This is a genomic window from Paenibacillus sp. FSL K6-3182, from assembly GCF_037976325.1.
In the GTDB taxonomy this organism is placed as follows: domain Bacteria; phylum Bacillota; class Bacilli; order Paenibacillales; family Paenibacillaceae; genus Pristimantibacillus.
On the sequence record NZ_CP150265.1, the window covers coordinates 4,776,312 to 4,833,982 of the forward strand.

42 protein-coding genes (2 of these 42 cut by a window edge) are annotated in these 57,671 nt (G+C 44.9%); 9 read left to right on the plus strand and 33 right to left on the minus strand.

Features of this window, described 5'->3' with window-relative positions:
* From MHH56_RS21290 to MHH56_RS21305, 4 genes are all read right to left on the minus strand, one after another.
* A protein-coding gene (locus MHH56_RS21290; RefSeq protein WP_339203682.1) for an NAD(P)-dependent oxidoreductase crosses the window boundary here: on the minus strand, positions 1-669 show its 5' portion. It extends 180 nt beyond the left edge of the window; the window shows 669 of its 849 coding nt (coding positions 1-669); it begins with the start codon at positions 667-669; its stop codon lies beyond the left edge, outside the window.
* Positions 670-684: 15 nt separating this feature from the next.
* On the minus strand, positions 685-1,626 hold the full coding sequence (locus tag MHH56_RS21295; RefSeq protein WP_339203683.1) for an aldo/keto reductase family protein: 942 nt from the start codon (positions 1,624-1,626) through the stop codon (positions 685-687).
* A 212-nt stretch (positions 1,627-1,838) separates the two neighbouring features.
* The gene (locus tag MHH56_RS21300; RefSeq protein ID WP_339203684.1) at positions 1,839-2,396 is read right to left on the minus strand and encodes a hypothetical protein; all 558 of its coding nucleotides are present in this window, start codon (positions 2,394-2,396) and stop codon (positions 1,839-1,841) included.
* Between the two features lie 124 nt (positions 2,397-2,520).
* Positions 2,521-3,375, minus strand: a complete 855-nt coding sequence (locus MHH56_RS21305; RefSeq protein WP_339203685.1) for an AraC family transcriptional regulator — start codon at positions 3,373-3,375, stop codon at positions 2,521-2,523.
* Positions 3,376-3,523: 148 nt separating this feature from the next.
* Here MHH56_RS21305 and MHH56_RS21310 point away from each other — a divergent pair, with 148 nt between their 5' ends.
* Together MHH56_RS21310 and MHH56_RS21315 are read left to right on the plus strand one after the other, a co-directional pair.
* Positions 3,524-4,822, plus strand: coding sequence for an alpha-glucosidase/alpha-galactosidase (locus tag MHH56_RS21310; RefSeq protein ID WP_339203686.1), 1,299 nt, complete (start codon positions 3,524-3,526; stop codon positions 4,820-4,822).
* A gap of 143 nt (positions 4,823-4,965) precedes the next feature.
* Positions 4,966-5,739: a cupin domain-containing protein gene (locus MHH56_RS21315; RefSeq protein ID WP_339203687.1), complete on the plus strand. Its 774-nt coding sequence runs from the start codon at positions 4,966-4,968 to the stop codon at positions 5,737-5,739.
* 101 nt (positions 5,740-5,840) lie between these two features.
* On the opposite strand, the gene MHH56_RS21320 is transcribed toward MHH56_RS21315, so the two are convergent.
* The 7 genes from MHH56_RS21320 to MHH56_RS21350 all read right to left on the minus strand — a co-directional run bounded on the left by MHH56_RS21320 (position 5,841) and on the right by MHH56_RS21350 (position 19,465).
* Positions 5,841-10,343, minus strand: a complete 4,503-nt coding sequence (locus MHH56_RS21320) for a sugar-binding domain-containing protein (RefSeq protein ID WP_339203688.1) — start codon at positions 10,341-10,343, stop codon at positions 5,841-5,843.
* Positions 10,344-10,421: 78 nt separating this feature from the next.
* Positions 10,422-14,750 carry a beta-L-arabinofuranosidase domain-containing protein gene (locus MHH56_RS21325; RefSeq protein ID WP_339203689.1) on the minus strand — a complete coding sequence of 1,443 codons (4,329 nt, stop codon included), beginning with the start codon at positions 14,748-14,750 and terminating at the stop codon, positions 10,422-10,424.
* 142 nt (positions 14,751-14,892) lie between these two features.
* A complete protein-coding gene (locus tag MHH56_RS21330) occupies positions 14,893-15,456 on the minus strand; it encodes a TlpA disulfide reductase family protein (RefSeq protein ID WP_339203690.1) in 564 nt (187 codons plus the stop codon).
* A gap of 29 nt (positions 15,457-15,485) precedes the next feature.
* Positions 15,486-16,478, minus strand: coding sequence for an S-layer homology domain-containing protein (locus MHH56_RS21335; RefSeq protein ID WP_339203691.1), 993 nt, complete (start codon positions 16,476-16,478; stop codon positions 15,486-15,488).
* A gap of 236 nt (positions 16,479-16,714) precedes the next feature.
* Positions 16,715-16,987, minus strand: a complete 273-nt coding sequence (locus MHH56_RS21340; protein ID WP_339203692.1) for a DUF6171 family protein — start codon at positions 16,985-16,987, stop codon at positions 16,715-16,717.
* 14 nt (positions 16,988-17,001) lie between these two features.
* On the minus strand, positions 17,002-18,495 hold the full coding sequence (locus MHH56_RS21345; RefSeq protein WP_339209692.1) for an alpha-N-arabinofuranosidase: 1,494 nt from the start codon (positions 18,493-18,495) through the stop codon (positions 17,002-17,004).
* Positions 18,496-18,676: 181 nt separating this feature from the next.
* Positions 18,677-19,465, minus strand: a complete 789-nt coding sequence (locus MHH56_RS21350; protein WP_339203693.1) for an alpha/beta hydrolase family protein — start codon at positions 19,463-19,465, stop codon at positions 18,677-18,679.
* A 243-nt stretch (positions 19,466-19,708) separates the two neighbouring features.
* On the opposite strand from MHH56_RS21350, the gene MHH56_RS21355 reads away from it, so the two are divergent.
* The gene (locus MHH56_RS21355) at positions 19,709-20,689 is read left to right on the plus strand and encodes an aldo/keto reductase (protein ID WP_339203694.1); all 981 of its coding nucleotides are present in this window, start codon (positions 19,709-19,711) and stop codon (positions 20,687-20,689) included.
* A gap of 165 nt (positions 20,690-20,854) precedes the next feature.
* On the plus strand, positions 20,855-21,340 hold the full coding sequence (locus MHH56_RS21360; RefSeq protein WP_076266706.1) for a C40 family peptidase: 486 nt from the start codon (positions 20,855-20,857) through the stop codon (positions 21,338-21,340).
* 149 nt (positions 21,341-21,489) lie between these two features.
* Here MHH56_RS21360 and MHH56_RS21365 read toward each other — a convergent pair whose 3' ends face one another.
* From MHH56_RS21365 to MHH56_RS21375, 3 genes are all read right to left on the minus strand, one after another.
* Entirely contained in the window at positions 21,490-22,350 is an 861-nt protein-coding gene (locus MHH56_RS21365) for an alpha/beta hydrolase (protein ID WP_339209693.1), read from the minus strand.
* Positions 22,351-22,398: 48 nt separating this feature from the next.
* Positions 22,399-22,620 carry a hypothetical protein gene (locus MHH56_RS21370; RefSeq protein WP_339203695.1) on the minus strand — a complete coding sequence of 74 codons (222 nt, stop codon included), beginning with the start codon at positions 22,618-22,620 and terminating at the stop codon, positions 22,399-22,401.
* A gap of 173 nt (positions 22,621-22,793) precedes the next feature.
* On the minus strand, positions 22,794-23,435 hold the full coding sequence (locus MHH56_RS21375; protein ID WP_339203696.1) for an ATP-dependent DNA ligase: 642 nt from the start codon (positions 23,433-23,435) through the stop codon (positions 22,794-22,796).
* A 133-nt stretch (positions 23,436-23,568) separates the two neighbouring features.
* Between MHH56_RS21375 and MHH56_RS21380 the strand changes: the two genes are divergently transcribed.
* Together MHH56_RS21380 and fabV are read left to right on the plus strand one after the other, a co-directional pair.
* A complete protein-coding gene (locus MHH56_RS21380; RefSeq protein ID WP_076266703.1) occupies positions 23,569-23,778 on the plus strand; it encodes an alpha/beta-type small acid-soluble spore protein in 210 nt (69 codons plus the stop codon).
* A 204-nt stretch (positions 23,779-23,982) separates the two neighbouring features.
* Positions 23,983-25,173 (plus strand): enoyl-ACP reductase FabV, encoded by a 1,191-nt coding sequence (gene fabV / locus MHH56_RS21385; RefSeq protein ID WP_339203697.1) that lies wholly within the window; start codon positions 23,983-23,985, stop codon positions 25,171-25,173.
* Positions 25,174-25,341: 168 nt separating this feature from the next.
* Here fabV and MHH56_RS21390 read toward each other — a convergent pair whose 3' ends face one another.
* Positions 25,342-25,542, minus strand: a complete 201-nt coding sequence (locus MHH56_RS21390; protein ID WP_054024035.1) for a cold-shock protein — start codon at positions 25,540-25,542, stop codon at positions 25,342-25,344.
* Positions 25,543-25,821: 279 nt separating this feature from the next.
* Here MHH56_RS21390 and MHH56_RS21395 point away from each other — a divergent pair, with 279 nt between their 5' ends.
* The gene (locus tag MHH56_RS21395) at positions 25,822-26,601 is read left to right on the plus strand and encodes a CAP domain-containing protein (RefSeq protein WP_339203698.1); all 780 of its coding nucleotides are present in this window, start codon (positions 25,822-25,824) and stop codon (positions 26,599-26,601) included.
* An 86-nt stretch (positions 26,602-26,687) separates the two neighbouring features.
* Here MHH56_RS21395 and hisC read toward each other — a convergent pair whose 3' ends face one another.
* The 14 genes from hisC to MHH56_RS21465 all read right to left on the minus strand — a co-directional run bounded on the left by hisC (position 26,688) and on the right by MHH56_RS21465 (position 47,218).
* On the minus strand, positions 26,688-27,797 hold the full coding sequence (hisC, locus tag MHH56_RS21400; protein WP_339203699.1) for a histidinol-phosphate transaminase: 1,110 nt from the start codon (positions 27,795-27,797) through the stop codon (positions 26,688-26,690).
* A 197-nt stretch (positions 27,798-27,994) separates the two neighbouring features.
* Positions 27,995-30,544, minus strand: a complete 2,550-nt coding sequence (locus tag MHH56_RS21405; protein ID WP_339203700.1) for a glycoside hydrolase family 2 protein — start codon at positions 30,542-30,544, stop codon at positions 27,995-27,997.
* Between the two features lie 37 nt (positions 30,545-30,581).
* The gene (locus MHH56_RS21410) at positions 30,582-32,060 is read right to left on the minus strand and encodes a glycosyl hydrolase (protein ID WP_339203701.1); all 1,479 of its coding nucleotides are present in this window, start codon (positions 32,058-32,060) and stop codon (positions 30,582-30,584) included.
* Entirely contained in the window at positions 32,057-33,157 is a 1,101-nt protein-coding gene (locus MHH56_RS21415) for a GDSL-type esterase/lipase family protein (protein ID WP_339203702.1), read from the minus strand. Before MHH56_RS21415 ends, MHH56_RS21410 begins: the two co-directional genes overlap by 4 nt.
* Positions 33,158-33,212: 55 nt before the next feature.
* Positions 33,213-34,247 (minus strand): glycosyl hydrolase, encoded by a 1,035-nt coding sequence (locus MHH56_RS21420; RefSeq protein WP_339203703.1) that lies wholly within the window; start codon positions 34,245-34,247, stop codon positions 33,213-33,215.
* A 61-nt stretch (positions 34,248-34,308) separates the two neighbouring features.
* On the minus strand, positions 34,309-35,313 hold the full coding sequence (locus MHH56_RS21425) for a carbohydrate ABC transporter permease (RefSeq protein WP_076266693.1): 1,005 nt from the start codon (positions 35,311-35,313) through the stop codon (positions 34,309-34,311).
* A gap of 26 nt (positions 35,314-35,339) precedes the next feature.
* Complete coding sequence (locus tag MHH56_RS21430) at positions 35,340-36,239, minus strand: sugar ABC transporter permease (RefSeq protein WP_339203705.1); 900 nt, start codon at positions 36,237-36,239, stop codon at positions 35,340-35,342.
* Complete coding sequence (locus MHH56_RS21435; RefSeq protein WP_339203707.1) at positions 36,239-38,815, minus strand: DUF5696 domain-containing protein; 2,577 nt, start codon at positions 38,813-38,815, stop codon at positions 36,239-36,241. The genes MHH56_RS21430 and MHH56_RS21435 overlap by 1 nt, the downstream gene beginning before the upstream one ends.
* Positions 38,816-38,829: 14 nt before the next feature.
* Positions 38,830-39,450: a Yip1 family protein gene (locus MHH56_RS21440; protein WP_339203708.1), complete on the minus strand. Its 621-nt coding sequence runs from the start codon at positions 39,448-39,450 to the stop codon at positions 38,830-38,832.
* Complete coding sequence (locus tag MHH56_RS21445; protein WP_339203709.1) at positions 39,447-40,946, minus strand: NHL repeat-containing protein; 1,500 nt, start codon at positions 40,944-40,946, stop codon at positions 39,447-39,449. Before MHH56_RS21445 ends, MHH56_RS21440 begins: the two co-directional genes overlap by 4 nt.
* Positions 40,947-40,956: 10 nt before the next feature.
* Positions 40,957-41,823, minus strand: coding sequence for a carbohydrate ABC transporter permease (locus tag MHH56_RS21450; RefSeq protein ID WP_076266688.1), 867 nt, complete (start codon positions 41,821-41,823; stop codon positions 40,957-40,959).
* 4 nt (positions 41,824-41,827) lie between these two features.
* Positions 41,828-42,733: a sugar ABC transporter permease gene (locus tag MHH56_RS21455; protein WP_339203710.1), complete on the minus strand. Its 906-nt coding sequence runs from the start codon at positions 42,731-42,733 to the stop codon at positions 41,828-41,830.
* Between the two features lie 17 nt (positions 42,734-42,750).
* Complete coding sequence (locus MHH56_RS21460; RefSeq protein ID WP_339203711.1) at positions 42,751-45,681, minus strand: extracellular solute-binding protein; 2,931 nt, start codon at positions 45,679-45,681, stop codon at positions 42,751-42,753.
* A 175-nt stretch (positions 45,682-45,856) separates the two neighbouring features.
* Positions 45,857-47,218, minus strand: coding sequence for an extracellular solute-binding protein (locus MHH56_RS21465; RefSeq protein WP_339203712.1), 1,362 nt, complete (start codon positions 47,216-47,218; stop codon positions 45,857-45,859).
* A gap of 517 nt (positions 47,219-47,735) precedes the next feature.
* On the opposite strand from MHH56_RS21465, the gene MHH56_RS21470 reads away from it, so the two are divergent.
* Complete coding sequence (locus tag MHH56_RS21470) at positions 47,736-48,740, plus strand: LacI family DNA-binding transcriptional regulator (RefSeq protein ID WP_339203713.1); 1,005 nt, start codon at positions 47,736-47,738, stop codon at positions 48,738-48,740.
* Positions 48,741-48,878: 138 nt separating this feature from the next.
* Here the strand turns inward: MHH56_RS21470 and MHH56_RS21475 are convergent, their stop codons facing one another.
* Positions 48,879-50,333, minus strand: coding sequence for a cellulase family glycosylhydrolase (locus tag MHH56_RS21475; protein WP_339203714.1), 1,455 nt, complete (start codon positions 50,331-50,333; stop codon positions 48,879-48,881).
* Between the two features lie 144 nt (positions 50,334-50,477).
* Complete coding sequence (locus MHH56_RS21480; RefSeq protein WP_339203715.1) at positions 50,478-53,711, minus strand: glycosyl hydrolase; 3,234 nt, start codon at positions 53,709-53,711, stop codon at positions 50,478-50,480.
* A 470-nt stretch (positions 53,712-54,181) separates the two neighbouring features.
* On the opposite strand from MHH56_RS21480, the gene MHH56_RS21485 reads away from it, so the two are divergent.
* A complete protein-coding gene (locus MHH56_RS21485) occupies positions 54,182-56,200 on the plus strand; it encodes a serine hydrolase (RefSeq protein WP_339203716.1) in 2,019 nt (672 codons plus the stop codon).
* A 122-nt stretch (positions 56,201-56,322) separates the two neighbouring features.
* Here MHH56_RS21485 and MHH56_RS21490 read toward each other — a convergent pair whose 3' ends face one another.
* Positions 56,323-56,967: an HNH endonuclease gene (locus MHH56_RS21490; RefSeq protein WP_339203717.1), complete on the minus strand. Its 645-nt coding sequence runs from the start codon at positions 56,965-56,967 to the stop codon at positions 56,323-56,325.
* Positions 56,968-57,069: 102 nt separating this feature from the next.
* Positions 57,070-57,671, minus strand: partial view of an ECF transporter S component gene (locus MHH56_RS21495; protein ID WP_144376710.1) — the 3' portion only. The gene runs 31 nt beyond the window's last position; only the last 602 of its 633 coding nucleotides appear in the window; the start codon falls outside the window, past its right edge; it ends in the stop codon at positions 57,070-57,072.

The window sequence follows — 57,671 nt, forward strand, 5'->3', positions numbered from 1 at the left end:
AAGATTAAGCGCCACGCTTCCGAGCCCCTCTGCTTCAATAGCGAGCTGACAAGCTTCCGCCGCATCTCTCGTATCAATGTAGCTCCATAGAATGCGCTCGCGCTGCTCGGGATCATGGATAAATGACTCGAATCGCTCATACGCTTCTGGTGCAATAACATTGCCTAGGCGGAATGAAACAACCTGCATGCCTGTTCTACGGTTTATCATATCCGCTGTTTGTTCATTTACAATTTTGGACAAGCCATAGCTGTCCTCAGGAAGCTGCGGATGCTCTTCATCGACGGGAACATACTTAGGCCCGAACTTCTCTTTGGCAAATACGAGGCCATAAGAGGATTCGCTCGAAGCAATAACTGCCTTGCGGATGCCAAGACCCGCTGCAGCTTCCAATATGTTGTAGGTAGACATCACATTGTTGTGAAAGGTAATCTCATTCGGATGCGAGTACGCAACTGGAATGGCAGCCAAATGCACAACGGCATCCGCCCCAGCCAATACGCCGTACACTTCACCCAAATGGTTCAAATCAACGATTACGGTACGGCATAGCGGTTCGGCTGGATGTTTCACATCCGCATTCACAACCACGTATCCCTGCTCAACAAAATGCTTAACTACCCATTTCCCCAGCATGCCGCTGCCGCCTGTAACAACTACTTTCGGCACTTCATTCACTCCTTCTTATGCTCCTAATATTTGTTCAATCCGCTCCGTAATATCAGCGCTTAGCACGACACCCGATGCCTTCACGTTCTCTTCCACCTGTGCAGGATTGCTAGCTCCAACGAGTGCACTAGATACATTCGGCTGGCGCAAAATCCAAGCAAGCGCCAGCTGACCAACCGTTAATTCCAGCTCTGCTGCCACCACGCTCAGCTCGCGCACTTTATTGATTTTCTCTTCCGTCACACCTTTGCGCATGCCATCAAGCTTCGCTGCACGGCTGTCCGCAGGCACATCATTCACGGAACTGTATTTGCCCGTCAGTAGTCCCTGAGCGAGCGGCGAGAACACGACTTGTCCAATACCGCCGCGCTCTCCGTAAGGAATGACTTCCTTCTCGATATAACGGTTAAACATATTATAAATCGGTTGGTTAACTACGATTCGGTCGAGCAAGTAACGATCAGCAATTGCATGCGCTTCCACCATTTGCGCGGTTGTCCATTCGCTAACGCCAACGTACAGCACTTTGCCTTGGCGTACCAGATCATCAAGCGCACGAAGCGTCTCTTCCATAGGCGTACTTGGATCATGGCGGTGGCAGTAATATAGATCCACATAATCTGCTCCAAGCCGTTTCAGGCTGGCATTGCACTGCTCCATAATATGTTTGCGGGATAGTCCCCGATCATTTGGACCATCACCCATCTGTCCAAACACTTTCGTTGCGAGCACATAGGATTCCCGTGGAAAAGCACGAAGCGCTTCTCCCATCAGCTTCTCTGCTTCCCCTCTCTCATATACATTCGCTGTATCAAAAAAATTAATGCCAAGCCCGTAGGCTGTTTGAATCGCTTTCACCGCATTTTCACGTTCTACGTAACCGCCGTATGTCAACCAGCTTCCTAGACTGATTTCACTAACCTTCAATCCACTTTTCCCTAAATGACGAAATTGCATCTCTACTCATCTCCTCATGAATTGTAAAATAGCAATCGAAATGCTGCCTTAAGCACGCTCGCATCTCTATTCTAGAGAAGTTTGTATCATTATGTAAGTAGTGAAAAAAAGGTCACTATATTATATGAAATATACATACTATACTTAAAGTAACTGCTAGTTTCTTGATTTTCATCTTAAAATAAACCCGTTGGGACGGGTGATTCGCAGTACTATTCGTCCAACCATTGCTGCACTTTATTGTCCATTTCTTTTTGCAAATTCTCTAAAATGCCGCTTTTATTATGCAGCATATCCAAATACTTTTTGGGAAACATTTTTTTCAACGAAGATTGATAAAGACTGCCGTCTTTCGGTTCAGTATATTCGGTTACAACATATCCCTCTGCTTTTTTCTTCAAGCGAATGACCGCAGGCAAGGAATGCCCTGCTTGAATTTCTAGCCCCGAAAATTTATTAAATCCGCCAAAATAGGAATACATATACACCGTAATGATACCCGATGATTCGCTTGTGCCATAAACCTCATGCACCTCAAACTGTTTTTCCGTTTGATAGTAAATTGAATCGTATTTTTGAATAATATAATTTGAAATAACTTCGTTCATATCATCTGATAACTGTTTTTCTTGATTGGAAGATTGCATCTCCTCAGACACGCTAGAGACCACTTTCCCACTGCTATTCGTTGTTCCATTATTCTCTTCCTTTTCGCAAGCACTAAGAATGCAAACCGCTGCTAGCAAAACAAACCAAATCTTGAACCTCACCAAAAATCCCTCCTCTTCATCCTCATCATCATAGACTCTTTAATGATTACTTAGGTTGCATTTATGGAGAAATTATCCACTGCATTCGAATGCCCATCTATCTATTTTCCGCTCGTTTATCGTTCTATTGCTTATTCAAGTTCTTCCGAAATTCCGTAGGCGATTGTCCGCTCCATTTGTGAAATTGCTTCGTAAAAAAGAGCGGGTCATTAAATCCAACAGATGAGGCAATCTGGGCGATCGTAAGCTCGCCTTCAAGCAGCTCCTCTGCTTTCTTCATTCGTACCTTTTGTAAATATTGCATGGGCGGCAGCCCCGTCGCATCCTTGAACAGCCTCGTTAAATGCGCGCGATGATAGCCGAGTGTTTGAGCGATTCCTTCAATAGAGAGCTGCTGTCCATATTGGAGCGATATGAGGCGAATTGCCTGATCAATTTGGCGGTAAGAACGAGATTCTGGTACGATCTCTTCGGTTATTCTCGTAAGGTTCATTCGTCCAAGCTCATGAAATATTAATCTCAGCCAGCCCGAAGCTTCCATATTGCCAAGCGCTGGGGCATTCGTTTTCTCCATACCTTTGCGTATTTTCCGAAACATCCGATAAATCGTCGGCAGCGAGAATCCACGTATAACAGCAAGGTCTGGCGTGATCCCAATCGAACGAAGAGAAGCTTCCACGATATCTCCCGAGAAGGCTACCCATGTATATTTCCAAGGATTGTGCAGGCTTGCCTCGTATTTGACCAGAATATCCGGAAAAATGATGAAGGCATCCCCCGCGCTGCAAGAGTACGTCTTCCCCAGCGCTTCAAATGTGCCTTCCCCATCCAGTACAATGTGAATTAAATAATAATCATGAACAGCCGGTCCTATAAAATGGCCCGCGACCGGTTCGCCGATTCCGCTGAACAAGACCGACATTTCGCCTTTCAGCGGAGCTGTATTAATACTCATGGTTATACGATGATGCGTTTCCATCCATGCACCTCCAATAAGCTGACTTCTCTAAGCATACTAAATGATGCAACATTTCTCCATATAATGCTTCGTTCCTTCCATATTCATTTGCAGTTGTTCTCCTTATACTAAAAGAGTCAGCAATCATCCAATAGGAGGCTATTGTCTAATGTCTAAAATTACTTTTATCGGCGCAGGAAGCAGTGTTTTTGCCAAAAACATTCTTGGAGATGTCATGCAAACACCTGCACTGCAAGGTTTTGAAATCGCTTTATTTGACATTGATGCGGAGCGTCTTCTCGATTCCGAGCAAATGCTGCTTAATATTAAAAAAACAAGTGAAAGCACTTGCCAAATTAAAGCTTATACCGACCGGAAAGAAGCGCTTCGCGGTGCCAAATACATCGTAAACGCCATTCAAGTAGGCGGCTATGATCCGTGTACGATTACCGATTTCGAGATTCCAAAAAAATACGGCTTGCGCCAAACGATTGCCGATACCGTAGGCATTGGCGGCATTTTCCGTAATCTACGCACGATTCCTGTGATGCTGGATTTCGCTCGCGATATTAACGAGGTTTGTCCAGATGCCCTGTTCCTTAACTACACCAACCCAATGGCCGTGCTCACGAATGTCATGAACACCTATGGCGGCGTGAAAACGGTTGGCTTATGCCACAGTGTACAAGTTTGTGTACCGCATTTATTTGATCATTTGGGTATGGACACAACGGGCGTTAAGTACAAAATTGCAGGCATCAACCATATGGCATGGCTGCTTGAAGCAAGCAAAGACGGAGTTGATCTTTACCCGGAAATCAAACGCCGTGCAGCCGAGAAGCAATTGGAGAAACATCATGATATGGTTCGTTACGAGCTCATGCTGAAATTCGGCTACTATATCACCGAATCTTCCGAGCACAATGCGGAATACCATCCATACTTCATCAAACGGAACTATCCAGAGCTGATCGAGCGTTTCAACATTCCTCTCGATGAGTATCCTCGCCGCTGTGTTAGTCAAATTGAAGGCTGGAAATCCATGCGCGATTCACTTATTAATGACAGCAAGCTTGAGCACTGCCGCAGCCATGAATATGCTTCTTACATTCTCGAAGCAATTGAAACGAACAACCCGTTCAAAATTGGCGGCAACGTGATGAATACTGGACTTATTACGAATCTGCCGAAGGAAGCATGCGTAGAAGTGCCATGCCTCGTTGATGCGAATGGCGTTACACCAACCTATGTTGGCGACCTTCCGCCACAGCTTGCAGCATTAAACCGTACGAACATCAACACGCAGCTATTAACGATCGAAGCGGCAATTACTGGCAAGCGGGATCATATTTATCACGCTGCAATGCTTGATCCGCATACCTCAGCAGAATTGTCTATGGATGACATTGTATCGCTTTGTGATGAGCTCATCGAAGCTCATGGCAGCTGGCTCCCAAGCTATAAATAAACGAATAGGCAGACGAGTGCATCGTTATTCATGCACTTGTCTGCCTTGTTTTTTTCCAGTAACCTTCACCATCATATGGGCAAACACATATCCTATCCCAGTAAACATTTAACCAGCTAATGAAAGAGGGGCAGGATTTACAAATGACTTCTTATATGGACTATACGTCTCCACAAACGGAATTTGCTTATGATTTGAACAATAGTACTTTTTTCAAAAAAGATCCATACAACTACATCAACTTGCTTTCAGTGAAGCAATTGAATACGTTAGGGAATTCGTCGCTTCTTGATATCTACCTTAGCAAAAGCAATGTCGTTGAGCCTCATTACCATCAGAATGCCTCTGAACTCGTATATTGCATATCAGGATCAGCAGAAATAGCGCTTATGAACCCTTTTACGAACGAGTTCCTTCATTACTTGGTACAACCTGCTCAAGTCGTCAACATTCCGCAAGGCTGGTGGCACTATGAAATGGCGACCGTCGATAATACTCATCTGCTAGCCATCTTTGATGCGCCAATCCCAGAAGTTATTTTTGGCTCCGATATTTTAAGATTAACTCCAACCAACATCCTTGCGTATACCTACTGCTTAGATCAAGAAAAATTAGAAAATGCGTTAGCACCTTTAAAGGACACCGTTATTTTGGGACCTCCGAGCAATTGCAGCTATAATCCCGTACAAGGCCAAAGCAAAAATATGCAAAAGCCTAATCAAGCTCCAATACAGCAGCAAGCTCCAGTGCAATCGAATCAAGTATTGCAATCCAATCAAGTATTGCAGCCAAACCAAACGTTGCCGTCCAATAAAGCATATCAGCCTAATCAAGCTATTCAATCTAACCAAGCTAAACCTAACCAAGGCTATTACAATCAAATGTATGGCCATCAGTATTATCAGCATCCATATTAATAACTTAAACCCACAAAAGCCGACAAAAAAAAGAGGGAACCCAAGCAGTCCGTTGCTTCGGGTCACCCTCTTCTTTATTGTAAGCAGAATCTAACGAAATGTTACCCCAGAATCCATCTTGCAAGCATCGCGATATCCACAATATCAATTTTGCCATCCGCATTTAGATCGGATTTCTTATATTGCGACCAATTCGGATCTGCGCTTGTTTTGCCATATGCAGATGCTACGATGCCGAGGTCGCCAATCGATACCTTATTGTCGTTATTAATATCGCCTGACAATTTGGAAGCTTGGAACGTCGTCACTGCCGCACTTAGCTGAGCAATAGCTGCGCTCACTTGCGCTTCGCTTGCATTCGGGTTAACGGCAACGGCTTTCGCTGTGGCAATGGCTTCACCAAACGCTGCTTTTGCTGCTGCCGGATATTGACCAGGCTGTGTGCCGACTACCGCTCCATCGTAAATGGCTTCCGCTGCGGCTATCACCTGATTTAAGCCCGTCACATCAACAACGGCACTAATTTGCAGCGTATGGGATGCTGATTTTGCTTCAAGTTCTTCTCCCAAGCTATTAGCAACTGTAAAGTCGCTAATTTGAATGGCTGTATTGCCTGTGCTCCCCGTAACAGCTGCCAAGAAGCTCAGCTTCAGCCATTCCGAATTGGCATCAATGCCTTTGCCTTGACCTGCAGCTACAATCCTCACCTTGCCGGGCTCGATAACCTTTTGCTCAAGGATGCTGAAATCCTGCTGCAAGGAGGTTGCGCCAGTCAGCGTTAATTTCGCAGCATCGAAGCTAACTGTTAAAATTTGCGCATACAGCTTTGAATATTTCTCCTCCGTTACGCCTGACAATCCAACCGTTGCATCGAAGGATTGACCCGCTTTCACCAGTGCCGCTACGGCAATCGTAGCTGTCGCGTCTTTCACAGCAGGAGGTACTACAGAAGCTGCGAAGTCAGCAACCGATTTGCCGAGTGCCGCCAACGCTGCATCTACTGCCGCTTGATCTGCAGTTGCAAGAGCCAATACGTCTTTAGCTGTTGCGATTGAAGCAGCAAATGCATCTTTTGCAGACTGCGGATATTGACCGGGCTCTGTACCTGCAACAGCGGAATTAAGTTTGGCTTCAGCAGATACAACTGCCGCTTGAAGCGCTGTTTTATCCGACAATTGAGCAGGACCAACCGAGAAATAATCGAAATTCGCTTGGATTGACGTTTTATCACCCGAAGATAAACCATAGAAGCCGATTTTCAAATTGCTTAAATTAACAGTCATCGGGTCTGCCGCAGGTTTCCATGCGCTGCCATCCCAATAGAAAGTAGAAACGACATTGCCTACCTTCTTGATTTGCAAATAGGACGTATCGTAACCTGGATGGCTGACCATGTTTGTCGCTTTAACATAAACCGCATTTTTCTCATATGCGGTTTCGAGGCTTTTGCCAGTTGTAGCTTCCGTATCCCAAACATGGCCCAGCTTAACGTAATTGTCCTCATTTTGCCAAATGAACAGTCCCGCTTGCTGGAAGTTTTTGCGTACAGGAGCTTCCACTTTTGTTGTAATGACGAAGTCGCCTGCTGGCGCATCCTTTAAAAATATGTTCGGCAAGTTATTTGAATTTCCGAATGTGTCGCCTGGTGAAGTGTCCAAGCTTAAAAAGCCTGGTTTGCGTGTCAGCGACCATTTGGAGTTGTCTGCTTTAAAGACAGACCAAGCTCTGTCTAGCGTCGCCTCATTAAACGGATCAACGGAAGAACCCGCCGGAATGGGATCGTTTACCGATACAAAAAATTGCTCACGCGCGTTTTGGAGAGATTTAAGGACTGTTTGAATTTGTGCAGGCATTGCAGCCTCATCTTGAGCTGTCTCGCGAGCTAAATCAATGACAGCCTTAAAGGAATCAGCAGTCGATTTCTCATATTCGCCGGCTCCTGCGCCTATTTTCGCGAGATTCAGCATTCCTTCTGCTCTGGCAATTTCAGCGAGCAAATCCCCTTTGGTTGCTGTGCCGATGAGCTCACGGTGCGCGGTCGCAATTCGATCAAAATCCATTTTTTCAACCTTGCGATCGTAAGACAATAAGCCGTTAATTTCATATTCCACATCTGTAATTTGTGTGTAAATGGCTGCGCTCAGGCCTGATTCCTTCAGCTGCTTCAGCCTGTTGATGTAGGCGATATAAGTAGAAGTCAGCTGTTCTTTGCTATTCATTAATTGATAGGAGAATACGAGTGGGCTCCATTCATGCCCTGGGACATGCAAGCCTAAACCGCCATATTCGCCAAGCACAGCTGCCCTTGTATCGCTGTAATTCGGAGCGCCGGGATCAGGATAGCGATGAATATCATTCAAATCGCCGACGCCCGCATCCCACCAGCCGCTTGTGCTGTTAACGAGCCTAGTCGAATCAAGGCTTTTTACATAGCTGGTAGCATCCTTCGTCATTTGCCCGCCTTGATCAAATTGTCCCCAGCCTTCATTAAACACCGTCCACACAATGATCGATGTCACGCTGCGCAATTGATCGACCATCTCTTTGTATTCTTTAAACCACTGCGTCTTCGTTGCTTGTGTAATATCTGACCCTTTATTTCCTTGACGATCCTCAAGGCTAGGCATATCCTGCCATACGAGTACGCCTAGCTTATCTGCCCAATAATACCAGCGTGCAGGCTCCACCTTAATATGCTTGCGAATCGTATTCATGCCGACGCGTTTAACCGCCTCGATATCAAATTTCAATGCTTCGTCCGTAGGTGCCGTGTATATGCCGTCCGGCCAAAAACCTTGATCAAGCGGACCCATCTGGAAGACGAATTTCCCATTTACTAGCGGCCTTGTTATACCGTCTACCTTGCCGAGCGTAATCTCTCTCATGCCAAAATAGCTTGAAACCTCGTCTACCGTTTGTGCTCCATCCTTCAGATACACCTTTAAATCATATAGATAAGGATCATCTGGGGACCAAAGCCGTGCATTTGGAACTGCCACTGCAATCTCAGCTCCAGCTGCTCCTGTTGCGGTTCCCACCACTTTTCCATTTTCCAAAACAACTGCTTCAATCGTTTGTCCTTCAACGCCGATAGCAGCTGCCTTCAGCTTCAAGATGCCGTTTTGAATATCTGTTACCATGTCGAGTTTATCGATATGTGCAGCGGCTACAGGCTCAAGCCACACCGTTTGCCATATACCCGATACGGAGGTATACCAAATGCCGCCGAGTTTTTTGACCGTTTGCTTGCCAACCGCTTGGTCTGCTCCCATATCCGTCTCATCCAGTACATGGACGATAAGCTCATTTTCCCCAGGCACAAGATAATCCGTAATATCAAAGCTAAATGAGGTATAACCTCCCTTATGGCTGCCTACCGATTGTCCATTGACATACACCGTTGCCAAGTAATCAACCGCGCCAAAATTCAGCTTCACTCGCTCACCATCCCAGCTCTCAGGTACGGTAAAGGAGCGCTTATACCACATGAGATCCTCAACGCGGTTAATGCCCGAAAGCTTTGCTTCTGCTGCAAACGGAACAAGAATTTTCTCCTTCAGCACTTGACCTACAGGAACAGCTTCTCCTTTCTGGGCTGCTTGGAACTCCCATTCCCCATTCAAATTCATCCATTTTTCACGCGCTAATTGTGGTCTTGGGTATTCAGGCAGTACGTTTTCTTTGTCTACATCCTCCGCCCAAGGGGACATGATCTGATATTTCGAACCATTGTAGACAGGTTTATCGAAGCTAGCTACAGCAGCTCCCGCCACCGTTTCCAGTCCGCCTTTGCCATCGTAGATTACTTTAACATTGCCTACATCCTTAGAGTACATTGGATCTTTCAGCAGTACGGTGACGACTTTATCGTCCCCATCCTTCAAAGCTGCCGACAGAATAGGCAAATCGCCCGTCACGATACGCAATTTCAGATGCTTAACAAATTCAGCAGTGATTGGCTTCAAAGATTGTTGGAATGGCAGCTCAACTTGCAAACCATCCTCGGACACGATACCTCCAAGCGCGAAACCGTCTGGCAAGTAAAACGCTTCTGTTGGAACTGCCTCCTTCGCTAAGCTCTTGCTAGACCAGCGCAGGTGAACATTCGAGCCGCCCGTGTCTTCGAACAACTCCAGCTTAATGCTGTATTTCTGACCTGCAACCAAAGTGACAGGCTTTGAAGTTTGCTCTTTGTCCCAGTCCGCTATCCAGTGGTCGATCGTAAGCTTATTATCAACCCAAAGTCGGAAGCCATTATCACCTGTAATGTAAAAGGTATAGTCCTCAGAAAGCTTAGGCTGAATGAAACCAGTCCATCTGATGCCGACGCGATCTTCTTGTCCTGTAAACATTTTGATAGCCGGCTCTAAATTGGAAATATCCAAATTCGAATCGTAGCCAGCTCCTTTAAAGGTTCCAAAAGCAAAATTGGGCGGCCCTCCCGCAGTGAAATATTCAGCCATCAGCCCATGCTGCTGCGAAGCTGCCATCCCCCCTGCATCTGCTGCCGCAGCCCGGGGTGCAAAGGAGATTGCGGAAGCTACTATACTAAATATCATAGATAATGCCACAAGCGTACTCATTGTTTTTCTTATATTCAACATGAACGGAACCTCCAAAGATTCATAGTATCGATACCCAAATCTAGTGGAGGAAGTGATGCGCCTTCCCCCTTGTACCGTTTAGCCAAGAATCAAACGAGCGAGTAATGCAAGATCCTCAATATCCACTTTGCCATCATGATTCAAATCTGCCTTTTGGAACTGCTGCCAATTCGGATCGCTGCTGGATTTGCCATACGAATAAGCTACAATCGCCAAATCGCCAACAGTAATTTTATTATCATGATTCACGTCACCGTTACTTGGCTTGATGACACCGGCAAGGAAATCTTCTACTGCAGCATTCAGCTTCGTCATCGCGGCTGCAATTTCAGCTTTCGTTGCCTTCTCGTCATCAGCAACCAGCTTTGCTTTGTTGATAGCCGATTGCAGCTGCTGCTTCATCGCAGGAGGATATTGTCCCGGTTCTGTTCCTGTTTCCGCTCCATCATACAAAGCCTGCGCTTGCGTTAACGCCGCCAGCAGTGCAGACTTATCACCCGGAGCTGCCTGTATCTGAAGATGATGCTGAGCTTCAAGCAGCAGCTGCTCCTGCCCTTCTGCGTTTGCAAGCTTAACGTCGGTTACCGTTATAGAGGTATTTACCGTTTCATCTGCTATGCCAGCTCGGAAAGTCAGCTTCAGCCAGTCTTCGTTTGGTGAAAGGGCTGCCCCCTCTCCAAAGGCTAATATCCGAATTTTGCCCGGCTCAAGCTCTTTGGGTTCAAGTACATTCAGCCCCTCTCGTAGTGATGCCGCACCCGAGAAGCTTAGTTTGCTTGGATCAAAGGTTACCGTAACGTCCTGCGCATAAACGCTCTGATACACACTGTCCGTAACATTTCGAACCGCTAAGGTAAGATTCAGATCAGCACCGCTCGGTACGCTTGCAGCACCTGTCAGTACAGCTGTCCCTTGATCCGAAGGCTCAACAGCTTCTTTACTAGCTGCTGACAATGCGATGTAGTCTAGCTCATAAAAGCCTGGATTTGGTCCAGAACCCCGCATAAACTTGATCGAGTTAACCCCTTCCTTCAGCTCAACGTTGACGCTTGAAGCCATAAATCGGCCCCAATTAATCGTCCCTGCGAGCTGCAAGGACTGCTCTTCGCCTTCATTAACCATAATTTTTGCAGCAGCTGGCTGATAATTCCCCGTATTTTGTGCGTACCAAATGAACATTTTGTACGTCCCTGCTGCTGGAACCTCAACCTGATTAAAGTTAACGTAGCTGTCGGCATAATCGATGCCGCCAACGTAGCTTGAGCCTGATGCATGCACATTATTGCTGCGAGCCGTCGCCTTGAACAGCTGGGCGTTTTCCGCCTCATATTTATAAGGTTGAATGCCCGTTTCCTCAGTCACCTCAGGGAAATAAGTAACCCGCAGGTTTTCTGCTCCAAACGGAACAAGCGTAATTTCCTCCGTAGGCTCTGCGGAAAATACAGGACCAACCGGCGGCTCTGCGGCTGATACCCCGTTAGCTGCTTTGCCCCATGACGGGATTCTCTTCCCTTTTGCAATTAGCTTTATCGGGGTAGTCTCCTGTATGAACGGATTATCCGGCATATCGGATACGACGACCTGAATCGAATCTGCTGGGTTGTCGCGATCAAGCAGCAAACCATAATTCCAAGGGGACTGCGCATTGATGCTGTATTCCTTGAAGCCAGGCGCCTTCACTTGCGGCGCTGGATTAGACTGCTCTACCCAGTTCTCATCGATTTTCAGAGAGAATACGAGCGGTCCTCGTTCGATGCCAATTGAATTGTTGACCCAAGACGACGTTTTGAGCTCCATTGGCAGCGTCAATACAACGGTATCGCCTTTTGTCCATTGCCGATCAATCGTAAAATATTGGCCGGATACTACTGCCTCTTGCGGCTGCCCATTCACCGTGATAACTGCTTTGTCCGTCCATTCCGGAATACGCAGCTTCAGCGGGAAATTCACACTCTTGGACGCTTCCTCAATCGTAAACCGAATTTGATCCTCGAACGGATAGTTCGTCGTTTCCTTAACGGTTACATTCGCTCCATTGATTTTGGCTGATACACGGCTCGGTCCATAGGCAATAACGCCAAGCCCGCCATCCGAAGTACCCGCCCACATGTCCTTCACAAAATAAGGCCAGCCCATATGCATATTGAAACGACAGCAAGGATAACCCGAATAAGGCGATTGTACGGTGCCATTTCCGTAATTTTGCTTATAGCCATGATCGGTTAAGCCGCTTTGCACTTGATTCGGCAGCGAATAGTATTGATGGGTTTTAATATCCTTGCTCATTGCACCCGGAAGCGAATTAAAAGTAATTTTCTCCAGCGCATCTCCGATTGCCGGATCACCGGTAATCATGGCTGCAACCGCGTTGCTGTGTACCCGCTCCACAATGGCACAAAGCTCAACCCCTTGCGTTGAAGCTAACCCTGCGAGCATCTCTGTTCCTGAATTCATGCCGGTAATTTGATTGTGTGATTGATTCAGATGCTCTACGCCTGCTTGAAATGCAAGCTTATCTGCTTCATTGTTCGATAGTTGATAATAAATAGAGGGGGTTTTAATCGATTGATTTACGTTGACTGTATGCTGCGAGTAAAAGTTATCAGGATTAATCTTAGCGGCTGTTAAAAAATGGTCGTTCGTAAAAATGTCAGTCTCATCACCGCCTTGCTTATGCAGCTTCTCAGCGAGCTGCAGCAGAAACACATCTCCTGTACGGTTGTACAGCCAGAGGACGATATTCATATTGTCGCCGCTGCGGATTTGTCCCCAATCCCTAAGCGGACGCTGGTCTAGATTGTTCAGCTGGTAATGAAAATAGTTCGTAAGAAAAGAAATCACTCTCTTATCATTTGTCGCCTCGTAATAATCCTTGAGCACATAAATAGCAACCATGCGCGGCCACCAATCATTGTCGCTGGCAGGACCGAAGAAGCCGTCATCACGCTGGCTATTCAACATCCAATTGACCCATTTTTGCGACTTTGCAATCAGCTCCGGATCGTCAAGCGTATAAGCGAGCGCGACCAACCCCTTCACATAATAGATAGGGCGTTCCCAGTTCGATTCTGGCGCTGTTCCACCCAGCCACTCCGAATTTGTGCTGAGCTCTCCGTATAAATCCTCTGCGTATCCGGTTGCACCATCCTTCATTAGTTCTAATTGCTTAAGCAGCCAACCATCAGCTTTGACCGATCCAAGCGGAAGCGGCACAAACGGTGTTTGTACAAGCGGATCTTTATTTTTGACCAGCTCTTGGAACGACTCCGCCGGTACGGCATAGTCAGTTGCAATAAAATTGTCAAATAGCGGCTCAGACTCATCCGCCCATACCCCAATGCCGCCTGAGGTAAACTTTTGTTCACTGTCATCGGTGTATTCCAGAATGGAATTATGCATATCGTCCACATATATTTTGATGCCATTCCCATAGGTTACCACCTTCAATTGATAAAACTTGTTCGCAGTGACCGTATCCAGCGCCTTAACGACTTTCAGATCGGTCCACTTATCCGTTAGCCGGCGAAGAACCAAGTTTCCATCATTTCGCAGTCCTGCAAAATAACCTTGGAGCACCTTTCCCTCACCGCTTAGCTTAGTTCGAAACAAAAGTCCTGCAGTACCCGTAGCTAGCGGTAGCTTAATATCAGTCTCCACTGTAAAATCGGTGAACACCGTATCTTTTACGAGCAAAGCCTGATTTGCGCCAGCGTTTACGGTTATCCCGCCCGATTGCAATTCCCACTCGCCTTGAGCAGCATGCCAACTCGGCAATGTGAGCCCATCCGCTGGGGCATCAAATGAATCCGTAAATGCGAGCTCCCCCTTATCATTTGAAAGTTTGAGATTGTCATAGGTCGGCTGGGATTGGTAAAGCCTTACGCCGACCTGACCTTTCGTATAGGTCGTATCCGATTGTTCCAACACCAGCTTCTCATTGACATAAAACTTAATTTGCGATCCGGCAACGCTAACTTTAAAGTGATAAACTACATTAGGATTAATCGCTATCGAAGTTCGCTTCAGCTCAGTCCATTTGTTGTCCATACGGCCTAGAAATACGCTGCCCGTTCCTTGCGCGGAAATGCCTGCGTAATAACCTTTCACATTGTCCGCCCCTGGCGCTGCGCTAACCGTTCGGAAAAGCAATCCCGCATCACCGTTGCGACTGGCAAGGCTTATATCTGCCTCCACGGTGCCATCTTGTATTTCGGTTTGCTTAACCAAAGCTTTAGATCCCGATCCGCTTTCTCCGGTCATTTTGCCATTTGCCGTTGACCATATTCCATCGATGACCGTCCAATTTTCATTAATGATGGAACGATTGAAATGATCCTCGAAAAAAACCGGCTCTGCTCCAGTCGCAGCTTCTACATGAACTGCTGGCAGAAAAATGCTAACATACATTGAAAAAATGAGCGGTAAAACAATCATTGATTTCAGCCTGGCACTGAACCGCATCCAGCTTCACTCCTCAATCTTAGTTCTTGCAATCGCAAGCTCATGCTAAGCTTGCGTTTCAATTCAGCTGCTAGTATATGATGCAAGCTCACCTCCCCTCCGTTAACATATCCAGCTTGCTCTCAAACTCCATCGGATCTATCAAATGAAATGTATCCAGTACCGTGGCATCCGTATCGATAATAAACGTAGTTGGCAGCGAATGCAGCTCGTATAAATAAGAGGCACGTTTATTGGCATCCAGTAAATTCGTAAACCGCCATTCATTTTCCTCGATGAACGTTTCAATTGCGCTTGCTTGTTTTTCTTCTGATGATAGATTCACGCCATAAAAATCGACCTTATCTTCGTATTTCTCATGCAGCTTCTTTAAGGTGGGGGCTTCAACACTGCATGCCTCACACCAGCTCGCCCAAAACTGCAATACAATCGGTTTATCTTCTGCACCCGCTACGGTATGGGTCGTTCCGTTCAGATCCTTGAGCGTAAAGGCAGGCGCCTTCACTCCTGAAGTCGCTTTGCGGTGCAAAGCAGCTTCCTGATTCACACTTAATACGCTCTCCAGCGCGGATGCATCCAGCTTATCGCCTGCATTGCCGCTCGTTTGATCCGAATTTAATATGAAAAACAAACCCAAGACCGTAGCTGACAAAAAAACGGAAATCACTAGAATCGTTTTTTTCATTGCTTTGAGTCAATCAAAGTAAGCAAGAGAGTAACGGCTTCAGCTCGAGTCGCATTAGCGCTTGGTGCAAACTTATTTTCGCCTCTGCCTTTGATGATGCCCGCTTCGGCAGCCATCGCAACAAAAGGCTCCGCCCAAGCTGGAATTTGGCTCCGATCTGCAAACGACGATTTTTTCGCCTGATCAACCTTCCATTCGAGCGCTCTAACGACCATTACCGCAATCTCCGCGCGATTAATTGGCTTGCTAGGGCGGATTGTATTGTCCTCGTACCCTGTTATAATGCCAGCTTTTACTGCAATTCCAACGAAAGCGGAAGCCCAGCTTGGTATGCTGCCTGCATCTTTGAACGATATATCTGCTGCAAGATCAGCCTTCAAATCTAGTGCTCGGACGAGCATCGCTGCAAATTCCGCGCGGGTAACCTGTGCATTTGGTTTGAAGGTTCCGTCCGTATAACCGTTAACAAAACCTAGATTAACAGCTCGTTCAATGGATCCTTTTGCCCAGTGCCCCGCAATATCTTTGAATGAAAATGCTGAATTTCCTAGGTTAGCGGTAAGCTTCACATTAGGCTTCAGCGTACTGGAATCGAGGGTACTTTTTACAAGCTTCGCATCTGTGAGCAATACCTCGGTATCTCCATTTCCTATTGGCTCGAATAGAAAGCTTGATAATACGCTTTTACCATTTTCTCCTGCTTTGTTCCCTATCTTCGTCGCAGCAAACATAATTTGATTGCCTTCGACGATCGGCGATATCGAGAATCCTGCAATGCTGCTGCTGGCACTCTTAAAACGAAGCTTCTTTGCATCAAATGACAGCTTCACCTCATAAGCGTACATATCGGTTAGCTTATCGGCAGTAACGACGATTTTAATATCCTTATCCGATTTCTCCTGAGTAAGTGCGAACACCGGCGTATCCGCTGCAAACGCAAAGCTTGGGAGTGCCATAGCAAGCAATAAAACGATCAAACCAGCCGACATAAAACGCTTACATTTCTTCAATGAAATCGTCCCTTTCATCTACATAGAATAGTAATGAGAGATGTGCATAACCATTTAGCAATCCAATCGATAGTTTTATTGTACAAAGATGAATTTGGAATGTATTTGCAATATCAGGTTAAAAGTTATGAATTTCCGCCGTTCCTTTTTAAAAATAAATAGAGCTGCTCTCTATATAGACAGAGAGCAGCTCTAAGATTCTTAATCATATATTTTCATGCATATTTTGGCCAGCGGCTATCCCCAGGATTCGGACAAGCACGTTCTTTATATTTGGCGGCAATACGTACGAAACACCCGCATACGGTACATGTCGTACCATATTGAAACTTCGGGCAGCCTCTACATTGCTGTAGGCGCTGCTCGTACACATCATCCGGCACACTAATTTCGGACTGGAACATCGGCGCCGCCAAAATCCGATCGATCTGCTCATCAGTGACAAGGTAATCATCACGACAGCCTTTGCACGCATTTTTGCTGCTCATCGCTGGAGGTATCCCTATTCCGAGATCAGCTCTAGCACCGTTACCGACATTGGGGAGAGCTTCGCGCTAATTTTTGATCCATTAACAGTGAAAGCTTGGAATGCGGTTGGCGCAACAGCTTCCGGATTTTCAAAATTGTTGTGCGCGTCCTTAACGGAAGCTGTAAGCTCTGTACCCGAAACCTTAAGCCCTGCACCTGCTAGGCCGCGAAGATCAATCTCCACATCCGCTTCGGACTGATTGTCCAAATTACACAAGCTTACATGGATGCGGCCACTCGCGTCCTTCGAAGCAGATACGGATACTTGCGGAATCTTCTGGTCATTGTGCGCATAATCCTGACTGTCAATCGAAGTGGTAAGAAGCGTTGCATCCTGATGCACCTTATACATATCAAAAACGTGATATGTTGGCGTCAGCACCATTTTCTCACCCTCAGTCAAAATGACCGATTGCAGCACATTGATCACCTGAGCAATGTTAGCCATTTGTACCCGGTCACAATGATCGTGGAAGATATGAAGCGTAATTCCAGCAACCAGCGCATCACGAATTGTGTTTTGCTGATACAGGAACCCTGGATTTGTACCCGGCTCCACATCGTACCACGTACCCCATTCATCAACCATAAGGCCTACCCGCTTCTTCGGATCATAACGATCCATAATAGCCGAATGGCGTGTAATCAGCTCGTCCATATAAAAGGTTTTCTTTAATGTACCGTACCATTCATCCTCGGAGAAGCCTGTTGCAGCACCTTTTTGCGTCCAAAACTCACCCGGAATGGTGTAATAATGCAGCGATATCGCATCCATCATCCCATGCGCTTCCCGCATGACAACGTCCATCCAGCCGTAATCATCTACGTTTGGACCACAAGCGATCTTATGGATTTTGTTATCGCCATAATTGCGCACATAGGTTTGATATCTGCGATACAGATCCGCATAATATTCAGGACGCATGTTGCCGCCGCAGCCCCAGTTCTCGTTGCCGACGCCAAAATATTTCACGTTCCACGGCTTTTCCCTGCCGTTTTCTGTACGCAGTTCTGCCATTGGCGATACGCCGTCAAATGTCATGTACTCCACCCACTCCGACATTTCCTGAACGGTGCCGCTGCCCACGTTTCCTGATATGTAAGGCTCGCATTCCAGCATTTCACACAGCATCAAAAACTCATGCGTGCCAAAATGATTGTTCTCAACAACACCGCCCCAGTGGGTGTTGATCATCCGCTTGCGCGACTCGCGCGGCCCAATGCCATCCTTCCAATGATATTCGTCCGCGAAGCAGCCCCCCGGCCAACGAAGAACTGGAATTTTCAGCTGCTTAAGCGCTGCAACTACATCATTGCGAATCCCGTTTGTGTTCGGAATAGGAGAATCCTCTCCTACCCATATCCCTTCATAAATACAACGTCCCAAATGCTCAGAGAAATGTCCATAAATATTGCGATTAATCGTACCTGCAGCCAAATCAGCGTTAATGGTTATGCGGTTTGCCAAATGAATCGACCTCGCTTCAATATAATAGAATAAATAGACTTTGATAAATAGTTGGATTAACATATTTATTTATCCAAATACTTAAACGTTAATCCTAACCAAATCATAATGGTAGCGGATACATTTTGCAACCCTTCGAATAAAAAAAAGCTACCAGCCTCTCGGCATGATAGCTTCCTTCTTATTCGTTTTGTTTTGGCAGCCATTCTAAGAACTGCTGGATATGCGTGTCCCAATAGCTCCATTCATGATTGCCTGGGCCTTCAATATAAGTTAAAGGATAATTTGCCTGCTCGCTCGCATTACGGAAGGCGATATTATCATTGTATAGAAAATCCTCCGTACCACAGCACTGATAGAGCAGAGGCTTAGCCGCCGAATCCAGCTTGGCACTCCCCGCTACAAGATGCAGCAAATCATCATCCGTGCCTTTAATTTCTTTATCACCATATATGAGATGGAACAGACGCTTCAGATCAGTCATTTCGCTCCGTTTCACCATATCCGCCATATCCAGCGCACCGGATAAGCTGCCAGCTGCGGCAAAACGATCCGGATGCCTTAATGCCCATTTGAATGCTCCATAACCGCCCATCGATAAGCCCGCGACAAAATTATCTTCACGGGCATCAGATAGAGGGAAGAAAGAACGAGCAACGGCCGGAAGCTCTTCGGTTAGAAACGTCCAATATTTATTGCCATATGCCATATCCGTATAAAAGCTTTGATGCACATTCGGCATGATAACCGCAAAACCTTGCTCGGCTACATAACGTTCGATAGAAGTTCTGCGCATCCAAATGGTATCATCATCAGACAAGCCATGCAGTAAATATAACGTTTTATGAAGCTTCTGACTGCTGCGATTATTCATACCAATTTGCGATGTCGTCTGCTGCGGCAAAATAACGGTCATCGATGTACTGAGGCCCAGTGCCTCAGAAAAAAAGTTGCAAGTAATGAGTGCCAAACGATATTCCTCCTATTAATAGATATGCTTTTTTTATCAACTTACTCTAATGATATGTAATACTAGTAATGTAGCATCTATATGAAGCGCTTGCAATCTATCATATGAAACGGTGATGCTTCCATGTCCTATACGCCCTAAGGTTAGTTAGTGAACTTTTTTTCAGTGCTTATATGTACAGAAATAGAAAGGTATAATAGAAATCGTCACAGAGCGAATATAAATTTTGGAGGTTGATTACGAATGAAAATGATGCCTTTAGAGCGTCGTGGAATATCCGATAGCCGTCTCGTGTTAGGCTGTATGGGTTTTGGCGGAAGCTGGGATCTTGCAGACCCGATTACCCCTAGTCATATCAAGCAAGCAGAGGAAGCGATAGAAGCCGCGCTATCAATCGGCATTACGATGTATGATCATGCGGACATTTACACAAGAGGCAAAGCAGAATCCGTATTCGGTCAAATTCTTAAACAGCAGCCCAAGCTTCGTGAGCAGCTCGTCATTCAATCCAAAGTAGGCATTCAGCTCTCGGATGGCATTTTACCTGGTCGCTTCAATTTCTCGCAAGAGCATATATTATCGTCTGTTGATGGCATATTGGAGAGGCTTGGCACAGAATACTTAGATGTTTTGCTGCTTCATCGTCCTGATCCGCTTATGGAGCCGGATGAAATTGCAGAAGCTTTTACGAAGCTGAAATTATCCGGCAAGGTTCGCAACTTTGGCGTATCCAATATGAGCCCGGGACAAATTCGTTTCCTGCAGCGCTCGCTGCCCGATCCTATTGTCGTAAATCAGCTGGAGATGAGTCTACTTCGTCATGATTTCATCGATCAAGGTGTGCATGTCAACCAAAAGGCAGGTTTAAAAGACAACTTTGCTGAAGGTCTTATGGAATTGATGCAAATGGAAAATATACAAATTCAAGCATGGGGGCCACTGGCGCAGGGGAAATTTTCTGGAAGAGTATCCGAGAACGCATCGGAGTCAGAATTGAAAACAGCTGCTCTCGTACAACAAATAGCTGAAGAAAATGAAACGACACCGGAAGCCATCGTACTAGCTTGGTTAATGAAGCATCCCGCTCGTATTCAGCCTGTAATCGGCACTGTAAATCCTAAGCGGATAGCAGCCTGTAAGGATGCGGTGAAGCAATCGGAACTTATGACGAGAGAGCAATGGTACACGCTTCTAGTAAGCGCAAGAGGCATAAATATGCCTTAATTCGCGGGAATACGCGGATTATTAATATTTTTTCATTTAATTCTCATAATCGCTCATAATCCTTATTATACCTGCCCTTTTGTTCTCATGAGTGAAAATAGCCCTTTTGCGGATGTGTTATAGTCATAATACATAAAACGAAACGCGGAGGGACAACCTGACAGCATGAGAAAATTACACCTACTGAAATCGATTGCCAAAGCAGGCATTTGCAGCGCTATCGTCATATCGGCATTCACAATCGGAACTTTTGCTCCAAAGGCACATGCAGCTACACCTGAAACACTTAATCTTGTTTCTACAGGAAAAGAATTTATCGGCACTCCATATAAATTCGGTGCACCGGCAGGCGTTACATACGCTTTTGACTGTTCATCTTTCACTCAATTTTTGTTCAAAGGACTTGATGTTTCTCTTCCACGCACATCTGTAGCACAAGCTACGGTTGGCGAGAAGGTTCCTAAGGGTTCACTCAGCATGGGCGATCTTGTTTTCTTTAAAACGAATGGCAAGACGATCAGCCATGTCGCTATTTATGCAGGCAACAACAAAATTATCCACAGCGCTACAAGCACTGGCGTTACCGTGTCGGACATGACCTCCAGCTACTGGTCCAAAAGTTATGTTACAGCAAGACGCGTCACAAATTAATTTTATAATATAGAATTTGGCTGTTATCGCCCTTTGCGATAGCAGCTTTTTTTCTGTTTATCGTGAATCAATCGCAAGCTTCAATAACATTCTTAACCATATATAAGGGATATGAAACAACTTAATAGAAAACGAAATAGAAAACGAAATCACTTTCTTAGAAATTGCAGCGTTAAATCATTTACTATTTCCGCTTGCTCCATCGTTAGTGAATGACTTGCTCCTTCGATTAAATGAGTTTCAAGGCCTGGAATCGCTTTTTTCGCATAGGCTATTGCCTTCAAAGCAGGATAAATGACCTCTTTATCTCCAACAAGAAGCAAAGTAGAAACTTTGAAGTTATGAAATTCCTCTATAGGAAATACGGAAGGCATTACCTGCAAAAGAGGCTTGGCATGGCGATACCCTGCAATAACTTGAGTGCGAAAGATAGGTGTTAACTGCTCCCCCCTGCCCGAGAACCAACGAAAAGCATTATCGACCCATTTCTCTGATTGAAACAATAACGCAGGGTAAACCTTCATAAAAAACTTATAGCTTATTTTATGGAAGGTACCCGCAGGGGCATAAAGAATGAGCTTGGAAACGCGGTCTGGGTAAGCGATTGAAAAATTAAGCGCTAAAAAGCCGCCCATAGAATGACCAGCGATGTCTACCTTGTCAAATAGGAGCGCGTTCAAAACTTCAAGAAGCCATTGCTGCGCAGCCTGCTTGTTTTTTATTACAGCTGTTGGTTTACTCTTCCCAAAATCGCCCATTACATCGACTGCATATACACAGCGTTCTTGAGTCAGCTGCTTTATATTGGGATACCACATTGTACTGCTCATGGTCATTCCATGCAGAAGCAGCAATGGCTGCTTACTCGAATCGCCGAAGCATAACACATGGGTTTCTCCGAAGGATGTCGGGAGGTACAGTGATTTGTATTCCATTTCAAACATGTCCAAGCTTTTCTCATAACAAAGACAATATTCTTTCTCGACAATTTCATTCTTAAAAATAGACATCAAAATGAAGTCACGTCCTGTTCTGCTTTAATGAATAACCACGCTATCTTACATGTATTCAATAAGATGATCATATTTTCCTTTTATGGATGAAATGAATAAAAAAATAAACATGCCTTTCTCATTGGATTTGATTTTGCTCTGGTTTGCACTATCCAAGGTAATCTGAACGGGTTCTGTATTACCTTCAGCAGCCACAATTAATGGTGCAGGTACAAGCAATAAGCAAACAAGTACCAATGCAAGCAGTTTGCTAAAATATTTGAACATCGCATAACTCCCCTTTCGATTGAAAACCGTTTTTCATAGGCAGTATTTCATTCCTTCGTTAAAGAAATAAACGCAAAAAAATGCCATCAGCTTTTGCCGACAGCATTCATCTCACTCCATATAAAATCATCTACGCAAATTCGTTGTTATTAATAAGAATATTAATAATACCTTTACTCAGCAATTGAGGTTTTTTTCTGATCTGAAGCCATCGATAACGATTTATAATCATCATTTATCACCTTTAGCCAGCTCTCCTGACGTCCCTCAGCGTAGGTGCTATCCTTGCGCTTGCAGGCAATGCCCTCCAAATCCGATCTTCTTACAAGATCAAATATAGCTGCACCCTCTCGCTCCACGTACAGCATCTTTTTGAAATAGGCATTATCCTCCAAAATATATTCCAGCAGCCGCTTTCGCTCAAGCAGCGGTTTTTGCCTTAAATCAAGCCCGTTGTAATAAAGAATATCAAATACAAAAAACTGGACCGGCTTCGTCCTTTTGGCTTCACGGATACTCGGCTCCTTCTTCAACCTGTAACGTTCCTGCAGCGACTCGAACTCAATCGCTCCTGTAAATGGGTTTACATAGGTTACCTCGCCATCTAACAGAACATCCGCAGGCTCCCTCAGCGGTACATTATGTAATTCGGGATACTGCCGCGTAACTTCATTGAAATGCCGAGTATATAAAGCAGCCTTGCTTCCCATAAAGGAGAGCTGCAGGCGATGTCCATCCAATAGGGGTTCAAATATAAAATCATCATCATCAAAAGGTTTTTCATATTCCGTTAATAACATGGGTTCCACGAACATTACGGCGCCCCCTTTCCGTTTAACCATTTTAGCATGATTTCACTTCAAAAATAGGAGGTAAATTTAGGTGAATGATATGAATAAACTCTCCCTCGTATCCACATAATAGGTTCAAGAAGGAGGCTGAGAAAAGATGGCAAATCGTACGAATCAACTTCTTATACCGCAAGCCCGTGCAGCTCTAGAGCAGCTTAAATATGAAGTGGCCCAAGAGCTTGGCATTCAACTTCCGCAAGACGGATATTATGGCAATATGACCACTCGCGATATGGGCTCTATCGGCGGATTAATTACACGCCGGCTCGTTCAAATGGCTGAACAGCAGCTGTCAGGACGTCGTTAATTTCTACATAAATAAGCGCCAAGAATGCAGAGATGCTTTCTTGGCGCTTATTTATTTGAGAAAAAATAAGAAATTGTGCAAATAAATGCTTTTGTCACGAATGGAGAACTTCCCTTCTTCCATAAAAATCGGTAAAATGGGAGAGAGTTGTCCCGTTACATAACGCATACAAACAAATTCCATTATGGAAAGGAATATTCTAATATGATTATTCAACCAAAAACACGTGGCTTTATTTGTACGACAGCACATCCTGAGGGCTGCGCACAACAAGTACAACGTCAAATCGATTACGTAAACGCTCAACCAAGCATTGAAGGCCCGCGCAACGTGCTCGTCATTGGAGCTTCAACAGGTTATGGTCTTGCTTCACGTATCGTTTCTTCTTTCGCTGCTGGCGCTAATACAATTGGCGTTTATTTTGACAAAGCTGCTGAAGGCGCACGCACAGCATCCGCTGGCTGGTACAATTCCGCTGCTTTCGAGGAAGCTGCTGCAGCTGCTGGACGCAAATCTTTCAGCATCGTTGGAGATGCTTTCTCTGATGAAATTAAAGCAAAAACAATCGACTTGATCCGTACGGAACTAGGTCAAATTGATCTCGTTGTCTACAGCGTTGCTTCTCCGCGCCGTACGCATCCAAAAACAGGCGAAACGTTTTCTTCCGTTATCAAGCCGCTTGGCGGCACGTATTCGAACAAAACCGTTAACTTCCATAACGGCGATGTAACGCAAGCTACAATCGAGCCGGCAACAGAAGACGAGCTTCGTCAAACGATTGCTGTTATGGGCGGCGAGGACTGGCAGATGTGGATTGACGAGCTTGAGAAAGCTGGAGCACTTGCTGAAGGCGCAACTACAGTTGCTTACTCTTACATTGGACCTGAAATTACACATGCAGTATATCGTGAAGGTACAATTGGCGCTGCTAAAAATGATCTGGAAGCTACGGCTCACCGCCTTAATGAACAGCTCAGCACAAATGGCGGTCGCGCATTCGTTTCCGTTAACAAAGCGCTCGTAACGCAATCAAGCTCCGCGATTCCAGTGGTGCCGCTTTATATTTCCGCCCTTTATAAAGTGATGAAAGAAAAAGGCATTCATGAGGGCTGCATTGAACAAATGTATCGTTTATTCTCAGAACGTCTATACGGCAAAAATGAAACGCTGGTTGATGAAAAAGGCCTTATCCGCGTTGATGATTGGGAGATGAGACCAGAAATCCAAGCTGAGGTTGCCGATGTTTGGGCTAAGCTCTCTACAGAAAATGTATATGATCTTTCTGATCTTGAAGGTTATCGTCGTGAATTTTTTCAGCTGTTCGGTTTCGAGACAGATGGCATCGATTATGAAGCAGACGTTAATCCAGAAGTAAACATTCCAAATCTTCGTTAATATTTCCACTGTAAAACCAATTCGAGCGTTTATTCACTCGAGTTGGTTTTTTTGTGTTTGCTGGTGCAAATACATTACTGGTATAGCCACTGCTATAAGGATCATTTATAATTTGATTAATGTATAAAAAAAACCCCTTAACCGAAGTTAAGGGGTTTTGATTTGATACTATAGTTTTACAACGTTTTCTGCTTGTGGTCCACGGTTGCCTTGAGTTACGTTGAACTCAACGCGTTGACCTTCGTCAAGTGATTTGAAACCGTCGCCTTGGATTGCGGAGAAATGTACGAATACGTCATTGCCGCCTTCAACTTCGATAAAACCGAAGCCTTTCTCTGCGTTAAACCATTTTACTGTACCTTGTTCCATAATTGATTACCTCCAAAAGTATATTAACATGTTTTTTCCAGAAAAACTAAAAATCACACATTGAAAAAGATATCATCATACAAATGACAACCTTTTCAATATGTGAATTCAAGGTTAAATTTGTTGTTTGTATTGATAATATACCATAGGCATTTGTAATAAGCAAGTCTTTTTTAAAAAAAAGATTAAATCCCTTTTTTCTCCGGGATAACAACAGCTTGGTCAGGAAATTATATATCGGGTAGCAAGCACACTATTCTAACGTTGAGGAGTATGTACATGCGGAAATTTTTCATTTTAGCTTTACTTATTTTAGCTGTAGGCTGTTCGTCAAATCCAAGGATGTCAACCAATAAGCACTCTGCTCTTGGTTACACATCAACCAAAACACCTATTATTACGTCAACTCCACACACAACCCAGGCCTCTTCAATCTCTACACCGATGATGAAGAATCCTACCGTTTCAATGAAGGGCTCGCAGTACAACAACATTCCAGATTGGCTGTTGGGCGATGGAGCAAATGGACTCGTGAATAAGTATCCTTATCCATTTCCGTCTCAGTACCCAGGTCAATACCCAGCTCAACAACCAACGACACAGAATCCAACAACTCAAAATCCGACCACTCAAAATCCAACGACTCAAAATCCAACGACTCAAAATCCAGCGGAGAAAGCTCCTTCTTCCTCTGGACAATATGAACAGCAGGTGCTCCAACTCGTCAATTCTGAACGATCAAAATCAGGATTGCCAGCACTCAGCATGGATGGATCTTTATCCAAAATGGCTTTGGTTAAAGCACAGGATATGATAAACAACAACTACTTTGATCATAATTCACCAACTTATGGTTCTCCCTTCGACATGATGAAACAATTCAATATTACGTACAGTTCTGCTGGTGAAAATATTGCTAAAGGCCAGCCAACTCCTGATCAAGTAATGAAGGATTGGATGAACAGCCCTGGGCACCGCGCAAATATTTTGAAATCCAGTTTCACTAAAATTGGAGTTGGATATTACAAAGGGGCATGGGTTCAAGAATTTACTGGTTAATCGCATCGACCAAAAAAAGAGCAGCCGACGAATTTCCACTCGTTGGCTGCTCTTACTAACATCGCAGCATAATTATTAACTAAAGATTAAACCGAACCAAGTATTTCGCTTAATGCGGCAATAAACTGATCATTTTCTTCCGGCATACCTATTGAGATACGCAAATGGAGCGGCAAGCCCCACGTTTTTCCGTGGCGAACGATAATCCCTTTAGCCATTAAACGCATGTAGATGGACTCCGATTCCGGCCCAAGCTCAGCAAGTACAAAGTTGGTCATACTTTGCGTATATTTGATTCCAAGCTGGTCAAATGAAGCGTACATGCGCTCACGTTCCTTGGCAACCAGTGCTTGCGATCTTAAAACATGCTCTTCATCACCGATCGCTGATGCTGCTGCTGTCTGGGCAAGTGCATTAACATTAAACGGCTCCTTCACTTGAAGAATGCTCTGAATAATTTTCTGAGGGGCAGCCCCATAGCCTACTCGAATACCTGCAAGACCGTAAATTTTCGAAAAGGTTTTTAGCACGATGAGCGGGTAGCCTGCTCTTACAAATTCCATTCCATCCGAATACAGCTCCTCCGAAACGTAGTGGCTGTAAGCTGTATCGAGCATAACCATGATACGTTTTGGGATTGTATCGAGGATATATTTCAAATCTTTTTGAGCTACATAAGTACCTGTTGGATTATTTGGAGAACATAGATATATAATTTTGGTACGATCAGTCACTGCAGCAACAATAGCTTCTGCATCATATTGAAAAGCATCATTGAGCGGGACAACGATTGTTTTAGCTCCCATCAACTGAGCACCAAACTCATATTCACTGAATGTAGGTCCCGGCACAATAATCTCATCACCAGCATCCAAAAAAGCTTCTGCTACAAGCGTGATGAGCTCATCTCCGCCGTTAGTAACAATGACTTGATCTGCATGCAGGTCGTAATAATCGGCAATGGTTTTCTTCAATAGCTGAGACTGGTTGTCAGGATAACGATGAAGATCTTTCAAGGCGATTTGAATGGCTTCTATCGCTTTTGGAGAAGGCCCTAACGGATTTTCATTAGAGGCCAGCTTAATTACATGCTGCAGGCCATATTCGCTCTGAACCTCCCAAATTGGTTTACCTGGCGAGTAGGGCTTCATCACTTCCAATGCCTTTCGTGGTTTAACTTCAATTTTCTCGTTCATACATTTCACCCTTACTAAATAAAGTCAAAACCTTTATTACGATAATACATTAATCCTTTCTCGCAGTAAAGAGTTAATGCGAGACAAGATTGTCGAAATAATGACTATATTCCCGCTCAAGCAGTATCGTATTGAACATTAAGAAAAGGAGGCACCCCTTATAGGCGCCTCCTATTATCTGTTTTTTTCACTTCGTTTTATTTGTCCTCAGCCAAAAAATCGATCATTGAACGAGCTTGTACCTTGCCCGCTGCAATTGGCTTACTTGCTGCTTCTCCACTTTCGCGCAAGCGGAACTCTACGATTTTAGCTACACCCGGTATCAAATCAAAGAAATTGTCCGTGAACATGCCCTCGTGCTCTGCAGTAATCCAGACCTGCTTAGCAAGCACATCCGTCTCCAGCGAGAACGACGTACCGTTGCTGCCTTCAACCTCTGAAATTCGAATAACAGCTGAAGCAAGCTTCTGTTCTTTCGCTTTCACGAAATAATGTTCCTTGCTGTCTATCAGCTTACCGCCTTGGGTCAGCTCTGCATACAATACAACACGGTTTGCTTCGCAGCCTGTCAGCCATTCCAGCTCGTTTATCGAGCTTACAATTGCTGCACTATTTCCTGTTATGGACACTTGAGTGGTTTCCTGCTTAATTAACACGCCTGCAAAGTCGTATAGCGATAATCTGAGCTCGCCTTTCAACGATTCCAGCAAATCCGTTACTGCATGAATGTTGATGACGCCGTCATCTGTCTTGTCAAAAGACAGCATTGTATCGGCGAAGCTCCTTTTCGCATAATACTGCATAGCTTTCCATTTCCCGTAATAATCCATGCCTGCCCAAGAAGCTACTGGCCAGCAATCATTCATTTGCCAGTATAACGTTCCCATGCAATATGGCATGCTGCGACGATGCGCCTCAATCGCCATCTTCATCGCTTCTGCTTGCAGCACCTGACTCATATAAAGAAAAGCAGGGAAGTCCTTAGGCTCGCTCATATAAATATCCATGTATTCTTTAATGAGACGGTTGCCGTCGCCATTCTTCTGATGCGCGCGCATTACCTTAGAATCCAGAGCCAAATCCTGCTCCGTTGCGAATTTCATCACCGTATCATACTCAGGGAATGACTGGAAGCCGTATTCACTCATAAAACGGCCGATTTTCAGGTTGTAGTTCTCGAATGGCTCAACTGCGTGCCATACTCCCCAGTAATGAACATCTCCCTCTGTAGATAGCGGATGCGCATGCTGGTTAATGTCCCCCGACAGCGATATAAGCGGTGAGGATGGCCAATATTGTGTTCCTGGCGCATAGGCTTCAACCGCATCAGGTAAAATGTCATGGAAAACCGCCTCGTAGTCCGACCAAATGACAGCGCGCTGCTCCGATGTATATTCTTTTTTCCAGCCCCAGCCGCCCTTCTCATCAAATTGTGCCCAAGCCGAATCAATCTCGTTATTGCCGCACCACAGCACGATGGAAGGATGATTGCGCAGCCGCTTCACATTTTCTTCTGCTTCCAAGCGAACATTTTCTAGAAAGGCCTCATCGCCAGGATACATGCTGCATGCGAACATAAAGTCCTGCCACACCAAGATGCCGTACTCATCACAAAGCTCATAGAACACCGACTGCTCATATATACCGCCGCCCCATACCCGAAGCATATTCATATTCGATTCCGCAGCTGAAACAATTTCATGTCTATATCGCTCATCCGTTACTTCTGTTATGAAGCTGTCATTAGGGATATGGTTTGCACCTTTCGCAAACACAGGAACGCCATTAAGCTCAAAATAAAACGAGGCTCCTACCTCATCCTTGTCTCGTACCAATCGAATGGAGCGAAGACCCGTACGAACGGACTTTGCAGCTATCAACTCTTCTTCCTTGCAAAGCTCTGCTGTAAATGTATATAAATGAGCATCGCCAAGTCCTCTGCTCCACCAAAGCTTCGGATTCTCGATATCAACAGGCAGTTGAATCACATTGATCCCTTGCTTTAAGTGCGCAGCCTGCTCCCAAGTTTGTCCCCCTGCACTTAACTTCACTAAGCCGTTCCATTCATGCTCCGACTCAATTTCCACATCTACTGTTAAGCTAGCTTTCGAAGCCTTTACCTGATCCTGCTTCACATATACATCGGTAATTTTGCTGTCGGACCAGCCCTCTAGTCTAGCTTCACGCCAAATACCGCTCGTAACGAATCGTGGACCCCAGTCCCAGCCATAATGATAAGGCGCTTTTCTTGCAAAAATACTTATCTTCTGAGCACCCAGTCCGCCAAGTTCTGATTGATCATTACTAGCTGGTAGATTATAGCCAAGCTTCTCGATTTTCGGCAAATCCTCTTGCACAGGGGAGCGGAATTTAATCAACAATACATTATCTTTGGCATTCACCATAGACGCTACATTTGCTTTCCATGTTCTGAACATATTGTCTGCTGACAATACATGATTGCCATTTACATAAACGTCTGCATACGTATCTAATCCATCGAATACGAGTTCAATACTTGAGGCATTTAACATTTGATCATTTACGTCGAAATGAGTCTCGTATTCCCAATCTATTTTGTCAATCCATTGCAAGTCATGCTCATTTGTTTTATAGAAAGGATCTTTAATGATGCCATTGCGCAGCAAATCCGTATGAACGCAGCCAGGCACGATGGCTTCCATCCATTCTTGCTCCTGACAAGCTTTGAATTTCCAATTACTTAGCACTAGTTGTGTTTCTCTCATTTTGTCCTCCTAAGAATATGTGTCTTCCTATCGCTTGTCATTCTTCTTTATCTACAGCTTTCTTCATACCAAACAAGTCTGGAAGTTCATCCAGTGTTGTCACATTTGAATGATTATAGATTTTTTTCAAAATCTCTTGGCTGTTATGTTTTCCATCGTTTAAATAATCGCCTTCCCAGGTGACAAACCAGCTCCAATTCGCACCATACGCTTTCATTAAGTCCGGGTCAGGAATGGAACCATTTTCGGTCATTGCAACAAGTTTTTTATTGCTGACTAGAGCGACGAGATTATCAAAATAATTAATGGCTGGAGAATGATCTCCAGGGGTTGGATAACTATCTACACTAACGATATCCACTACGTCATCTCCTGGATACCATTCGGGCAGGACCGAATTCCAGATCCATATGAGATTGTTTAATTCATGCTTATTGACCAGTCGATCGTATACGATTCGGTAAAGCTGCTTTGCCGGCTCAGGACCCTTTGCTCCCCACCAGAACCACCCGCCTTCTGCTTCATGAAGCGGTCTAAACAATATGGGTACATGGGCGTCCTTTAACCTTTGAAGCTGCACGGCAATCGTATCGATATCAGCTAGCAGCAGCTTGTACTCCTCCGATTCGGTGTCACTCAAAGCTTTCTCCAAATCAAAGGTTACCGAATCAGCATAAAAGCCCCGCCACCATTCTTTTCCCGGCTCGTCAATTATGCCGGTGGGAGCGTTCCAATGCCATAAGAAGGTTGTAATGCCGCCCTGCTTATGCCAGCCAATTGCTTTTTCCACTTCATACGAGATAGCTCCGTGCTCTGCTCTTGTTTTGGAATAATCGATTAAATCAAACCCGACCATCGCTGGTTCTTTACCGGTAACCTTTTCAATCCAAGAAACATTATCCAGTTCGGTTTGACCCGACAACATCGACTTGCCATAGTTTTTCACCAAATAATTCATTAGCTTTTTGGCTTCTGCAGAAGCATTCCCATTCACTAATTCACCAGAGACCTGATGTTTCGTTTCAGGCTTCGTCTTTTGCAGCTTAATATAGTCGATATCGTAATAACCCCAGCCTCGAGTCAGGCTAATCGTATTCGTGCCCTCTTGTAAAAGCAGCTTCCCTGCCTTGAGCTCCGAAAATTGATCATTGGGCTGTAAAACCAATTCGCCGTGGGGCTGATTATTCAATGAAATGCCAGCTACTTTATTGCCATTTGGCGCCCGGTAGCTGACCCATACATTGTATAATACTGCCTTTGGAGCAACAACCTCAAACGTTAACTGGTCCTGCTCATCCGTAAAATCAGTAACGAAGCCTGAGCCAGAGAAGCCCTCCCCTTCTTGAGAAACCATAGTACCTTGAAGCAGCCCGGACTCCGCTTCGTATTTCAAAAATGGTTCTTCCTTGTTTGAGCTTGGCAGCACAGCCAATGTAACGACTAAAGCGGCGCCTAGAAGCGCTAAGCAGACAGCCAGCGCACTAATGACAACTCGCCTGCTCCTTAGGGCGGTCACCTGATAATCCCCACTTTCGCGAGTCGGAAATTAGTGCCTGTGCATTCTGGTCGATTGCCATGAATGACTTCAAGCTCGAAGCGGTGACGGCCGCTCACCCAATCATCTCCGAAACAGTTTAAGCGATACCACCCATCATCCTGGACCCATGATGGCCTCTCCCGCTCCATCACTTGCCACTCCCCATCATCTATTCGGTATCGAAACTCAGCTGAGCTTCTCCCGAAGTCAAAGCCAAGAACGAGTCCTCTTCCCTCGAAGGAGAAGGACAACTCTGCTCCAATGGCCGATGTCTCGAGCACTTGATCGATCCACTCCAGATGAGGCCATCTCCTTATGGCCCAAGAACCTCTCGTATGAATGTGATGAAAAGATAAGTCGAATACATCATCCCAGCATTGTGTATCCAGCGGCTTTGGTATCAAGTATGAAACCTGATCAGCCTCCACCGCGTGATCCGCGTGCGATAATTCCTTCTGGAGATACGCAATTACACTTTGCCCATAGCTCAAGCTTCCTCTGCTTGTCGGATGAAGACCATCTGGCAGCCATTCTTCAAAGCGCAGCTTGCCTTTCTTGACTTCCTCAAATGTATACAATCCCATCCATACCGAGCTTAGCTCATAATGCTCTGCTATCCGCTCAAATTCATTAATCGTATCCGGTACCAAGCCCTGTGTAATGGCGTTGTACATATTTTGCGAATACGTGTATACGATGACGATATCGCGCTGGCCATCAGCGAGCAATTGCCTTATTAATCCTTCGCGCGAGCGATTGCGCTTCAAGGTTGGCTCGCCTTCATCATTAACTGCATATTCAATAAAAACCAAATCGCAATTCGTATCAATTAGATCACGTTTGGCGCGGAAAGCAGCTAAATCGCTGCCCGTTGCTCCGATCGCTGCATTTTCAACCGTGATACGCAGTTCCGGATATTGCTCCGTGAACCAGGCAATGACTGGCTCCGGCCAGTTATGACGCGGCCTTGCATCGGTGATCGAGCCTCCAATAAAACCCACCGTCAAACGTCCTTCTTGGATTCCGCGCCGCGTTCGATGCAGATTGCTTCGGTGATTCCAAATCGACAAAGTCATAAATGGCGTGCTCCTTGCACAAGTATTAGTCCTTGCGATGAATGTCATCCACCCGCTATTCTCGCAGCTGATAATTTTTCAAATCAGGCAGCTCATCCTTCGTTAACGAGAAAGGGTGATTATAAAATTTGATAAGCTGTTCCCTATCTGTAAATTTCTCGGCATACACACGGTGCCCATCCACAATATTGTAGACAAAATTGCCATACCACGTGCAATTCCATGCCCATAGTGCACGATCCTGAAGCATAAGATCAGGATCAGGAATCGGTCCATTTTCCGACAAAGCAATAATTTTGTTCATGCTTGTGTAAGCGAGTGCCTTCTCAAAACGATCAAGCTGCGACTCGTAATTTTGCTCAGGGGGATAAATATCTTCTCCAATAATATCGACGTACTCATCGCCCGGATACCAATCCGCATGCTGTCCATTCCATACCCAAATCAAATGGTTCAACTTATGCACGTTCGTCATTCGGTCATACATCAGCTTCCACAATTGCACGCAGGGCTCAGCCCCTTTGCTGCCCCACCAGAACCAGCCTCCTGAAGCCTCGTGCAGAGGTCTCCATAATACCGGTACCCCTGCATCCTGCAGCCGTTTCAGCTCGGAGGAAATCGCATCAATATCTCTGATCAGCAGCTTATAATCCTCTGACTCTTTATCATTCATCGCCTTCTGCACATCAAACGTCGTTGCTTTTGTATAGAAACCGCTGCCCCACGTTCGGTCAGGGGGCAAATCAATTAAATCCTTAGGCGCATTCCAGTGCCAGCAAAAAGTTACGATGCCGCCGCTTTGCCACCAATCAATCGCAATGTCTGTATCGGAGCATGTGGCCCCGCGCTCTGTGCGCGAGGGTGAATAATTCATGAAATCAAAGCCATAAACAGCTGGGTATTTCCCAGTCACTTCATGCAATATTTCAAGCTCAGGTGTTGATACTACACCGATTTGCTGACCGGTCAATATACGAGTTCCATAAATGTCGCATAAATAGGTCATCAGCCTTTTCGCCTGATCGTCTGCATTCGGGTTTATGAGCTTAGGCTCCACTATGAAACGGGATTGCTGCTTCACATTCAACATTTATGGTTTCTCTCCTTCTTTGACATTTCTTTTTGTATACCCTCACTTAACCTACTGCCTGCTAACCGATAATACCGCTCCGCTCCACACTTTCAACGAAATAACGCTGAACGACTAAGTACAAAATGATTAGCGGTATGATAGCAAGCAAAATACCCGTATCAATAATCATTGCCACATGGTTCGGATCAGCCTTAACATTACCGCCTCCGGCCGCTACCCCCAGCAAACCTGGAAGCAACGCATTCGCTTGGGCTGACAATGTCGAAATCTTAATCGGCATAAGTGCGGATTCACTCATGAACAGCGAAGTGAAAAAGGTATCATTATACTGCCAAACGAAACAGAACAGCACGACAGTAATGATTGGCGGAACGGCGTTCGGCAGCATGATTTTCAAAAATGTTTTCACTCCGCCAGCGCCATCAATCAATGCCGCTTCCTCTATCTCTTTAGGCATTCCTTTAAAAAACTGGCGGAAAATATAAATGAACAGTCCCGCTTTCAATCCGATTGCCGTCGCAGACGTTATAATAGAAGGCCAATACGTATTGAGCAAATTAACGCCTTCCTTACCCGTCACAAGATGAATGACTCCGAGTATGTCAAAGCTTCTAAAATGAAGATACATCGGAACCATCAACGTGCTTGTCGGAACTAGAATCGTTAATATGACCAGAGCGAACAGCACATTGCTGCCTGGGAAGTTAAAACGGGCGAAACCGTACCCAGCAAGCGCGCAAGAAGCTGTCGTTAGCAGCGTAGTCACAATAACAAAGACAAGCGTATTTCCTAGAAGAGGAAAGTAGTGTAAAATATCCATCGCCATTTTGATGTTGTCGAGCGTAAAGTGAACAGGCACCATATAAATTGTCGGATTGTAAATATCGACTTTGTCTTTAAAAGCGACAGAAAACTTCATAAGCAGCGGATAAATGATGATGTACGAGATGCCAATGACAAGCGCGTAACGAAAAATGGCGTACAACGTATCGATCGTCTTATTTTTCATTTTCTGCAGCCGATATTTATTGTCCTCGTTGCGAACAGCCTGTGAAGCCTCCATATGCAGCTTCCTCCTTTGTTAATTACTCAGTTGTAATGTACTCTTCTCGATAGCAGCACTCCGATAATGACCAAAACAACGCTTATAATCAACGTGTAAACCCAAGACATCGCTGCGCTGAGCCCAAAGTTTTGCGTGGTGAATGCCGTCGAGAAAATCATATCCGTAACCGCGCTGCCCGAGAATGAATCAATAATCGTATAGATGACATTGGTCAAAATGAGCGGGCTAACTAATGGAAATGTGATTTTCCAGAACGATTCATAGGCTGTAGCGCCTTCCATCTTAGCCACCTCATACATGGCACCTGGAACGGACTGCAAAGCAGCTAGAAAAATAAGAATTTGCACACCTGAGCTTGTAATAATCTCATAGATTCTAGTAATCGCCTGAACGATGTAGTCAACGAACGATAGCGGCAATCCTATTTCACTAAGTATCATGACCATTGACATAATATTATAGGTTGAAGAAGCTTCACCCATTTCACTTACGACCGATGAATCGCCTACGAGATTAATAAGACCCGCTGTTTCTGCAGCTGAAATCGCATTGGAAGCGAGTATGACCGGAAGGAAAAATATCGCTCTTGCGAGTATTCTGCCACGAAACTTCTGATTAAGCAGCGTAGCAGAGAAAAGGCTGAAAAATAATATCATCGGTACATTCAAAACCATTTCTGAAACGGATTGGGTCAAAATCCGATTAAAGGTAGCATCTACGAACAACGCTTCTTTAAAATTCGCCCAACCAACCGATTCCAATATAAATCCAGTCGGTTCCACCGTTAGCTTACTGAAGCTGAATTTAATAGATTGGATAAGCGGCGTCGCAAACATAAATATGAAGCCCAGCAGCCATGGGAAAATAAATGCTACGCCTAGAAGTGAGCGCTTGTGCCGCAGAGCTAGCTTATATCCATTCATTAACGCTCACCTCCTACCCAATAGTTTTGAGCTTCAACTTTGTTTCCGTTAATGCTGACTTGCTTATCTGTGTAATTGACAATAATCGATTTCCCATTGCTGTATTGCATCTCTACGACACCTTCTTGATGGAGAATATGCTTCACCATTTGAGCGTTTCTCACACCGGAGAGCACATCGTTTGCTTCCTTATACATCGACAGCGCTTGATCATACCAGTCTTTGTAATGGGTAGAGAACAGCTTGTCAAAATGAGTGAATTTCAGTTTAGACGATGGTTCATAGCTCCATGAAAAATGCGGCGCTGAGCCAAGCTCTACCGAACGAAGCAGCTGCTGCTGAATATCCTGCTCATCCTCTAAGTTAATCGCACCGCCAGCATAATCGACATATCCATGAATAACCATTTGATAAAATGGAACTTCCTCATCCGTTAGCACGAAGCCGCTGGATGACGTTGGCACATTTATAAGATGATCTGCGTATGGCCATACATAAGCATTTCCGCCCGTAAGCATCGTTTGATCGACGCGCTCATCCACCTTGCTCAGCTCATCCTCAACGATTTTTTTAGCCGTTTCGCGTTGAATGACTCTGCTCGTACGGAAGTCCGAGCTCAGTACGTTTCCAAGATCCCGCAGCGATATTCCCCGCATGCCAAGCGAATCATATTTCTTCATAAACGTATCAACGAAGTAGGGAAGCTTTGCCGGTGACAACAAATAATACGAGCCTAATAGCATATCCATTCGATTAAGCGCTCGGTTATAAGGATAAAGCTCTGCTTCCTCCCGTGTAACGAACCGCGATGCATCAGAGGATGGAACAAAACCTCCATCATCATGATAAATTTGCTGAAAGGCTACATCTGGGAACAACATCCCGCCGGATTGCTCCAGTTGATTCGCTAGCTTAATGAAGCTGGACTTGCTTCCGAGCTCACTGTCCACTTTCAGCTTTACTGGTGTCTGATGATTGACGCCGTTGCCGAACCAGCCTGTGTAACGCATGAGCAATCGATCAACCCCATCCGACTTCAGTTGTTCAGCCATTTGTGAGGCTTGCTCAAAGGATGTCATGGAAACGACGGAGCTGTACGGTACGCCAAGGAATGATTTCCGCTTGTCGACCGTTCCTAGAATATCCAAATAAAATGGAAGCCTATCATCATCTTTTAATGGCTGAAGCTTGTTTTCAGCTACAAGCCTGTTACGATAAAGCTCTGCCATTCCTGAATAGCTCGCCTTATCGCCAGAGAGAAAGCTGTACCTAATTTGAATATCGCCTTTATAAATCTCTTCACTCAACAGCTGGATTTCTTGAATCTTTGAGCCTGTGTAAAGCTCAAGCTCATCTTCTCCACGCAATGAGTAGCTGCTGTGAATATAATTGTAGGAATTTTTTTTACCGCTGATATCAGCAGCGATGCTGGCAACAGCATCACCTTCTTCAATCACCGCAAACCATGCTGCGCTCCCTGCCTTCATCCCAAATACCGGCATTCTAGCACTCTCGCTTACTTGACCGCGGCGGTAGCTGTTATCGTTCGGATCAAGGCCATATACTCTTTGTACGTATTGCTCTTCCTTTACCTTGCCGTTGTTAAGATGGATCAAGCTTCCGGTTCCATCCGGCACGAACATATATCCTTCGTTTTCCTTATCTGCAGCGCCAAAGAAATTAAGCATCTCGATGCTGCGAATTTGATAGCCTCCGCTTTCTTTGACCTGATTGACTGGAACGGATGCAACCAGCGAACCGCCATCAATGCGGTATTCCAAAGGAATAACGAAGTTTGGTTTGCTCGATTCGCCGCCGCCTGCAACGCCATTTTCCTCATTGTCGAAAGCAAGATCCTCATCGGAATAACCAGCCTTGACGAATGCCGCCGTCATTTTGCTCAATACAAGCGGCTTGGAAACCTGCGCATCTAGTCTCTCTAATACTTCCTTATTGTCCGCTTTGGGATAATAGCGCAATCCCACATATTTGGCCGTCGGCGCATCCAGCTTGGAGAGCACCTTCTCTTCCAATCGCACTTTGCTTATATACCTTGGCAAGGCATCCACGCCGATTGACGTATCGCCAATCGTATAGGTGATACGAATGCCGTTCTCAATGCTCTCAGCTGTAAATTGCTTATTTGCGATACTTTCCGTGAAGTTGGTGAATGTATCCAGCGTACCGATTGAATCCCGGAACAGTACCGTCAACTGAGAAGACAATATTTCCTTCTCGAAGCCCGATGCGATAGCATCCTCACTCCGATTGGGCGGATTGCTGTACCAGATTTGGCCTTGCCGTTTATCCCTCACAGCGACCTCTGTCGTTTCGGCGCTGTAGTATAACGATAATTCGGAATTGTCCGCTACAAGCTGCATGCCTGGCACACCTTTTGAAGAATCAGGCATTTCCTTAATTGCGGCTCCAGCTTCCAGCTCAGTTGTCATTTTCATATAAGCGGCTGCTTTAACGGCTTTAGCTCCACGACTGGTGAATAGCAATACGGAGCAGACCAAGATACAAATTGCTGCGGTACAGGCCAGCACCGCAACCAGCTTTTTACGATTTTTCACGGGTGCGGCCTCCTTTACGTACGGAAAATGATTTCACGATAAATATTGATAATAAAATCGATAATTTGCTGCATCATACTCAGCACTAGCGTCCCAAGGAATACGATAATGCCCATTACGATTACCGTCAGCAGCATCGTAATAATCGTTTTGAACGCCGAATATTGATGAACCGTCATCGTACCGACAAATAGAAGCGCTAGAAACCAAATGGTGGATATAGACATGACTAAATAATAAAAAGCCGTTTCTTCCTGTACCATAAACCGGCTCGCAATGGTCATGGGCACATAAAGAATGACCATAGGAACGAGCGCATAACCCGTCGCCATAACAATTTCCTTGAATTTGCCTTCGCCATCCATTAAGGTTGTAATCGCCCAATTGGATATACACCAAAGAAAGAAAGGAAATACAATCGTAACGAGCTGAGTCAGGCTGTTCAAATGACGTGGATCATTATAGTTCACCAGAAAACCTGCAAACTGATTTTGTAAAATAACAGAAACGATGACGAGCAGCAAAATAGCTAATGCGACCTTTACTTTTCCTTTCCCGTCATACTTCATATCCCAGAAGCCGTCAAAAGGATGAACGATTAAATGCAGCGGAAACTTGATGAAATCCTGCTTCATAGCGATCTGCCCTCCTTAGCGGTTTGCGATGCAAAGTCCGACATCATAAGCTTCCTCTTTTTCATTCGAGAGCTTACCAGCTTGAACGCAAGCCATGCAGCTGCTAGGACGATCAGCATTGTTAGAAAGGTTCCTGAATGTTCCTTCATTACTTCCCTGCGGTACCTTTTGTAAGCTACGGAATAACTATCGCGGTCCATGCCTAGCTTGAAATACTCAAGCGCTTCCCCGTTCTTCCGCTCCATCAGCAATGATTTGCCAATGCCTATATACGCAATATCGTAGTTGCTGTTTAACCGAAGCACTTCTTGCCAAATCGGTACCGCCAGCTTATCCTCACCGGTGTAATGCAGCTTCACCGCCTCGTTTACGCTGGCACCAAACTTCGTTGGCTCAAATACGACAATATTGCTTTTCCCACGATCAAGCACCAGTTGTTTTTCACCCAAATGCTCGACGGCGACCGGTATTTTAAACGTACCGAGCTGATTTCCCTTACCGCCATACACATAGAGCAAATCGCCTTCGTCATTGTAGGTAAATACTTTGCCTTGATTTCCGTCAAGCACGCTGTACATTCCGTTTTCGAGTACCTTTACATCAATTAGCTTGGAAGGGCCAACAGCGCGCCTGAACAAAATATCCCCTAGCACATCGAAGTAACCAAAGCGCTTCAGCACATCCTCACCTGATGGATTAAGTCTTTTTACTGGTTCCTTAGAGTCAGGATCGATGTTCGTTGCATAGACAAATCCTTTGGCATCGATATCGATATTCGAAAACTCGGTTGGAATAAACAGCACCATTTGCGCTTTCTGTGCTTTGGTTGAAAGCAAGCGCCAGATAACTTCCGTATAGTCCCGCTGCACTTTGTTTGTCCCTACATATCCGATAAACTGGCCTTTCTCATCAAACTGCATGATGCCTTCGTAGATGCCTTGCGCTACGACATAAACCCGTTTGGCTTTATCTACCGTTACCTTTAACGGAATAAATTTAAAATCACTTGCCAAAACATCAGATTTGGGCTGCTCGATTGTTCGAAGCAATTCACCGTCGCTCGATAACACGACAACTCGCCCGTTGTCCGTATCCGCAACATAAAGCTGCTCCTCCTCATCAACGAATAGTCCCGACGGATTTTTAAAACCGATCTTCTCCCCGTCCTTCTCGTACTCGCTAATGATGTTTTTCACTTTCCACTGATCATCTAAAATAACGACCCGGCCATTGCCGCTGTCCACAATGTAGATCAGCCCGCTTGCAGACACGACCATATCCTTTGGCTCTAAAAAGTCTCCGATGCCGATATCAGCTCCGGATATGGAGAGTTTGGGTACATAAGCCGCCGGTGCTGGAACTGCTTCTTCCCAATAGTTATAGTTGTAGCTCTCATATGGCGTCGACGCTGCAGCCGCCGGTGCCGGCGCTGCGGTAATAAACAATAGGGAAGCCGCCGCGATGACGAGAAACCATTTTTTCGCTGACAAGTGCATTCCCCCCCTTTTAATCTTTCATTCCTGAAGTCGCCATCGTTTCAATAATTCGACTTTGCGAGAAAACGAACAGCGTAATCGGAACGCTCATCAGAATGAGTGCTACTGCTGCCGCCGCTCCTGCGCGAGCAATACCGCCTGCCACAACTTGATTAGCTGCAAAATGCAGCGATTTAAGCTGTTCGCTGTAAATGAAGCCATTCCCATCGCTGCCCCAAAGAATTTGGAAAAGCAAAATAATTAGCGTCAGCCATGCCGGTTTTACATTGGGCATTACGATGGTCCAGAAAATACGATATTCGCTTGCTCCATCAATTTTTGCCGCCTCTAACAGCACATCAGGAATTTGCTCCATAAATTGCTTCATTAAATAGAGACCAAGCGAATAAGCAAAAGCAGGAATGATGACTGCCCAATACGTGTCGATCAAGCCTAACCATGACATGATCATATAGTTTGGAATAGCTGTTACGGCTGGCGTAAACATCAAGGATAAAACGACAATGCTGAACATGAAGCTTTTACCTGGAAACTTATGCTTGGCTAGCGGATAAGCAGCTGCCGACGCTAACAGTACATGTCCAATGATACCCATGCCGGTAATGAAAACCGTGTTGAAAATATACCTTGAAAAAGGAACCCATGAATTGCCTAACAATGCAAATAAATCGATAAAGTTGTTCATGGTCGGGTTTCGAACAAATAATGTCGGAGGAAACATAAATATTTCATCCAACGGTTTAAAGGCATTATTGATCGCATAGATTAGCGGCACGATCATGAACGCACCAAACGCCGTAAGCAAAACAAAAAGCGAGAAGCTGCCCCAGAACGATCGATTTACCCGTTTCCTCGGGATTCGAAAGGAGAAGTTCATGAACTTATTCACCTACCCTGCGAAGAAGTTTTTGAACGATGAGATTCGATCCCACCATAATCATGAATAACACTGAAGCAATGGCAGAAGCGTAACCCATCTCAAAACGGGTAGTACCGAAATCGATTAAGTGAGTAACTATCGTCTCAGCTGCATAGTTGACGCTTGGGAACCCTGCGAGTGCAATCGAAACATCAGCCACTGCAAATGCCGTCGTAATCTGAATGACTGCCCCGAACATCAGCTGCGGCCGCATCGAAGGCAATGTGATGTACCAAAGCTCCTGCCAGCGATTCTTCACGCCATCGACTGCGCCAGCCTCATATAATGTCCGGTCAACGGTTTGTAAACCTGCAATAAAAGCAAGGAAACCCGTTCCAAGACTAAGCCAAAGCTGAACAAGAATGATGATCGGCAAAATGTATTCCTCTTTTTTCAACCATTGAAGCGGCTCCAAGATGATGCCCAGCTTCAATAAAAAACCGTTGGCAATACCATAACGATCGCCGGAGAAAATCATCAGCCATATAAAATACACGTTTCCGGATATCGATGGCGCATAAAATACGAGTGTCATTATCGCTCTCAGCTTTGGAGACAGCTCATTAATAATCCATGCAAAAACAAAACACGCGATATAACTAATCGGTCCTGTTATTACAGCGAACAACAGCGTGTTCTTAACGGCAATGAGGAAAACATCATCATCTAGAAATAAGCGCGTATAGTTCTGCCAGCCAACAAACTTTGGAAACTCTAGCATATTGAAGTACGTAAAGCTAAGCACCACCGACACCAAAACCGGAAGTACTGTAAACACGGCGAACAAAACCATGTAAGGCGCCAGCAATATGTAGGAGTGTTTGTTTGCTTTCACTTCCCGCAGCTTCAGGTTCCACCAATTTTGCACGCTTGACCCTCCCTCCATTATTGCGGCAACCCGAACTCTTTTCGTTTCGTCGTAATTTCATCCTGCATATATTGGACATAGTCCATAATCGATTCGCGCGCCTGCACTTGACCAACAACCGTCTTATAGAATGCATTAAACAAATGTCGGCCTGTGAAATATCCGCCTGGCACTTCGGGCACCCCTTGTACCCATTCAAATTGCGCCTTCAAGTTTTCGTAATCGGCAACCGGCCATGGCAAGCTGTCGAGTGCCTTAATATTGGCAGTCGGATAACGGGCTGCTGCGCCCATCAAACCTTCCATTTCACGACCAAACACCGTTTGTGTCGCTTCGCTGGTCCACCATTTCATGAACTCCCATGATGCTTCCTTGTCCTTCGCCTTCTTCATCATTACGACAGCACTGCCTCCGCTTGGCACCTCACGATTAATGGAGCCATCCTTCTGTATGGTTCCCGGAACAGGGGCGAAACCCCACATGCCGCGAATTTCTGGCGCAAATACAGAAAGCTGGTTATAGGTTGTATAATCTGCAATGCCTATTGGCATCTGCCCCGTACGGAAGCGATTGGAGAAATCATATTCCCGTTCTAATTTATAGTCGGTATAAAACTCCGTCCATTGCTTGAATGTTTCGATGCCAATGCGTGAATCCAGATCGGATTCTTTGCCATCATTGCGGTAAAGCTGTCCGCCATTCTGAAATAATAGTGCCGCATACATCGAGTTTGGCGGTATGTTTTGCCCTTGAACAGCAGCTTGTGCCACAACTGGCAAACCGAATTGCATATGATTTTTACTTAGAACGGCTAGTAAATTAGAAACTTCATCCCAAGTTTGCGGAATTTCCAGATCCAGCTGATCAAGCACATCCTTACGGTAAAAGAGCATGTTGAACGTTTGTGTTTCCGGCAACGCATAAACCCCGCCATCATAGCTGTATGGAACAACTGCGCTTGGACGGAAACGTTCCCTCACCTCTTCGAAATCAGCAAACTGTGTCAAATCAGTTGAAGCGTTGCGCATCGCAAAGTTAACAGGCAAATCATTTTCAATCTGCATGGCGATGTCGGGACCTTGGCCCGCCAGCGTTGCAGGCAGCAGTGTTCCCATGTTTACCAGCTTCAAGTTGACATTAATGCCGGTAACGGATGTAAAGGTTTCGTCAATCATCGCCTTCATCGTGTTGGCTTGATCCCGTCCGCTTCCGATCCATACGGTAATCGACCTTTGGTCGGCGTCCTCAGAAATATTTCCGATCTGATTGTAATCCGTAAAGAAAGAAGAAATAAAAGTGGCAGATTGATGCTTAAGATTCGCGGCGAAGCCCATCCCTTTTTTAGGGAATTTCTTATCTGGTGAGGCGACATACAGCGCATCGATCTCAAGCGGCTGCTGCCTTGCTTGCTGAACCCAAGTTCCTAGTCCGCCCGTGTTAGTCTTGTAGGCTCCAAGCCTTCTCGGAATGGTATCCGGCTTCTCAACCATCTCATCCAATTGCAGTGACATCGTCTTTAGAAGAGCCTCTTGGTCACTGGATTGTCCTGATAATTTGACGAGCTGCGCGGCAATCGTTTTAAGGCGTTCACTTTCTTCTTCAAAAACGTTAAGTATGTTGGGAACTTTTTTCTCAATCTGATAATCACGGTATTCATCGGGCTTTGTTCCCGTAATCATCAATATTTTGCGATACATCTCATTCAAATTATAAAGACTGCTTTCAACCTCACGAATGAGCGGGGCAAACTCGCCTAGGCTTACCTCAAGCCTGAGTGTATGCTTTCCTTTTTCCAGGCGGTATAAATAAGGAGACTTTCCACCCATCACATCAAGCCGATAGGAGCTCTTATAACGAAACGCAACCTTTTCCATTTCCTTAAAAGGAATTTCGCCGTCAATGGTTAATGTACGAGTTGAATAAATGCCTCTAACGAAGTTTTGCTGCGTTTTAAAGGCAATTTGGTAAAGCCCCGTTTCAGGGACATCAATTTCCCATTCCATCCATTGACCAGGTAGACGCCAATTCAAGCCGCCAATCGTATTAATTTTTATTTTTGAAGAGCTGTAAGGATATACTGCAGCACTTGAACGCTCGCTTAGCGGATACAAGGTAGGTGAAGACTTTGCTGTGGAAGCCTCGCCTTCAATCGTAATCAAATGGCCGCTCGTCGCCTTCATACCATCTGCTTCATACTGCTTAAGCAACTGTTCATAGGTTAGTGGAGCAGGCTGTTGAAATAGTTTCAATTGTTTAACGACCATCGGTTCCCGTGTAGATTCAAGCGTAATCGTATGTTTGCCCTGCGAAAAATAAAATAAGAAGGGTTCATTCTCGTAACCATCGGAATCTTGAAATGTTTTCTCGCTCCATCTCGGCTTCTCCACTTGCTTTGGTCTGAGATCATTGCCTTGATTGTCCTGAACAACTTGAGCTGCTTGATTATCCCAAACACGGTCAAACTGCAGGAAAGCAGCTTCTCTGAACGGACGTTTTCCGTCAATGAATAAATCCCGTTCAATCGCTGAGCTTTTTCCTTCAATGGGATAATAGAGCAAAGAAAGATTATAAAGACCCGCATCAGTCACATCAAATGACCATTCCACTTTGCCCGATTCGCCTGTTAACAAGGAAGATCCGTCCATGCCCTCGTAGTTGTTAAGCTTCTCGAACTCAGCACCCTCTACATGGCTGTAATTGATTGCTTCTAATACGATTTCACGCTCTGGACGGGCAGCCGCCTCATATTGCGAGACATATTCATGATATTTTTGTTCATTATAAGCCGAGATGTTCGTCGATCCGGATTGAACGGACTCCTCCGTCAGCGCATTATCCGAACTGCCGACTGCATGCGCCTTAGGCACTGACGGAAGCACCATTAAAACTGCCAAAACAAAAGGGACTAGCTTCCTTGCCATATTGGTTAGCCGCAAATTGCTTATCACCAGAGGTCCTCCTTACATGCATAAACGGTTTCTCCGTCCATAGGCGGGGAAGCTCACGTTTGATGGTGAAATATAAGCCCATATATCTTCTAGCATTTATTTTCCTCGTTCTCATACAATCGGGGGAAGTCATGAAAGACGTCCCCCGACCTATACATTAAACCGCTGCCTTCAATTACTTAGAAAGCTTGGCTATTGACGCTTCTGCTTCCGGCTTATACTTCTCTGCAGTCGCAGTCACTGATTGATTATTTACGATAATATCTGTAACGAACTTTCCAGTCGGGAATTCAGGATAAGCATCATCCAGCAAGATTTGGCCTGTGTTCGTAATATGATCACGCTGCATAGCTACATCTTCCTCGTGATTGTAGAGACCTTCCAGCCACTCTTGGCTAGGGAACTCTTCCGTTTGAGTAATATCAAATGTTTCTTCGTAAATTTGGTAAACCAATTGCGCGTCTTTTACGCCTTTTGGAATAAATTTAGCCGCTTGTCCTGGATTCGCATACGTAACTTCTGGACTTCCTTGAGGTCCGTTCGGAATAGGCACAACGCCGATATCGAACGTTAAATCACCAATATTCCATACCGGTGCTTGGAACATCGCTACATCGCCGTCTTTAAACGTGTTGAATTCTTCATAATTCATTCTGTCGCCTGTTTTAATTTTCATAACGTTCTCAACGTTATATAGTCGGTTCACAAACTCTGCCGCTTCAATCGTTTTTGGATCGGTTAAGCCTTGAACGCCTGTTCCTTCGTCAACGATTTTGCCGCCGTTTGCAGCAGTAAAGTTGCGGAAAATATCAATGGACCAGCCTGAGAAGCCATAAACGTCGATTTTTCCGTCATTGTCTGTATCCTTAGTTGCTAGCTTTGCAATTTCCAAAAACTTGTCCCAGTTCCATTGGCCGCCTGTGTAAAGCTCTTGAAGATCCGGAAGGCCAAGTTTTTTGAACAAATCGCGATTGTAGTGCATGGCTGTACCGCCTGAGCCTGGATTGTCAAATGCATATTCGCCGCCAGCAATAGCAGGCGCTTTAGCCATCAAGTTTGCATCGTTGTTGATGTTATTAGCTGAAGTTGTAAACTCGCTGATCGGAAGCAGCTGGCCTTTCAATACAGCCGGCAATGCTGCTTTGTATTCCATTTGAACGATGTCTGCAAAAGGCTCACCTGTCAGGACAGTAGCCGTAAACTTCGGCATGTATTCTTCGAAAGGAACGTTTACGAATTCGATTTTCACATTATATTTTTTTTCAACTTCTTCGATCTTAGCGAGACGCTCTTTCTCGGAAGCCGTAGCTCCTGCTGGTGTCAAATCCCACCATGCGGCTACTTTAATAACGCGTCCACCCATATCGACAGGTTCTGGTGTTGCTGTTGATTCCTCAGGTGCTGCAGTCGGATCAGTGACAGCGCTTTCTTTTGGAGCGTTATTCGTTCCTTTATTTCCGCCGTTCCCGCTGCTGCAAGCTGTAAGTATGAGCATGAAACATAACACCAAAATGGACAAACCTTGTATTTTTCTCATGACCGAACCTCCCATTTTTACATTCATCAGTTGGTATAAAGTAAAAATCCCCATTTAAAAGCGCTTTCATTCCTAAACTTTGAAAAACCAAACAGCTAACCTCACCGCCTTTTCGTTATTTGATTTCCGTAATTTGTTATTTCGTTTTGCATAACGAATATAACATCAAAAACAAAACTGGTCAATTGTTTTTTATTTGTTATCTAAATGCACTAATATTTCTAAAAAAATAAGTTAAATTCCGTTTTATCGCTTGTATACCCTTGAAAAAACAGCTATATTTATCTACATAACAAAATAACAAAAAGACAATAATAAAGCATTGAGGTGAATGAACTTCCTAAATAAAACTCTAAATAAAATAATGATGTTTAATGTTTTTTAGCAATTAAAAAACAAGTTTAATTGTTAGTAACAATACGGTAAAATAATGACTAGCATTTCTTCACATATAATAATGGACTTCTTTACATATAGATGGCTTGGCAAACTAACTAATTAAGGTAGGATGAAATTTATGCGCCGGAAGGTAACGATTCAATCAATTGCCGATTATACAGGGTTGTCAAAATTCGCAGTCTCACGAGGGTTATCCGGGAAATCGGGGGTTAGTCCACAAACAAGAGAAGTGATATTAAGAGCTGCAGGACAGCTCGGTTATTTTAAGGACGCTCAGACGCCTCCTGTTTCAAGCGAACTGATGGATACAGAATCACGAAGCTGGTCCGGAACCATTCTAGTGCTTTTCCCAAATGTTCGTTATCAAAATACTGATTCCTTATATTGGGGTCCAATATTTAACGGCATATCTACAAGGCTGAACCAAAAGGGCATTAACATCCTTACATTAACCGAGCCTACTAACGACTCCATGTTCTCACTTTTAAACCCAGAAGCCATTATGGGCATTATTACTGTAGGCTCTATTTCTACCTCTGTGTTGCTTGATATTAAACGGCTCGGCATTCCTGTCGTAATGGTCGATCATTACGATCCAAACTTTCACTGCGACTCGATTTTTACAGACAACTTGTCCAGCATGAGAGAAATAATGAACGCCGTCATTACAAAAGGCTACAAAAACTATCAATTTTTAGGAAATATTAGAGATGCGCAAAGCTTCTATGAACGATTCCTTGGTTTCCGTTCAGCTCTCGAGGACAATGATATTGAACTAAAGCAAATTCCTTCCCTAATGGGACCGGAAATTGAAAACTTTCACGATACATTCAAAGCTGCTATTGAGGAGCATGGTTTACCTGAAGTATTTGTTTGCGCCAATGATATATTTGCCTCTTTTGCGTTAGATACATTGAAAAATATCGGAATGTATATTCCAGAAACGCTCGTTTTCACCGGCTTTGACAATACCCATCCTCAGATTCCTTTTTTGGCTACTGTTAATGTAGATAAGGAACTGCTCGGCAAACGTGCTGTTGATCAGATGCTTTGGAGAATACTCAACGCAACAACGAGCTACGAGAGGACCCTTATCCAAGCTGAGATTATTTTCAGAAATTAAACATAAAAAGAGGATGACCATCGCGGTCATCCTCTTTTCGCAGTAGTGCTTCGTTTAAAAATCCGTTCGAAATGGCGATGCGGGAAGTCCTGCTTTATTATACAAATTAATCGTCGGTGAATCGCTCCAGCCATTTCGTTATTGCAGCACAACACTGTCTACATAAACCGAAGTTGATCCGCTTGAGTTAGTAGGTGAAATGAACTGAACGCCTACTTCACGCACATCACCCAAATTGGCTACTCCAGATAAGCTCAGTGAAATCGTAGATGACCCCGATGAATTGATGTTTACCGTTCCTGAGTCATACCAAGTGTAAGCGGAGCCCGTCTTAATAAACAGCTTCGCCTGCAGGCCGCTGCCAAAGCTTCCCCATGCAGTATGCTTCACTTTAACAGAAACAGAAGATTTGCCAATGAAATTATTAGCACCCGCATATTGCAAATAAAATTGACCGCCGCCTAACGTAACGTCTGCTTTGAGCGAGCTGCTGCCGCTTGCCGCCCATTCCGTTACAGACCAAGGCCCGCCAGCAACGTTTGATGCCGTCCACCCTTGTGCATTTCCGCCTTCAAAATCGTACAACGTAGAGCTGCTGCTGCTGTTAAACACGGAAGCTTTTATAGAAGTAGCCCAAATGCCATTTGTTCCGTTAATGACAAGATTGCCCCATGAAGTTAGCGTCTGCCAATCACTTGTCGTCATATCCAGCCACGAATTGGCCGAATCATTTCCTGTCCATGACCATGCCATATAACCGATGCCTTTCGCCTGACTTTGGTTCATGACCTCTTGTGCATTAACTTGACTTCCCAAGTTGTTATTGCCGTTATTGTAGTTATAGCCAAACTCTCCAACCATAACAGCCAAACCTAAATTTTTAATCGCTTGCAGCTCCGTGCCAATCCGAGAAGAGTCATTCCATGAGCCGTACATATGAATGGAGAACATGACATTATGATCCGGATCATGAGTAAGGAGTGCGTTGCCATATGCTTTGATTGGTGAAGAATTTTGTCCCCAGCCTGAGGCGTCAACGATTATCGTGTTATGAATTCCAGCATTTCGAATGGTTGAGATAGCCGTCTTGTACGCATCGCGCCAAGCGGTATCCGCAAGATTCCCATCGCCCCATTCATTAGCGATATTAACGAGCACATACTTTTCATTGCTCGTCAAAATCGTTTTAACCGCGCTGCTGGCAAAATAGTTAGCCATATTATTTAAAGCAGTTGCGCTGTTAGAGCCTGTTGCATCATGCAGTTCAACAATAGCAACCATGCCGAGCTGTTTGCAACGATCGATAATTTGCTGCAACCGCGATGCCGAACCGCTTGTCGTCCAGACGATTCTAACAGCGTTCGCTTTTTTCGAGCTAATCGTGCTTAGCGCATCATACGCTTGTGTATCAAACCATGCGTGAGCATTATTGACACCTCGAATGACAAAGTTGTTCCCGTTTGCATCCTTCAAATTGTTGCCGCTTACATAAAAACCGTTAGCCGCATGGGTTTGCTCATTTGCGATAAAAGGCACTACCAAAGCCAGCATAAGGACAAGCATAAACGTCATTTTCAATCTCCTGATCATCATAATAACTAATTCCCTCCAACTGTTTTTTTGTTTTGCAGTCTCGGTTCTTAGTGTTTGATCTGGCTGCCTGTTACTTTAAAGACGTTGACATATTTATGAGAGCCTACCACCCCCCTTCATCACCTGCTGCTTCCTTCGTTTTCCTTAATCGAGAAACCGCATCAAATTCGAAACCATTTCAGCCGCTTGCTCACGGTTCACAACTGACTTTGCTAATAGGGAATCATTACTTTTGAATGCAGTATTTCCAATAAGCTTGGCGACGCGTTCCAACACTGCTGCCGCATCCTGCTTAGTCATGGCTTCGCGCGGACCAAAACTTCCGTTTTCTTTTCCTTTAATAAGCCCGAGCTTTTGAGCTGTTGAAACAGCCTTGGTATACCAACCATCACTCAGAACGTCGTTAAATGTGTTGCTGGCGGTATCGTCATTCAAATCAAACGCTTGAATAATGATTTGAACAAACTCCGCTCTTGTCACAAGGTCAAGAGGCTTAAATAAACCATCGCCTTTTCCCTGTACGATGCCTCTTGCAGCCAAATAATCGATCGCGTCCTGGCTTGCTGCGGATGAGCCTTTATCCTTGAATGAAACATCTACTGCCGCAGCTGCATATTGACTGAAATGAGTGGGATGAAAAATAACTTTTTTTGTTGCTGCATCGTAATAGCTGTTTTTTACAACCTCAAGCTCGCCGTTTTCTTTGATGTGGTATGTCACGATCGTGTTTGGATTTGCGCCTGAGGCTAGTGAATAATTCAAAGCAACTTTTAAAGATGCTGCTCTGAATGTAGTTATTCTCTTTCCGTCAATGTCAAGATTCAAATCATAAACCTGCGCGCCACCAATCTTAGCTTGGGCAAGATCGCTCATTTGGGATGGATCGACAATAGAGAATGTGAACGTAATCGTTGCAGATGTTCCGCTTAAATGGCTTGATAATTCGGAAAGTGAAATTGTAATCGCAGCATAACCGATATTCACTTCTATCCGCTCAAGACCTTTGTCTATTGCTTTAGCTATTTGCTCAGCTGGAATATTGACCTTTACCTCCTTAGCTCCTGCTGCTGGAGTCCCGGTAACAAGGATTGTACCCTTTTGAGCTTTGGCGACAGCTCCCTCAAACTCCGCGCTATTAAGCTGAATCGTTTGTTTGCCGCCAGGTCCCGCTGCAGGAGGCTGGCTTGTGTCTGGATTAGACGGCGTTACGATGGGCTCAGACAAAGTGGTTACTTCAATCTGAGGGCCGCCAACGCTCCAAATTCCATCTCCTGTAGCCGCTTCTACTTTAAACGTATATTTTGTACCCGCTGCTAGTCCGCTAACCTCATAGCTGCTGCTGGAGCCATTCACCGCAGCCAGTTGAATACCGTCTTTATAGATCAAATAATTTATGATTTCCTGCTCGCTTGATGCACCGCTCCATGACAAGGTGGCGCTCGTTTGATTGACATTTGCTGCTTGTAACTCAGCATTGATCCACTCTGGCACTTTCAAGCCATAGGTTGACAAGTTGCTGGGCAGCTCATCGAGCGTAATGACATATTCATGGTTGAAGACATGAGTAAGATGCTCGGCCGAATTATAAATACCGTTCCTAATAAAATCACCTGTCCATGTGCTGAACCAGCTCCAGTCTGCACCATATAAAGGCAGCAAATCAGGATCTGGAATCGTTCCGGTCTCCGGTAGCGCCACAAGCTTGCGATCCTTGACGACCTCTACTAGACGATCATATTTATTAATATTTGGGCTATAATCGCCTGCTTGGTTGTAAATGTCGGTGCTGATAATATCAACCACATCATCTCCTGGATACCAGTCCGATGACACGGAGTTCCACACCCAAATCAAATTGTTCAATTGATGCTCGTTTGTTAACCGCTCATACATCAATCGATATAGCTGCTTGGCGGACTCTGGTCCTTTGGCGCCCCACCAGAACCAGCCTCCCTCTGCCTCATGCAGTGGTCTCCATAGAACAGGAATATTCGCATCCTGAAGCCTCTTCAGCTGAATGGCAATCACATCGATGTCACTGAGCAGCAGCTTATACTCCTCTGAATCCGGATGACTAAGCGCATACTCAACATCAAACGTTGTGGAGTCGGTGTAGAAGGCTCTCCACCATTCTTTGCCCGGCACATCGATTAATCCGTTTGGCGAATTCCAATGCCAGCAAAGGGATACGATCCCGCCTTTCTCCGCCCACTGCATCATTTTTTCTGTTTCCTCTGACTTCGTACCATGAGCTACCCGAGTAGGAGAATAGTCGATTAGGTCGAAGGAAACCATCGCAGGAAGCTTGCCGGTTTTTTCATAAATCCACTCCGCATCAGATAATTCCTGCTGGCCGGAAATGATGTTTTTGCCGTAGTTATCAACTAAATAATTCATGAGCGCACGCGCTTCCCTTGTTGCATTTGGGTTGATTAACGACTTTGGAACCTGATGCTCTTTATTCTCGATAGGCATTGGAGTGAGCTTTATATAATCAATGTCATACCAACTCCAATTGGCATCAAAGGTTATCGTGTTGTTTCCTGCATTCAAAAAAACCTTACCTGCCGATATTTCAACAAATTCAGTTGATTCATTAAGATCAACTTCAAACCCTGAAGCCCCGGCTTGATTTTTATTAACGGTTATTAGCGTTTTTTTGAAGCCGTAAGAAGCTCTGTAACCAAAATCCAGCGTATAAAAACCTTCAGCAGGAGCCGATACATTTAACTCAACAGATCCTCCAGGAATAAAAACATAACCATCGCCGGAATAGCCGTTTCCAGTAGAGCGTATTTCCGCTCCACCCGCCAAAATCCCCGCTTCCGCTTCATATTGGCTGGTATCTGGCACAATAACGGTATCCGCGGATTCAAGCGAAATGTATTCAATGCCATAATAACCCCAGCCTCTTTCAAAACGAATCGTATTGTCACCTTGCTTCAGCATAACTTTCCCTGCGGAAGCTTCTGCTGTAACGGAGCCCGGCTCCTCAATCGCAGGCAGCTCAATCTCCCCGTTGCTCTGACCGTTTACGAGCAGCGACGTTACCTTCCGTCCATAAGGCGAGTAATAACCAATGTTCAGCTTATATAAGCCAGCTGCTGCTTGAACATGAAAGGTTGCAGCTCCAGGATCACCAGTGAAAAATGAAATGTAACCGTTTCCAATATATTGAATGTCACCTCCTGCAGTTGTAGTCAAGAATTGTGCAGCGCCCTCTACTTCTGCATTTGCTGCTTCATATTTAATAGCTGATGCAGTCGCGTTTACATAAGGGTAGAGAGGAATGGCACCCATAACATACGTTAGAATCAAAGCATAAAACAAAACCTTCCGTGTTCCCCATCGGTAGTTAAAACCCATTTCATTCGTCACCTCTAATTCATAATGATGAAGCTATGCTTTTGGGACATTCGCCTTGCGATAGTATAATTAGTCCCGTCAGAAAACGCTTTCAAAAATAAACCACCTCCTTTCTACGTTTAGTAGACGTAAGTAGCTAAGTTACTTGAACAGGAGCATCTTGCTGCATGGATAAATTTACAATCAGCATTTCGTTATTGAGAAGATAACATAAATAACATTATTTTTGCAATAAAAATAATAAATAACTTTATAATAACAAACTATATTTTTGTTATTGTCGAATTTAGCCGTATAAATGCTGCACTTTGTCTCATTTGCTAGCTCAAACGAATAACAATTTTCATAAACCTTGCAAACAAAACCTACCCTTTCGACTAAAGTCTAGGTAACAATTAGACCAATGACTGATTTGATGAAACGGCGATTCCATTAAAGTTAAGAGGAAATAAATTACATATTACTCGAAAGGATGGAAATCAATGATGTTGGTGTTTCAAGAAAGAAGGAAAAGCAGGAAAGCTTGGGCTCCCGCCCTGCTCGCAGCAGTGATCGCCTTTTCGGCCATCTCATTTCCTGCAAGGAGCGTTGAGGCAGCAGATGCAGCTGGCCCCAAGGATGCTAAGGAAGTTGAGGCGTTTGTCGATGAGTTCTTTAAACGTCCAGAGGTTGCGAGCTCGCTAGCTGGAAGTGCAGTGGTAGTGGTGGGCAATGATAAAGTGCTGCTGAACAAAGGTTATGGTTATGCCGATGTGGAGAGCAAGAAACCTGTTGATCCTGATAAAACCATGTTCAGAATAGCTTCCATATCCAAAGTGTTTACAGCAACAGCCGTCATGCAGCTCGTAGAAGAAGGCAAAATAGATTTGGATCAGGATGTAAGCCCCTATTTGAAAGGTGTGACGATTCCCAATAAGACCGGCAGCAAACTAACGATGCGACATTTATTGACTCATACAACAGGTTTCGACAAAACAGATGTGTTGACTGCTCCAGATGCGACCCGCAAAGACTATCCTCTCGAACAATATATTAAAGAGAATTTACCTACCATCGTGCGTAAGCCGGGAGCGGCTTATCGCTATGATAATTTAGCTTTCAATTATCAAGGATTAATCGTGCAAAATGTGACTGGCAAGCCATTCGAACAAGTCATTGATGATCAAATATTCCGTCCGCTGCAAATGACAAACAGTGATTTCCGGATGACGGATAAAGTACTGGAAAACCTTGCTACAGGCTATAACCAATTAAAGGAGCCTTGGCCGCAATACCAGCTCATGCCTACAATAGCGCCAGACGGGGGCATGTTCGCAACAGGCACGGATATGAGCAAATTTATGCTCGCTCAATTAAATGGCGGCAAGCTTGGTGAAAATCGTATTTTACAGGAAAATACAGTTAAGGAGATGCAGCGGGTACAGGTTGGCATTCATTCAGAAATTCCGAACATGGCTTTAGGTTTTGAGATGTTTTTCCAAGAACATTTCAATGGTGAGACTGTCATTGGAAAGGGCGGAGATTTGGAGGGCTATCATTCGTGGATGTGGCTGCTGCCTGAACAAAAGGTAGGCGGATTTGTTGTAACGAACAGCGATGCCAGCGATATACGTGAGCAGCTGTTCGCCGCGTTTATGGATCATTATTACCCTAAAACAGAGAAAGAGCGGCCAGCTATTACACTTACCAAGGCACAATTAGCACACTTTGAAGGCAGCTACCAGTATTTGCGCGCCCCGCTCATTTATTACAAAGTAAAGGCTGAAGATGGTTATTTATCCGTTGCCGGACCCAATAGCACCAGGAAACTAAAACCCGTTGGCGAGCTGCTGTTCCAAGATGAAGATGGAAAACTTGGCGCATTTAAAAAAGATGAAGCTGGCAATATCTCATACTTTTATTATTTACTTATTGATGCTTGGTGCGAACGCATAACCCCATCACCCAACTATTCAGACGTACCGCGCAATCATCCATATGCCGATGACATTTATACTTTACGTGATTTGGGCGGGGTTTTGAATCAAACGTCTACTCTTTTCGAACCAGATGGAAAAACGACTCGTGCACAATTCGCAGCTCAGATTGTACAACTAGCTGGTATTACCAAATCACACCAGCCCTCTAATTTCGCGGATCTAAAGGCTCATCCATATGAAACAGAAATTCAAACCTTGCTAGAGATTCACGTATTAAGCGGTACTTCAGCCCAGAGGTTTGAACCAGACCGAACGATTACAAGGGAAGAAGCTGCTGTCATTATCTATCGATTATCACGTTTTCTTGGTTTCCCTCCCATTCCAGCGAAGCTGAGCGGCAAGACTTCAGGTTGGGCTGAAGAAGCGGTTCAATTCATTGTTGGAGCTCGTTTATATGGACCAGAAATAAAATCGACAGATGAAGGTACAGATTTTCGTTCGAAAGATCCGCTGCTCAAAAAGGAAGCTGCTGCGATTTTAAACCGTTTCGCTAAATTGTTTGCGTCAAGTGCAGGCATCTAATACAAAAAAAGACTGCGTAGTCGCCCTTCATCAAGGCGAACTATGCAGTCTTTTTTTGTATAAACGTCAGTTGTTACGAAAGCAGTACAACATACGGATCACTCAATCATTCATTAATGCTTCTAAGGAATAAGCTCATCACCGTTCATAAACGTTTGCAGGTCTTGATCCGCCTTCGATTGGTTGCAAGCATTGCAAGCACAGACGCAATTATCCGGCGTTGTATGCCCGCCCTTAGCGCGCGGCAGCATGTGATCGATCGTATCCCCCTGCTCCCCGCAAAAATAACAAACGTGATGGTCACGCTCCAAGATGTAGCGCCGGAATTCCTTATTGCTGAACAATCGGCGTATCGTATGGCGATTGACGATAACCGCAGCATGCTCCTTCACCAGCGTTATCGCAAGTTCTGGCTCAATTTCTTGATACCAGCGCCGTCCTTTATCCGTCTTGCCTCTCATCCAAATCGTACCTTGACGCGTAGGCTTTAGTACTGCCGGATCATTCGGCAGCGTTATGGATGTCAACGGTGGAACCGGGAATGGTTTGCGGGGATGAGCTTTTCTTCGTATTGCTTTATAATCATTAAGTTGAACATCAGGCAATGAAGCTAAAGCCGCTTTCTCTTGCCTGCAAGCTCGGCATGCACCGCGCCTTGCACCAGCGCCGGCTCGTTTGCCCGTTCGCCGCAGAAACTCAGAGAGCGGTTTCGTTTCCTTGCAAATAACGCATGGTTTGGTAGCAAGAGGTTCTGTATCATCCATCATTTTTTCCGGAGCATATAATTAGCTATGCAGCCGAATTCGTCCCCTCGTGTTTTTATACTATTGTAGCATTAATATAGGTTCGAGGGGGAAATGGCACATAACCTATGATTCCAATAAACCGTATTTCCTCTTGAAGCGCTGCAATATGGCAATCCAGCTGCTCCCAAACACGGCAAGAAAAAAAACATTGGACAGCGCATGCGCAAGATCAAAATAAAAGCTTTGAATGTAGGCAACAAAAATCAAATTCCAGCTCAGCGCGTCTGGCAATCCGATGATAAACCAAATATTCATGATCCAGCCAAACAAGAAGCCCCATCCGAAACCAAATATGAGCAAGCCGGTCTTTGTTTTGATGAGCCAAGTATGCCGCAGCCACCCAGCACTAGCCCCGATCATCCCCCAGCAAAACATTTGCCACGGCGTCCACGGGCCTTGACCTAGAAAGATATTCGATACGACTGCAGCTATTGCGCCGATAATAAAACCCGATTCAGCTCCAAACACAATCGCAGCAATAATGATGACGAAGGATGTGGGCTGAACGCTCGGCAGCGGTGCAAACGGAACGCGGCTAATGGCCGCAATGGCCGCCAGCACAGCAAGGATAACAATCTCGCGCGCTTCGATCTTCCGTCTCTCAAACCTTGCAAAAAAAGGAATCATCGTGACAAATAGCAGCACGATACTTAGCATTAAATAAT

Excerpts from the sequence above, each read along its gene's own strand:
- MHH56_RS21415 (WP_339203702.1), bottom strand. The coding sequence starts at position 33,157 with ATGACTTTGTCGATTTGGAATCACCGAAGCAATCTGCATCGAACGCGG.
- MHH56_RS21390 (WP_054024035.1), bottom strand. The coding sequence starts at position 25,542 with ATGGAACAAGGTACAGTAAAATGGTTTAACGCAGAGAAAGGCTTCGGT.
- MHH56_RS21445 (WP_339203709.1), bottom strand. The coding sequence starts at position 40,946 with ATGCACTTGTCAGCGAAAAAATGGTTTCTCGTCATCGCGGCGGCTTCC.
- MHH56_RS21465 (WP_339203712.1), bottom strand. The coding sequence starts at position 47,218 with ATGAGAAAAATACAAGGTTTGTCCATTTTGGTGTTATGTTTCATGCTC.
- MHH56_RS21405 (WP_339203700.1), bottom strand. The coding sequence starts at position 30,544 with ATGAGAGAAACACAACTAGTGCTAAGTAATTGGAAATTCAAAGCTTGT.
- MHH56_RS21335 (WP_339203691.1), bottom strand. The coding sequence starts at position 16,478 with ATGTCGGCTGGTTTGATCGTTTTATTGCTTGCTATGGCACTCCCAAGC.
- MHH56_RS21320 (WP_339203688.1), bottom strand. The coding sequence starts at position 10,343 with ATGTTGAATATAAGAAAAACAATGAGTACGCTTGTGGCATTATCTATG.
- MHH56_RS21425 (WP_076266693.1), bottom strand. The coding sequence starts at position 35,313 with ATGGAGGCTTCACAGGCTGTTCGCAACGAGGACAATAAATATCGGCTG.
- MHH56_RS21475 (WP_339203714.1), bottom strand. The coding sequence starts at position 50,333 with ATGATGATCAGGAGATTGAAAATGACGTTTATGCTTGTCCTTATGCTG.
- MHH56_RS21365 (WP_339209693.1), bottom strand. The coding sequence starts at position 22,350 with ATGTCTATTTTTAAGAATGAAATTGTCGAGAAAGAATATTGTCTTTGT.
- MHH56_RS21430 (WP_339203705.1), bottom strand. The coding sequence starts at position 36,239 with ATGAATGGATATAAGCTAGCTCTGCGGCACAAGCGCTCACTTCTAGGC.
- MHH56_RS21360 (WP_076266706.1), top strand. The coding sequence starts at position 20,855 with ATGAGAAAATTACACCTACTGAAATCGATTGCCAAAGCAGGCATTTGC.
- MHH56_RS21305 (WP_339203685.1), bottom strand. The coding sequence starts at position 3,375 with ATGGAAACGCATCATCGTATAACCATGAGTATTAATACAGCTCCGCTG.
- MHH56_RS21440 (WP_339203708.1), bottom strand. The coding sequence starts at position 39,450 with ATGAAGCAGGATTTCATCAAGTTTCCGCTGCATTTAATCGTTCATCCT.
- MHH56_RS21370 (WP_339203695.1), bottom strand. The coding sequence starts at position 22,620 with ATGTTCAAATATTTTAGCAAACTGCTTGCATTGGTACTTGTTTGCTTA.
- MHH56_RS21355 (WP_339203694.1), top strand. The coding sequence starts at position 19,709 with ATGAAAATGATGCCTTTAGAGCGTCGTGGAATATCCGATAGCCGTCTC.
- MHH56_RS21420 (WP_339203703.1), bottom strand. The coding sequence starts at position 34,247 with ATGTTGAATGTGAAGCAGCAATCCCGTTTCATAGTGGAGCCTAAGCTC.
- MHH56_RS21295 (WP_339203683.1), bottom strand. The coding sequence starts at position 1,626 with ATGCAATTTCGTCATTTAGGGAAAAGTGGATTGAAGGTTAGTGAAATC.
- fabV (WP_339203697.1), top strand. The coding sequence starts at position 23,983 with ATGATTATTCAACCAAAAACACGTGGCTTTATTTGTACGACAGCACAT.
- MHH56_RS21490 (WP_339203717.1), bottom strand. The coding sequence starts at position 56,967 with ATGATGGATGATACAGAACCTCTTGCTACCAAACCATGCGTTATTTGC.
- MHH56_RS21315 (WP_339203687.1), top strand. The coding sequence starts at position 4,966 with ATGACTTCTTATATGGACTATACGTCTCCACAAACGGAATTTGCTTAT.
- MHH56_RS21470 (WP_339203713.1), top strand. The coding sequence starts at position 47,736 with ATGCGCCGGAAGGTAACGATTCAATCAATTGCCGATTATACAGGGTTG.
- MHH56_RS21325 (WP_339203689.1), bottom strand. The coding sequence starts at position 14,750 with ATGTATGTTAGCATTTTTCTGCCAGCAGTTCATGTAGAAGCTGCGACT.
- MHH56_RS21375 (WP_339203696.1), bottom strand. The coding sequence starts at position 23,435 with ATGTTCGTGGAACCCATGTTATTAACGGAATATGAAAAACCTTTTGAT.
- MHH56_RS21450 (WP_076266688.1), bottom strand. The coding sequence starts at position 41,823 with ATGAACTTCTCCTTTCGAATCCCGAGGAAACGGGTAAATCGATCGTTC.
- hisC (WP_339203699.1), bottom strand. The coding sequence starts at position 27,797 with ATGAACGAGAAAATTGAAGTTAAACCACGAAAGGCATTGGAAGTGATG.
- MHH56_RS21485 (WP_339203716.1), top strand. The coding sequence starts at position 54,182 with ATGATGTTGGTGTTTCAAGAAAGAAGGAAAAGCAGGAAAGCTTGGGCT.
- MHH56_RS21395 (WP_339203698.1), top strand. The coding sequence starts at position 25,822 with ATGCGGAAATTTTTCATTTTAGCTTTACTTATTTTAGCTGTAGGCTGT.
- MHH56_RS21380 (WP_076266703.1), top strand. The coding sequence starts at position 23,569 with ATGGCAAATCGTACGAATCAACTTCTTATACCGCAAGCCCGTGCAGCT.
- MHH56_RS21340 (WP_339203692.1), bottom strand. The coding sequence starts at position 16,987 with ATGAGCAGCAAAAATGCGTGCAAAGGCTGTCGTGATGATTACCTTGTC.
- MHH56_RS21310 (WP_339203686.1), top strand. The coding sequence starts at position 3,524 with ATGTCTAAAATTACTTTTATCGGCGCAGGAAGCAGTGTTTTTGCCAAA.